This is a genomic window from Variovorax sp. JS1663, from assembly GCF_002157355.1.
Classification (GTDB): Bacteria; Pseudomonadota; Gammaproteobacteria; order Burkholderiales; family Burkholderiaceae_C; genus Variovorax.
In genome coordinates, this window is record NZ_LYMK01000001.1 from 329,310 (window position 1) to 381,092 (window position 51,783).

Sequence of the window (51,783 nt, forward strand, 5' to 3'; positions counted from 1 at the left end):
GAGCGCTGCTGCCAGCAGCATGATCAGTCGACGCATGAGTCCTTCCAGGCAATCGGGCGGCGACATGCGCCCGCAGCGTTGTACGCAGCCGGTGGCCTTTCGGATCTGCGACAGGATCAAGCCATGTCAGCGCTTTGCTCCCCTGCGTTCTGCACGCGGCCGATGGATGGTCGTCATGGGATGGGCGGGACGCCGCGGGCGCTTGCGAACTGCGCTGCGGACGTGGAGAAAAGGAGCATGGGCCCCTTCGCTCCCTCGTACTCCCGCTGCCCTGAATGAACGCGCGACGCCACCTTGATCGACGCGATGTTGGCCGGATCGACGATGGAGCCGAGCGAGCCGGCCCGCAGGTGCTCGAAGCCGTAGGCCATGCAGGCCCGGCCCGCTTCCGTGGCAAGACCGCGGCCGCGAAACAGCGGGTGGATGTGCCAGCCGATCTCGAGAATGCGCTCGCCTTCCACGGTCTGCCAGGTGATCCCCGCATCGCCGACGAAGGTCCCGTCCTCCCGCCATTCGAGCGCCCAGAGGCCGAAGCCGTGGTCCCGGTAATTCCGGAGGTTCCAGTCGATCCAGCGCTCCAGCAGCTCTTGCCGATCCATTCCGGGGTAGAACGTCGCGCTGTAGGGGTCTGCGAAGACAGGGCGGAGCTGCTCGACGTCGTCGGCTGTGTAGCGGCGCAAGCCCAGGCGCGCGGTCTGGAGGATGTACGGGCCCATGGCAGGGGCATGCATCGCCACCGTCAGGCGCGGGTCGACCGCTCCCAGTCGATCGCATCTTCCATGCTCGGCGTCATGGGGAGTGTCTCCTTCACAGGCTCGATCTACCAGGCCGCAGCGAAGGGCAGGGGAGCAGGGGCTTTGCTGCGCGCAAATTGTCTCGCCGGCGCAGGTGACCGGCAAGTGATGGCTTCTGAAGCACGCATGCCGGCGCTGACGGCCGGTAACAGCTGAGCTGCGCGACGTGTTGGTCCGCAGGCCACGTCGCCCCACAATCGAAAGACAAAGACAACGGAGCGCCGACATGAATGAACCCTCCGACGGTGCGGCCCCCGCGCTGCCGAACGAGCGCCGCGTCCTGCTGCGTCGCATGTGTGCACTGGCCACGGTCGGCGTGGCATCCGGCGGCGCAACGCTCACGTCCTGCGGCGGAGGCGGCGGTGGAGGGGGAGGCGGGTCCGCCGCCCTGGCCGCCGCCGCGCTGGCACCCGGCGCGGCAGCAGCGCCTGCGCCGGCCCCTGCGCCCGCGCCCCCTTCATCTTCGACGGCACCGGCCCTCGGCGCCCACACGCTCGCCTTCACCATCCTCGACCGCGTGTCGTCCCCGACGCTCTCCACCTCCGCCTTCGCCACGCGGGCCACCGGCAGCACCTTGCTGGTCTGCGTCGGCAGGGGTGTGCTCGTGGCCTCCTTGCCGAGGGACAACGCGGGCAACACCTTCGTCCAGCTCGGCACGCCGCACACCTACACCCTCTGGCCCAACTCCGGCACGGCCCTGTATGCCTGCGCGCAGGCCCGGGGCCGCGACGGCCACGTCGTCACCGCCGAGACGCCCAAGGTCACCGACGAGACGACCCTGACCGCCGTCGAGATCGTCAACGGCGGTGTCGTGCGCGACGTGCAATGGCGCGAGGTGCCCTCGGGCCAGCCCTTGACCAGCGCCAGCGTCACCACCACCGGCCCGGCGCTGCTCGTCGCATGGTGGTGGGGCGATGCAGGCGTGGACCAGAATAAGACCGCCGTGCCCAACAACGGCTTCACCGTGATCGATTCGGTGCTGGCTTCGGGTGCCCTGGTGCAGTGCGCCGTGGCCGCCAGGCAGGTGGCTGCGGCCGGGACCTACAACGTCACCTGGGCCTCGACGCCGCAGCAAGGGGCGCAGCTCTGGCTTGTGGCGGTGCAGGCGGCCTGAGCCGGCTCGTCGAAGCGGCCGATGCCGCAAGGCTTCAAGACGGCGATCGCTCAGGGGAACAGCTGCGCGAAACGAAACAGGTCGACCAGCTGGGCGCGACCGGCACGCTCGAGCGGTATCGGTGAAGTCCATCCAGGCACGGACATGAAGTTGTCCGCGGACAGCATGACCAGCTGAACCAACACTTCGGCAATGATTGCGCTGGCGATCGGCCCGAGGTGAGATTGGCCGCTCGTCGCCCGCACGTGAGCGGCTTCGGCCAACATGTAGTACCACAGCGGTGTCCGGACGTCGAAGCCACCGGCAACGAGCGCGCTGAGTTGGGCATCGCCTGCGTCCTTCGCCACCGCGCGCAACTGCTCGGCCGTGAGTGGCTGGATCTGGGGTAGCGCATCGCGCACGGCCTGGGCCACCGCCTGCCCGGTCGGCACGCTGAGCAGATAGCCGCGAACCAGGTTCCTCAGCGCCAGGATGTTCACATCGGTGCCGCCGATCACGCCCTGATGTTGAGGCAGGTTCATCAGACCTGGCGCGAGCAGCGTGTCGATGGGACGAGCGTCGTTGTCCAGCGAGTCGTCGGCGCGCTTCAGCCACCGTGTCCAATCGATGATCCAGTTCTGGGGAACAGTCGGCAGGTCGAAGTTCTGGCCGCTGAATGCGGTGAAGGTGAACAGGTCGGCCAGCGTCGCCAACGGCTTGCCGCCCTGGCCAGAGAACTCGGAGTTGTAGTTGTAGCGCTCACGCACCATGGAGTGCCCGAAGCGATAGGCCGCCACGGAAAACTCCATCGGCATGTAGGGGCAGTCCGGTGTCGGGCGATAGAAGCGCCCGGGCGACTGGAGCACGGCATCGACGACGGCCGGATCGCACACCACCCGCAGGAAGTCCTGCACCACAACGGCCTGGTAGAACTGCTGCAGCGCCTTGTCCGCCTGCGCCGCGCTCATCTGCTCGCCATGCACGAGGCGCCGGTGTGCCCGCAGGAATGCCACGTGCAGTTGTGCGACCACCAGGTTCTCGTCGTTGCGCGGATCGCCGATCTGTGCGCGCCGGTCGAGTTCTTCGTTGGTGGAAGTGGCCGGCAGTCGTGGCAGGTCATGCGACTCGAACAAGTCGGCCGGCTCGGTAAACGGCAGCTGTGGCCGCGGCGGCACATTGGCCGTGGTCACCCGGCCAACGATCATCGCGCCCTTTTCATCGCGAGGTGCCGCATTGGACAAGACACTGTCCAGGTTCAGCGCCGGCATGCGCTTGTTGATCAGGCTGGCGAGGCGGTCCGGGTCGAGCGGCGAAAACGAAGCGCCCGCTTTTGCCGCCTGGAAGGCCGCTTCCGTGGTTGAACCGACGGCCGGGTCCAGCGTCTCGGTCTTGGTGATGTCGTGATCGATGAACTGGCCGAGATAGGTGTAGGCAGCGCCGATGTTCGTCTTGCGATCGAGCCGGGGATTGTCCTCGCTCATCGTTGCCGCCAAGGCTGCGAGATTCGCCGGCGTGCTGCCGCCATCGGGCAATCGGTGCTCTGGCCGAATGGAGCCATCGGCCGCCTTCAGCGCGTCGAACATGTAGCCAAAGGGGAACACGTTGGGCTGGGCACGGCCCTTCTGCTCCTCCGCTTCCTTCTTGCTCAGGATCTTCGAGTACTTGAGCTGGCCACCCTCCATGACCGTTGACGCGACATCGGGCCCAACGGTGCGCACCAGACCGTGAAAACTGCTTCGCATGGCTGTTCCTACCTGTGATGAGTCAGGCGCAGAAGTGGCGTGCGCCGCTTGTACTTGCGGCACGCGCGGTCCCGAGATGCACTGCGCCTGCGAAAGCATCACCGGAGTTCGTTGCGCTGAACTCTAGACCGGCGCCACTGCACGGGCATCCTCAGATTTGTGTACGCACGCCTCTCACAAGCCGTGGCGCCGGGTTGCCAGCCCGCGCTGGACACTACCCGTCGGACAGCTGCTGCAGCAACGCAGTCCGGCTCAAGGCACGAATCGCGGCAATCTTCTGAAGCTGCTCGGCATTCGGGCGGGACTTGCCCTGTTCCCACAAGTAGACGGTGGCGCCGCTCATTCCGACAAGCTTGCCGTACGCGGCCGCAGACAGGCCGAGCTTGGCCCGGTGTGCCGCAAGGCGGCTGGCGCTGAAGCGGCGCGGCGTATTCTCCGAAGACGCAACTTGAGTGCGCGTCGCCGAAGCGCTCTGGCGCCTGGCTTGCTTGAGCGCCTTTTCCAGAGCGGCGATCTGGCGGCGCAGCTGCGCGATGGCGCTGCGCTGTGATGAACTGGCCTTCTTCAATTGCTCGATCTCGGCGCGGACTTCCCTGCGCGCGACACGTGCAATCTCTGCCTTCAGTACGGATGCGATATTGACCATAGGGGCGCATTGTGCGCTCCCTCGGGCTAAGGCCCCCAGATCGCCCCGAATCTGAAAGCTCCCCCATTCTGGGGACGTTCCGAGCTGGTCTTGCTTGTGAAGCGTTTCTCTCTGCCGTAGTCTGACCATCAGCAACGAACTGGCGACCGGAGCAAGGCACGCCGTGCGTGAGTGGTGCGCGTGTTGCAACAGCCGGGCGCTGAGCCTGCTGCGGTTTCGAATAGCCTGCGAGGCGGCCGTCCGTGGCCCGCGCCTCGGGGTATCTCGCCGGCCACGTTCTTGCGAAGGGGATCGCGATGCTGACCCGTGATGAAGCCTCCGGCATCTGGAATGACTACGTCAACGCACTGTGGAAGGGCTTGGAGCCAGGACCGGATCGAAGCTGGGAGCAATACCTCACGTTCAAGAGCCAGGTCTTCGCCATGATCCGGGACGACCCGGCATACCGCGAACAGATCGTGGGCGTCCTCACCCCACCGGCCGAAACAACCGCGGATCGCAAGGCCATCGCAGAAAAGCTCGTCAATGCGCTTGCTGAGGAAATCAAGGCAAACACGCGAGAACTGCAGAGTCTGGCGGAGCGCCAAGCGAGGTATCCACGGAAAAAGAACACCCAAGCCCGCATGGATGCGGCGCTTGGGCGCGCGGGCACCGTGACCGGAAGCATCAAGGACTTTGCCGATATGTTCTTGGAGCAGAACAAGTACGCCAAGGCTGGACTCACCCTCTTGATGGAGCTGATTGACATCCGCAAAGCTGGCGTCAAGTAGGTCAGCCGCTCGAGGCACTTCCTCGGAAGCTCACCGCCGCCAAGTGACATGGAGAAGTCGGAATGGCCCCTTTGCCCGCTCGCCATGGGCCTGCAAGAACTCGAATGGTCAAGCGGATCTGGCTTGATTTTGTCGCGAGCCTCGATGCAGCTCTGGATCACCCCGACCAAGGCCTGGAGCAGTATCTGACGTTCAAGCAGGCTGTTTTGGCGCTGATCACGGACAAGCGATTCGTGGATCGGCTTGCCTTTTTCATCGACCCCGCAAACGAGGATGTTGACGGCCCTGGCGAACCCATCGCGCGCGCGCTGACCGAGGCGCTCAAAGGAGCCGCCAGTGACTTGGATGCTCTGCGGTCGAGAACGCCCGAGAGCCCGTCCAAGGGTCAATGGGCTGCACAAAAGCGCACGGCGCTTGCCCGCGCGGGCATGGCCATTGGGTGCCTGAAGGGCATCTTGAACATCATTCGCGACAGCAATGGGTTCGCGAGAAGTGGGCTGACTCTCTTGGAGACCCTGATCGAAATCCATCAAACAGGAGCAGCCAAGAAGTAACCTCAGTGTGCTCGGCAAGCGCCGCGTTGGCTGCCGAAGGCGCCCATCAAACAGGGGATGACGCACCATCTCGGCCCGAGTATCTTGTGCCGGGGCGCTGCAACACGGAGCATGCAGCGGGCCGATCTCCATTGAAAGCTCCGGCCAATCCATGTGGAGGTCGACGATGGCGAAAGCGAAGAAGACGGCAGCGATCGAGACGTTCGTTGCGCACGCCAGTGTGAAGGCGAGCGCCAGCGCCGCCGCGATCAAGTCAGCCTACAAGATCGAGGTGCGCTTTGTCGGCGGGCTGACGGCGACGCAGAAGAATGCGTTCAAGACGGCGGCGAAGCGGTGGTCCAAGGTCATCGTGGGCGACCTGCCCAGCGTGATGGTCAGCGGCGAGATGATCGATGACCTGCTGATCATGGCGCAGGGCGTGCCCATCGATGGCCCCGGCCAGATCCTTGGCCAGGCCGGACCGACGCACCTGCGCCCGGCCTCGGCGGGCGTCAATGCGTTCCTGCCGGCCAAGGGCCTGATGTCCTTCGACACCGCCGATCTCGCCCAGATGCAGGCCGACGGCACCCTGGTTGACGTCATCACGCACGAGATGGGCCACGTGATCGGCATCGGCACGATCTGGAGCCGCAAGGGCCTGCTGACCGGCTCCGGCGGTGTCAATCCGCGCTTCACCGGGGCGGGGGCGAAGAAGGAGTTCGGCGCGCTCAAGGGCATCGGCCCCACGGCGGTCCCGGTCGAAAACACCGGGGGGTCGGGCACGGCGAACAGCCATTGGCGGGAAACCGTATTCAAGAACGAGTTGATGTCGGGCTTCATTGCGGCGCCGAACAACCCGCTGAGCCGGCTGACGGTCGCCAGCCTGCAGGACCTGGGCTATGTCGTCGACCTGAGCGCTGCCGAGCCCTATGCGCTGCCGAACCTTCAGGCCATGGCCGAGGCTGGGTTGATGGCCTTCCGCGCCGACGAACATCCACACGCCTTGCCCATCTTCGCGCCGGCCGTCTTGCCCGACGACAGCCTGGTCGATTGACATCACAAGTGCCGGCGATGCCCAGGATGCTGCGGCCGAAGTCGGTCGTGCTGCCGGAGTCCGCGGTGGTCCCGGAGGCCAATGTGAAGCCGCCGCCGAGGCGGTTCACCCACGAGGTAATTGCCGATCAAGCCTTCCACTTCGCAGCGGGACCAGCCGACGCGCCGCCGGACGGCCACTTCGCCGCAGGGACTCGGGTGCTGCTTCTCGAGCGTGGCGAGGGGCCGATGTGCTTCGTGCAGGACAGGCAGGGCCTCTGCGCGTTCACGGCATTTGCAGGCTTGCGTGCTCTTGGCCGGGGGTGAGCGCGAATGGCGCAGCGACGGGCGCGAAGCGCTCGCGCTGGGTGTCGGGCTGTGGCACAGTGCCCGAATGGAGGGGAGCGAACTGGCCAAAGGCGCGACGTGCCGCGGGGAGCACGCGGCGGTTGGCCACACTTTCTGGGGGAGCTGACCGTGACAATGGAGACCAAGGGCGCCTTTATTACCGCGGTCGCGACCCTTGGAGGAGCGGCCCTCGGCGCTCTCGGTGCAGTTGGTGCGGCGTGGATTGGGCTATCCAAGCCGTCTGAAAAGCAGCTCGTGAATTCCGATCAGTTCAGAGCGATGGTGCAAGAAGAGGCATTGCTGAAGTCTGAACTGAAGACCACCAGGGAAAAACTACAAACCTCCGAAGCAGCCATCGCGCAGCTCCGCGAAGACCTGCGGTTGGCCCGCACCAAGCCTTCTGCATCCGCTCCGCCGCCTGGTCCAACTGGTGATGCTGTCGCGACAGCGCCAAAGCCTCCTCAACAAAGAGATCCTGCGGAGCCGGCCGCTGTTCCTGTGCCCAGGCAACCAGCGGAAAAAGGACCGCGTCGAACTGAAATCATGCTCCGGGCGTCAATACCGGTCCTGACATCCGACGGCCTGACGGCAACCCTCCTGGAAATCAATCGCCTCGGCGGAACTGTCGTTGTCAACGGCCACAAGGTGTCCCACATGAAGCCGGGACGCCGCCTTGCCGTTGCGGCAGGCGAAGCCGAGCGCTGTTTCGTCGAGGTGATGGATCTTTCGGCAGCAGATGCGAATCCCTTGACGATGCGTCTTGACCATGTCTGCGAGCCGAGGCGGCGATAGTGACAGGGGCGTCCAGCCATCACCGGGATCAGCGCACGCGCCTGCCCGGTGAAACGTAGTCCCCCAACTCCTCGGAACCGTTGAGTTCGCGGTTCATCTGGTTGAACACACGGTCGCAGCCACGGAGCTTGCCGAAGGCGTTCATCATGTTCAGTCCCTTCATATACCCGTAGTTGTCCTGGGATCAGATGGCTGAGCTGGACGCGAGTCTCACCACTGTCGGTGGTGACGGCATGCACATGATTGATGTTGAGGATCCTGCCGTTGAGATCAGCTGCGCAGATGAAGGCCCGAGTGACACCGCTATCACTCACAGGGCCGCTGGAAATCAGCACTGATTCGTTCCCCATGCGGTTGTCGACAAAGGCGAAGCGTGTGCCATCGGGCGACGCATCACCCATCTTCGCAATGATCCTGGCCGCAGCATGGATGCGGCCCTCAGTGGAGCGTGTTGATGCCGGGGCCGGAAGCGTCCGGTAGAACGCATCCATGACCGCGCCGAACACCAGTCGCTGGTCCGGAACAGTGGGAGTGGCTTGCGACACAAGCATGAACCCACCATGCATGTCGTTTCCATGGGACTTCCGGTACTGCGGTTGATCCGTTCCAGCGCCGTCCACGCAGCTCGTGCGGGTCATTCGTCGGCGGCAATGGAACTTCACCCTTGAGCCATTTGCGCCGTTCCTCGTCTTCGTACCAGCCCATGGTTGGCTCCTGGGCGCCGGTTCAAAAGCCGGCGAGACATGTGAATGAAGGAGGCCCTACAGGTGATCGTACGCGCGGTTCCGGCTGAGCATGTCGCCTTTGAAGGCCACCCGGAAGCGCTCGCAGACGACCGGCATATGCTGGCTCGGCGTTCTACCGATGCGTGCGCATTCGCGCCCGAAATAGCGCCAATGGGCCTCTCGCCACCAGGCGAGGGAGCTGTCTCCTTCGCCTTCTGTCGCGGCGAACTCGGCCGTCACCTGCTCGAAAGGAACGACCTCGAAGTGGAAGGCCTCGAAGAAGCGGGTGGCCGCGTCATACTGCCACTCCAAGAACAGCTGGAGGTAGCCATGGGACGAGTGCTTGCACTGATAGGGGTCTTCGCGTCGGCGACGTACCTGACGATCCTCAATGAGCTCATCGGCGGCAGATGGCACAACCTGCGCACGCTGGATCTCAATGAGCTGGGTGACTTCCTCGCTGGCGCCTTCGGGCCGCTGGCCATCTTGTGGCTTGTCCTGGGCTACTTCCAGCAAGGCATAGAACTTCGGCAGAACAGCAAAGCGCTGCATCTCCAGGCGGAGGAACTTGCCAACTCCGTTGAGCAGCAGCGCAAGCTCGTCGAAATTGCAGCTCTTCAACATCAGGTCGACAGCCAAGCGCTCCAGCACCAGATTGACCAAGTCGCGCTCGCTCAAGAACAACAGCGTCAGTCGGCCCAGCCCTCCCTCTCCTTTGCAGTCCACACAACCGCAAGTTCGTCGCGAGGGAATACCTTCCAAGTGGAGATCAAGAATCTTGGAGGAGACATGTGCACGAGCTTGAAGATCGTTCCGGAGGGCAACTTGTTCGAACCTCAGGATTTCAAACATCTTGCAAGGGATGGACTCGTCTCGTTCACCTTTCGCTTGCCACCAGGCCATGAACTCATGGATACCCCGTTCACCGCCTCATACACCGACGCCTTCGGCAGATTCACCAGCAAACCGGGCATGCTCTACTTCGATCGCAGCAAGCGCGAGCCGAGCGTACGAATGGAAATATTGCATCCCGAGCAGAAACCGAGCGGCACCGCATAGGGGCAAGCGGGAACAAGAAAACCGCGCCATCCAGGACGCGCCGGGATTTGCACCCGGTCGCACGCATCTATGGAAGCTTGGCGAGGATCGCGTCCATGTCGCTACTCGTATATGCGCGTAGTGAATGGAAACGAACGTTGCCTTGCGTCGCGATGGCAAGGCTGAACGCCGCCAACGCCTGCTCGTCCTCTGCCTCGATGATCGAAACAAGATCGAACTCTCCCATGGTCCAGAGGATTTCCCGCATGTTGACGCCGAACTTTTTCGCAGCCTCCTTGGCGGCGGCGGCGCGTTTGGTCGAGTCCTTGACCGTTTGAATGCCTTTCTCGGTGAAGGTCATCAAGCCAACGTAGGTAACCATGTCATCTCCTTCAAGGTTCGACGCAGGCGGCCGATGCCAACTTTCTCAAACCGACGCAGCCGCCAAACGCCGTTCGAGCGCACAGGGAGTGAAATGATCTGCGAGTCGTTGGCAAGGCGGGCCCGGTGAAGCAGGCGGACCTCGCGCGCGGCGGCAAAGGACTTCGCTGAGAGATGCCGCTGGCATGCTACGCGCTTCTGCGGCAATGGCAACCTCGGGCGCGAGTTGTTTTGCTGGGGCCGGGTGGTGCGGCCCGATCGCGTGGTCTTCCACCGCCAGCCGCTGCGCCGCCTGCGGCCGCCGATCGCCGGCGCTCCGCCACTTCTAAATGTTTCACAATGTCACATCATCATTTAGGAGAAGACTTTGAAGATCGCCCTTCCCGCCCTGGCCTTGGTGGCCGCAACACTTGTGGGTTGCTCGCAGGAGCCCCCAACATGCGGCGCCCCAGAGACAGTGACTCTCGTGAAGAGCATCTTTCGTGAGCAACTGCTGCCCGAAAAATTCAAGGCCATCTCTGCGAGCACTTTCGACAGGGGCACGCGTCTCGAACTGCCGACTCCGAGCAAGTTCGACAAGGACGTGCACAAGTACACCTGTGAAGCGCGCTTCTCTGTCGACGCATCGGCGGGACTTGAGCCTGAAACTGCCTTGGCATTCGCGGTTCTGGCTCGGCTAGGCAGTCATCCCTCTGCGATCGACCAGATCATCACGAAGGGCAACGATGGGCCACGGTACGACTTCAACATCAACTATTCGAGCCAGAACGTGGACGGGCAGCACATTGTGCGCGTGAGCGACCTGCAGGAAATTCAAGCCGCGTTGGCTGGCGCTTTTCTGGCAAGCCTCGACAAGCCGGCGTCTCCTCCGAAGGCAGAAAGCGTTGCCGCACCACCAGCCGCAATCAGCGCGCCTACCCCTGCCGACGTGAAGACGGCGCCTGAGCCCGCACCGCTCGCGGCTGTCGAACCGGCGCCCTCCGTACCCGCCCGGTTGCCGAAGGATGACCCGGAGAAGGTCGTCGAAGAAGCGCCTCTTCCGCAGGACATCGCTGCGGGCGAATTCGAGGCCGCGGATAAGGCATTGAACGTGGCCTACAAGGACACCATGGGCAGACTGAGCACGGAAGCGAAGAACGCACTGCGCGCGGAGCAGCGCAATTGGATCAAGAAGCGCGATGCCGAATGCGAGGACGACGGCACCCACGGCCAAGGCCCGGCCAGCGCCGGGCACCTCGAGTCGATGGGTTGCATGACCCGGATGACACAGGCCCGCACGAAGGAAATCCGCGCGTTCAACTGACACCGCCTACGCGGCGCCGAGCCACCCGTCTGCGCGTGTGCGACGCCGCGATCGAGCGAAACGCGCGTCAAGCAGTTGCAGCCGAGCTTCAGCAACGCAGCGCGAACTGCCGATCCCTCACCTGCTTGCGCAGGTTCCGCAGCCGATCCTGTTCATGGCCTGACAGCGGCTGCCGGGTCGCCGCATCGATCGCGGCAATCTGCGCTGCAAGATGCGGACATTCAAGAGGCGCCTGATCCACATTCATCGCGACGCGGCGCTCGTGCTCGACAACGCTGCGGGCGACCGCGCTGTTGCTGCGCAGGGACTGTGCCCTGGCTTCCGGCGACATGCCGTCGGCCAGGTTGATGTCGGGTTGGACCGTCGTCGTGCCCGCCTTCGTTCCAGGTGGGCACGCGCCATCGGAATACGTCGTCGCGCCCGTGGGCGAGACGCACTTGGTGACCTGCTGTGTGCGGGGCATCGGCCGACGCTCGGGCGGGCGCACGGGCTGCCCGGCCGTGGGCGTCGCGTCCCGCTGCGGGAGAGGCGCCGGTGCGCCCTGCGCGTTGCGTGGACTGCCGAAGCGAAGCCGGTCGGCCCCATCGATGAAATAGACGATCGCCGCGACGGATGCAGCGATGGCAGCCAGAACGAAGAGCCAACGGTTCGACGACTTCGACGGCCGCAATGCTCGCTCCCAGGCGGTCATGGGGTCACGGGATTCATTCAGCCACGAGTCGCGGGAATCAGCCTTGCGCATAGGCCCCCGAATGTCACCGATCGAAGCGCTGGCGGGGCGTGGGCCGTGCGCCATGCGCTGAGGCCGCCGTGAAGTTTTTCATGCCAGCGGGCTCGGCATGAACCCGTGGAGGAGGGGAGAAAGGAGGGACCGTTATGCGGACACGGTTGCCCGGCTCAGAGCGTCTTCATCATGTACGCCAGATAGAAGCCCTGGGTGTGGTTGTCGATGAGGCCGAACTCCGTTCGGCCTTCTTCGTCCTTGGCGTTGAGCCAGATGGGCTGGGATTCGGGGTACTCGCCGACGAAGGTGCAGTTGAAGTGGCGAAGGCGGCGGCCGAGGTCGCCGGATCTCACTTCTTCTGGGGTTGCTTCGGTGATGGTCCAGGTGGCCATGTGAGGTTTCTAGTCGTGCCTGGGGCTCGAAGCCCATCGAGGACATGTGCCGGGACTACGTGCTGGCGAACTCGCACTGGCGGCGCGCAGCGCCGCCGCGGGAACATCGGCGAGGAGGGTCGGATAGTCGACAGTCTGTGCGGCCGGCGTGACCGCGTCGCCGAATCCGATGTCGACCTGCAGCGCCAGGCGTGCGCCGTCGAGCGTTGCGCGCACATTGACGCGTACGCCGCCGTAGCCGGCCGCTTCACGGATCTCGGCGCCTGTCACCGAGTCGGCATCGAACACGATGCCGTCGTCGTTCGAAATACTGCAGATCGAACGGAAGATGCCGATCAGGGTTGGTACATCGGCCGGACCGAAACCCAGGAGATCGGCATCGCGGGTCGGCCGGTGCGAGTGGCCGTACCAAAGCTGAAAGAGCAGGGCGCCCTTGAGCAGGAAGTTCGCCGCGTGGTCCGAGATCGATAGCCGGTACAGCAGGCGTTCCAGGCCGTACCGGGTCAGTGTCAGATTGAAGTCCTCCTTCGCGGCATCGGCGTGCTGCTTCAACCGTGCACGGATGGAAGCCGCGCGGTTCGCCGTCATGCCGTGATCGCCTCGACATAGGGCCGCATCACGTTGGCCACGCGACCGCGCGTGGCGTGACGCCAGAGCTCGTCCAGCGTGAACTTGCGCTGGCGCAAGCCTTCGCGCAGCGCTTCGAGCGCGACGTCGAGGCCGATCTTGTTGCGGAAGCGGAAGCAGTCGACGACGGTCCGCGCTGCATTGAAGACGGGCACCTTGATGCCGTCGATGGTTCGGCGCTCGATACCGTCGGCCAGGGCTGCGTCGGACATGCGGACGACGCGGATCGCCGGTTGGTCCAGCCGTGGTGTCACCATGTGCTGCGGGATCGCGAGCCAGACCTCGTAGGGGGCCTGCGTGCCGATCTCGTGCACGCGAAGAGCCGACAGCAGGCACACGACACCTTTCGGAACACGTGCCGACACCTCGGCGAGGGAGCGGTGCTCGCTGGTCTTCGCGCCGGGAATGCCGTAGAGCCCGCGCGCGACGCGCTCGAGCTTGCCGGTCTGGACGAGGCGCGTCAGCGCGATCGTCGGCAGGCCCTGCTGCGTCACGTCACGCGCGCGCAGCAGTTTGCGTGATCGAGCAAGGCGCAACACCTGCTGTTCCTGGGTGGCGGTTGCTGCCGTCGGAGCTCTCATTGGCGGATTCTGTTGTGAGAGCACTGTGAAAGTCAATTTTTGCAGTAGAAATGCAACACAGTCGCATGCCCGCCGAATGCGCCCGCTGCCGCTGGCTGCAGCCGGCTCAGAGCGTCTTCATCATGCACGCCAGATAGAAGCCCTGGGTGTGGTTGTCGATGCGGCCGAACTCCTTGTAGCCGCGCTTCACATAGAAGCCGCGCGCCTGCCACTCGAAGGTCTCGAGCTTGGCGCTGTGCGCGCCCAGGTGCTTGGCCCTCGCTTCGGCTTGCGCCAGCAGTTCGCTCCCGAGGCCGGAAGCACGGGCTGCCTCGTCGACCCACAGCACGTCGATGTGAAGCCAATACAGGAACACGTAGCCGCGAAGGCCGCCGATCGTTCGGCCTTCTTCGTCCTTGGCGTTGAGCCAGATGGGCTGGGATTCGGGGTACTCGCCCACGAAGGTGTAGTTGAAGTGGCGAAGGCGGCGGCCGAGTTCGCCGGATCTCACTTCTTCTTGGGTTGCTTCGGTGAGGGTCCAGTTGGTCATTGTGGGCTCAGCTCGGGTCGGGGAGTCGCCGCGATGATGGGTTAAGCCACGGTACGCGACTGCATATTTTCTCGAGACAACCGAGACTTTTTACCTCACGCTGATCGTCGAGAGTTGCCAACAATCGCCGCTCCCGCCACAACAACGACAGGCATTGACCGTGTTCACGAACAAGAATAATGACCGACCCGCAAAGACCATCGCTCTCGTTACCGCAGCATCCGTCGCATTGAGCGGCTGTAGCACGATGGTTGCGTACTCGGCCAAACCCATAGAGCCGATCCAGACGTTGAAGTACACGCAGGGCATCGGCACCGTCACCGAGAAGAGCGAGAGCAACGAGATCTTCATGTACCCCACGTTCAGAACGCAGGGTACGACGATGCCGACCTTCACGATCGGCTACGCCAACAACGGCAGCGAAGCCGTTAACTTCACACCGGACAACGTCAAGGCCTTCTTCCGCGGCCAGCCGGTTCCGATCTACACCTACACCGAGCGAATCGCTGAGATTCAGAGCGAAAAGCGGAGCCAGCAAATCGCGCTGGCCATCGTCGGTGGCTTGGCCGCTGGTGCTGCTGCGTATGGTGCTTCGCGCCAGACTTATCGGTCCAACTACTCCGGCTTTGCTTCAGGGCGGGGCGGCGTCACGAGCTTCGCCGGGACCAGCACCGTTCGCGTCTACGACCCGTTGGCCGGCATCGTGGCGGGCGCGGCAGTGGGAGGCGCAACGGGGCTGGGAATACGGCAGCTTGAGTACAACGCCCAGAATCAGGAGCAGGCCGCCAATTCGATACTGCAGGCGAACACGGTGGATCCGTTTCACATGGTCACCGGTGATCTCGTGTTGAAGGGCTGCTGCGATCCGTATCCGAGACCTGATGACGCGATTCGCTTTGAAGTTACAGCGAATGGGAGAACTGCGGTCTTCGAGTTTGCGCGGGTGAAGGTCTCGCAGTAGAGGGTGGGCGGCACGGTGCTGGACTTAGCGACTGAGCGTTCGCGAGTGCGCGAACCGGTCATTCGCCGAGCAAAGCCACAGGCGACCGCTTGGCTACCCAGACTAGTCGCTCGACCGAGGCAAACCAGACCAGACCATGGCAACGACTGCTCGCGCCGACGATGAACTGGTGCTCTCGACCCTAAACGGGCACTCGGCTCCTAGTCCAAGAGGAGATCGTGCCGGATGCTATAGACTTCAGCAGGTTGCGCCAACATTTTTGGCCGGGGTGGGGCATGCTGCAAAAAGTTATAGAAGACCCTTTGCTTGAGATCCTAATGGCCATCCAGGAGAAGCATGACAAAGACTTCTGGTCCTTCAAAAACGCGTCCAAGCGCCGTGGAGCTCATGCGCTGATCCACTATCCCGCCATGATGGTGCCAAATCTGCAGGGCAACATCCTCGACGCTATCAAACAGGCATCGCCCAAATCCCAAAAGGTACTGGACCCCTTCGTTGGCTCGGGGACTGTACTCGTAGAGAGCATGAACTTGGGGCTTGACTTTTCCGGCGTAGACATCAACCCGTTGGCGGTGCTGTCATGTCTCGTCAAGTCCGGCCCTTACTTCATTGATGCGTTCAAGGATGAAGCTTCTAAGTTGATTGCGAGAATCCGCGCCGATGGGATCACACGTCACGAAGCCACCTTCATCGGCCGAGAAAAGTGGTTCGAGGAAGACGTGGCGCTCGGCATCTCCAAGGTCGCACGGAACATCAAGGATGTAGACGCGCTCTGGGCTCGACGGCTGTTTTGGCTGGCATTGGCCCGTGTTATCCGCGCCTGCTGCAACTCCCGCAACTCGACGTACAAGCTTCACATCAAGAAGGCGGCGGATATCAACCCCGAGGCCGATCCGGTGAAAGCCTTCGTTGAAACGATCGAGGCCTACAAGAAGCACTTGAAGGACCAGACCGTCGACTGGTCTGAAAAGGGCCTCCTGAAGCGCGGGCGGTATCAGAACAGCGTGAGCATCACAGTGGGAGACAGCACCAGCACTCTGGAAGAGGCCGGGCAATTGTTCGATGTCATCATGACATCGCCGCCCTATGGGGATAACAAGACCACGATCCCCTACGGCCAATATGCCTTCCTGCCTCTGCAGTGGATTTCGGCGGAAGACATCAGCCCTTCGATCGAAGCTAGCGTACTCGCGAACGCTCATGCGCTGGATACGGCCAGCCTCGGTGGCAGCGCTAAGAATGCCACAGAGCGGGCCGAAGTGCTTCGGAACGAGTTCGAGTCGGTGAGGAAGTATCTGGTCAAGCTTTCTTCCAAGGGCAGCGGCGTCAAGCGTTTCGGTGCGTTCTTCGGCGACCTCAACCCCTGCATCGAGCAGATCTGTAACTCGACCAACCTCGGTGGATATCACGCCTGGACGATTGGCAGCCGGCATATCGAAGGCATCCGAGTGCCGATGGAAGAGATTCTTGAGGAAATGCTCGACAAGCGCGGTATGGACACCGTTGGCCGGATACACCGGTCTATCCATGCCAAGAAAATGGCGGCGCGCAACAACTTGTCCAGCACGATGAACACAGAAATCATCGTCCTGGCGAAGAAGAGCGCAAAGAAGAGCTAATGGGCCGCTTAAGGGAGAGCATGGGATTGGACGAACAAAATCATCGCCCAGACGAGATTAAAGTCTCTGCCCGGGTGCTCGTCCAACTGGGTGAGGAGCTTGTGACGGATGCGGAGCAAGCCATCCTCGAATGCGTCAAGAACGCCTATGACGCTGATTCTCTCGGCTGCAAGGTGGTGATTCGCACCAAGGCGTATGGTTCCTTTGACCAGGATGAACTAGTGTGCTGTCCCGCTAATAAGTGGCATAAATAATGCATGCCTTTGCGGTATCTTGGAACTGGAGATACCGCGATGAACAGAGGCCGGCCGAAGGCGCAATTGGTGATGACGGACGATGAGCGGGCGCAACTCGTGTCGTTTGCGCGCAGCCGCTCGCTGCCGGCGTCGTTGAGTGCGCGAGCGCACATCGTTCTGAGCAGCGCCAACGGCGAGGCTAACAGCTCGATCGCCGAGCGTCTGCAACTGACCAAGGCCACCGTGGGCAAGTGGCGCGCTCGGTTCATCGAGCGCCGCATTGCGGGGCTTTACGACGACATGCGCCCCGGCCCGCCGCGCAGCATCGACGACGAGCGTGTGGCCAACCTGATCAAGACGACGCTGCACACCAAGCCGGCCGACGGCGCGACGCACTGGAGCGTGCGCTCGGTGGCCGCGGAGACCGGCATTTCCAAGAGCAGCGTGCAGCGCTACTTCCAGCTCTTTGGCCTGCAGCCGCATCGCACCGAGAGCTTCAAGCTGTCCAACGATCCGTTCTTCGTGGAGAAGCTGCGCGACGTGGTGGGCCTGTATCTGAGCCCGCCCGAGAACGCGCTGGTGCTGTGCGTGGATGAGAAGAGTCAATGCCAGGCGCTGGAGCGTACGCAGCCGATGTTGCCCATGGGCCTGGGCTATGTCGAAGGCGTCACGCACGATTACAAGCGCCACGGCACGACCACGCTGTTCGCGGCCCTGAATGTGCTCAACGGTGCAGTGCTGGCGGCTTGCAAGCCGCGCCATCGCCATCAGGAATTCCTGTCGTTCCTGCGCGAGATCGACAAGGCCGTGCCGGCCGAGTTGGACGTTCACTGCATCGTCGACAACTACGCCACCCACAGCCATCCGAAGGTCAAGGCCTGGTTGGCGGGCCGCCCGCGCTGGCACATGCACTTCGTGCCAACCTACAGTTCCTGGCTGAACCAGGTCGAACGTTTCTTCGCGCTGATCACCGACAAGGCCATCCGGCGCGGCTCGTTCACCAGCGTCAAGCAACTCGTCAACCGCATCGACCAGTTCGTCACCCATCACAACACCAACTGCCGACCCTTCCGCTGGACTGCCACTGCCGAGTCGATCCTTGAGAAACTGCATCGACTTTGCTCACGTATCAGCGGGACAGCACACTAGCCAGCACGCGACCGGCAAAGTTCTTCCCGTCAAAGGACCATCGGGCGCCGTCGCTCTCGATGAAGTCGTGGATCGGGCGGCCAGAGAGGGTGCCGATGCGCGGGCCGGCGCGGCGCGTGCGCAGCTGGGCGAACACGGTCGCTGCGGAGTGCAGCCGCTCATTCATATCAGCCACGATGCTGCCCTTCGAGGCGCTGTTCGGATTCATCCGCGGCCGTCTCGCCTTCCTGCTCGAGTTCGGGTGCGTGGATCGTGATGCCGGCAGCGCGCGCCGCGGCAATGATGCGCTCGATGCCGGCCAGGGCGATCTCATGCATCGCCTTGTGTTTTTCGAAGACGGTCTCGCCCTCTGGCACAAGCGAATGCTCCACCGGGTCGAACTCTCCCTCGAACGCGAGGTCCAGCTCGGTCACGCCGATCGCCGCTGCTTCCTGCAGGTCCGTCAGCATCGAGTGTTGGCGCAAGAGCACGCGGGCGTCATCGGACTCGCCGTCGGCGTTGCGAAGTGAGCCGTCCTCGCGTGTTGCGAAGCTTTCGTCGATCGAGGCCATGCGCGTTGCGATCAGCTGGCGGAGGGAATCGATGGAGGTAGTGGTCATTTGCATGAAGCGGATTCTTTCTTGCGTACGAGTCTACTGACGCGGATCGTGTTTGCGCTAGGGCAGATGCGAGAAACAGTTCACTTTGGGCGCGCGACAAGAGGGTGTTGAGCAGGAAGTGCTGGTCCGCGTGCATGGCCGGGTGTTGCGTGAGTCATCAATGGCCATCGGCCACAATGGAGGGCCCGGCCGGACAGACTGCATGCCAGCAGCGCTTCCGCGCATCGATGCGCCGCCCGTCGGCCCCAACTTTCCACGCCTCAAAAAAGGAGCCTCAATGAACAAAGCCGAACTCGTCGCCGCCATCGCTGCCGACACCAACCTCTCGAAGGCCGACGCCGGCCGCGCTCTCGATTCCACGCTCGAGCACCTGGCCAGTGCGCTGACCAAAGGCGACACCGTGCAGCTGCTCGGCTTCGGCAACTTCTCGATCTCCGACCGCGCCGAGCGCGCGGGCCGCAATCCGTCGACCGGGGAGGCCATCACGATCAAAGCCACCAAGGCAGTGAAGTTCACCGCGGGCAAGGCGCTCAAGGATGCAGTGAACGCTGCAGGATGATGCAACTGCGTGAGAACGTGTGAGCAAGATGGAACCTACGCGAGTTTCTTACGGTCGCAGTCAGGTAGGTTTTTGGGCCCTCGCGATGCCACAGTTCAACGAAGACGCGATCTGAATCGAAGCTCTCGATTTTTCAGGGATCGACGCCAAGGTCATTCGCATGGATGCCGAAGAATGCAGCTCGACCACCGCTCGTCAAATGCCTTGTCGATCCACAACTCCTGATTGCGAAGGCCGACTACTGCGGTTCCTTCATCGTCGCCATTCCGCCGCTTGCATTTAGATGGTTCACAGGACGATGGGACCCGTCAGCCTCAATGGTGTGAGCATCGAGGTAGATCTGCTGAATCTGCTGGAAGGGGTAGGTTCCGGAGCGGATTCACGGCGGCAAGGATCAGAGCAGCCGGGCTGCTTGATTGTGCTCCAGTCATCAGGGCGCAGGGGAAAGCTCCTTCGTGTGATGCAGGCGCCGAGCCAGAAAGTCTTCAACCCGTTCTCGGAAGCCGAGGTAAACCGTAGTTGACCAAGGCCATTCGCGGGGAGATCAAGTCAGCGTAGGAGATCAAGGGCGGTCGTCGCATCCATGAGACTGATTCTCGCTTGCGTCTACTGATCGCCGTCTAAGCTATCACCCCAGCTCGATGGCGGCCGCCGCATCGGGATCGTCACCGACGATGCTGAGGCTTCATTCCGGTGATCTGCGGCATCGCTTGCTCGCGCCGCGCCATGAGCCCGAAAGCTCGTGAGATCCTCTAAGACCAATTGATCGTAGCCAAGTCTTCCGAGCGATACTGAGAATGTTCCTGTACCTTCCCGCACGACAACTAGAGGTAGGTGACTGAACTGTTTTGCCGCATGCAGTACATGAGTACTGCCCCGTGCGGTCAATCGGACACAGGTAAAAGGTCTTTTGTCTCGCGGGGATTTAGGGGGGAACGGCACAGGTGCAGACACCGAGCAGAAGTTCTGAAGGGGAGGAATAGAGAAGGGGATCGTTACGTCTGGAAAATCATTCACGATGACACGAATGGCCCTCAGGCTACTGACGAGCGTCGCTTGGTCGGCAGCCGGCTGCTGAATGTACGCCTGTAAAGCGGCTCTGAGTAAGTCATCGAATAGAAAAGCTATCAAATCAGCTCTATCGTCGACTCTGGTTTGAGCTTCAATGCTTCGTTTTAGGATTTTGCTTTGCGCGGCAACCAGTTGAGCTTCTGTGGCCTGTACCTCAAAATTAAACATGCGAAGGCTTCGGCGAGCGTCGTCCAACTCCGAATGCAGCCTTTGAAGCCCGGAGCTACTGCTGCCGGCAAATAGTCCTTCAAACTGCTGCCATTCGTTGTAGGCCCTGCCAACTTCCTTTCCAGCTTGAATATAGCTGTCTTGCAACAATGCAACTCCTACGGAGGACAACGCTCCCGTTATCCGGGAGACGGAATCCACCATGTCTTGCAACGTTGGATCCTTGTTAAGCTCAGTCTTGAGTTTTTCGATAGCAGCTTGTAGAGCGTTAACGCGGCCAAGCAGTCGGTCGCGTTGCTGAGTGATCTGTTGCCGCAATAGTAGTGTGTCGATATTTTGTAATTCGACAATAGCGTCGGTTAAGTTTTCATTTATCGAGGCTAAATCAGTTGCCAAACTCTGGTATGTCAACTGCTGATTTAGGTCGCCTGGAATGTGACTGTATATTCCCCCAACGGTTATGAGGTAATTAGATAATGTCGTAGGGCGCAAGGCCTTGAATCCGCAAATTTTTCTGACATATTCAAGCTCAGAGTCGGTAAAGGACACGAGATCGCGCTCGGTGCAATCCAAGTTGTCGAACAAATCGTTCGCTGCCGGAGGAGTATCAGGCGGTGGCTGAACTTGCAAAGAAGCAGGTACCGCCGTTAGAAGGCTTGATTGCAAAGAACGGAGGTGGGCAAGAAGATACTGATCGAACTGCCTTCTGGGGGAAACGTTGATTCTTTTGCCCGCGGCGTTCGCGTCAGAAGCTAGCTGTTTTGCATCGAAAGCGTTTAGCGAATGCGAGGTAATTGCTGCGACGGCAGCGGAAAGTGCGGCATTGAAGCTCAAGCCGCGAGCAAGGCTGAATGCACCGTCTGCTCCCAATGCTGAGGCAACCGCCGGACCTTCCGCGTTGAAAGCAGGTGCCCCGCGGGCTCGGGACGCATCTACCGTTCTAAGCGTTCCAGTCCTGAGGCGGAAATCCTGAGGAGGCTTTCCTCCGCGTACATTCGTGACGGCTTGTATCAACTGCCGTTGGCTCTCGATGTTAGATTCGCCGACCATGAAAATGGACACGTTGCCAGCATCGCCGCCGGCCGAAGGGAGACCGGAGAGGCCGCCGCGCTCAGTGTCTGCGCAAGAACCCCGAGGCAGGCAAGGCACAAAATTGGCGCCTGCTCCCCCGCGGCCCCCTTTTAAACCGGCAGCATTTAGCATAGCGCGATAAATTACATCTGACGGATCGCCATCCGGAATTGGAACGGGATCAAAACTCGCAAGACAGAGGTCGCAAAACTCTAGAGTTCTTGCAATAATGACGATATCTCCGGATCGCGAAATATCTCGGGGCACTACTGGCGCATCCTCGCTTTGTGTGGGGTAACTCGGAAAAGGAAGGGCTTGAATCATTCCCGAAGGCAGCTGAGGCGCCCGCCGCTGTTTTTTCAAGGTGGCGTTATTGTATCGCTCGAGCAAGGTTTTCCCCGCCGGGGCGCTGAAAGTGTATGTCTTTGTAGCAGTGTCGTAATTCTCCGTCCAAAAATAAAGGCGGTCGAAAGCAGCTAGGATGTTCGGCCATTCAAGGACATATCCTTGCTGGCGCTCGTTGCCACTAACTGCCCCGCGCCAGTACGTCTCTGAGAACTCGAAGTAAACTCTAGAGTCTATCGGGGCATTGATGCGGACCGTGTTCGCCATCAGGATTATGTTGCCCCCGTTGCTCATTAGCGGCGAGTCGATTGTGATCGTTTCTGAAAGCCAAACGACATCTTTTTTTGTCACCGTGGGGGTGTAGTAGCCGTCATAGTTGCTAAGGGCGATTTGCGTAAAAGGGTATTCGCGAAACGCCTCATACTGTGCTGAGAAGCAAACGAATGGCGCCAAGCATAGAATGGCACCGATCAAACATCCTGTAAGTGATTTTGGGTGCACGACGTTCTTACTATTTGGGCTCGCCGCAAACTGGGGAAGTGACGTCCGTGCATGAAGTGCAAGCCCCGTCGTCTGCATAAACACACTCTTCCCGGTATCCCCCGTTGCAGGGTCCGATGTAGCATATCGTCCCCGGGGTTCCAAATGGCCTCAAATTGGCGAGTTTCGCCCGGGCCAGTGTTTCCTTGAGGCGAGAAGCAGGAATGGGTTTACTCTTCTTCTCCAAGTTAAGGTTTGGTGGGGGTGCGGCACGTTGAGCGTGCACTTGACCGCACAGGCAGAACGCAAGCCCCAGTAATGTCGCATGAGCGACTTGTAATGAGGCGGTGAAATGGCTGGTGGCGGGTTCCTGCGCCAGCTGCCAGCCCTTTAATTCGTCCGGATCAATGCCTCGACGGACCCGGGAGGCAGAAGCGGTTGCGTGTTCGACAATGGGAACGCCCATGGAACCCCCGTGGTGTAGGGTGCGATGCTAGACCTGAGTCGCTTCCTCGACAACTGCATCACCAGTGAAACGGTCTGAGCCGGTGCAGGTCAAGGGTGGGAAGAGAGCTTTGTCGCCCGATGACTAGCTATGACGTGAAGGACGCGCTTCATCTTCTCGAGTGAAGCGCGAGGCCGGGCAGCGTTGCGATGTTCCCGATGCGGGCGGCCGCCATCGAGCCGGGGTCGTATTCGGGCAAGCGGTCCCTGGTGTGCTCCAGGCCTCTGGCCAGGAAGTGCTCAACGGGCTCTCGGAAGCCGACGTACGCCACCCGGCGGCCGTCCTCCGGCACGATGAAGCTCGCCTCCGGGCATGCCGGTATACCCAGTGAGCGGGCCACGGCCAGGGACGCAGCGTTCGTCGTGCGCGCCTGGATGTTCACGAACGTCGGGAGCGGCGCGCCCTCGAGCACCTGGTGGTCCATGCATTCCGCCACCGCGCAGTAGGCGAGCAGGCGGCTCAGCCCGGCGCCGCGATGGCTCGCCGCGACCCCGTAGCTGACGTTGATGCCGCGAGCGCCGTCGCGCGATTTGATCGTGCCGGCCCAGCCGGATGCCACGACCCGGCGGGCTGCCGTTGCCGAGAGGGCGTTCATGCGCAGCATCGACCCGTCGTAGCGCCAACCCACGCGCGCCATGACCGCCGCGATGTTGGGCCCGATCAGGTCGTCGTAGGCGACGCGGCTCGCACCGCTCTCCTGCTGCGCGAATGTGATGTCGAAGGTAGGGTGCCGAGCGAGTGTGATGCCCGCTCCGGTCATGCGATCGACCAAGGGTGCTGCATCGGGCTCCGAGCGCCCGCACACGAGCGTCGCCCGGTCCATGTCGAAGCTCAGCTGAAGCCGCACCCCGTCCTGGTTGACGACGTCGACGAACCGGTCACGGGCGATGAGCGCGGCGAGCCGCGCCTCGGGGATGCTCGCGCCGAGGACCTCGAAGCCGTTCGGGTCGGTCGGATCGCAGGCCGTCCGGACTTCTATCTGGGTATGAGCAGCCATGATCTTGCTTAGCCCTTGGGCCGAACCTCATCCGCGCTCGCGTCGTCGATGTTGCTGAGCGTTTCGGCCAGCTTTTCGTTCACGCGCTCCACGAGCGTGGTGTTCCGGGCGGGCAGCTTCGTTGCCGCGATCCGGCGCAGTTCGGCGTCGTCGCCGTAGATCCAGAGGCCTTCGCGCGCGCGGCTGGCGCCTGTCAGGAACATGTTCGCGTTCATGAATGAGGCCTGGCCGGGCGTCATGACCAGCATCACGTCCTTGTACTCGCTGCCCTGGGCCATGTGCACCGTCGCGGCGTAGCTGTGCTGCAGATCCTTGAGCGAGTCGCCCGGGAACTGGATGAAGCGTCCGTCGTCGAGCTTGATGACCACGTACTGCGGGCCGCGGTGCTTCGGATCGCTGTGGGGCTGGAAGCGGGTGATCGTCCCGGTATCGCCGTTGACCACGCGGACGTCCATGCCTTCCTCGTCCTCGCCGAGCGTCATGTTGTCGCGGATCACGATCCGGTCGTTCACGTGCAGGGAGGCGGTGCCCGGGATCTTGATCGCGTGCGGGTTCAGCAGGTCGCGCAGGCGGGCATTCGCGTAGTCGGTGCACCAGGTGGGCTCGTCGGCAGCGCCGCTGCGACGCGACATGAGCAGCACCACGTTCTCGATGCCGTTGGCCTGTGCGCGTTCGACGTACTTGGCGGCCACCGACTCGAAGTAGCGATCCGCCGGCGGCAGGCCGTGGGAGAAGGTGACCCCAGGGCCATCCTCGCACGCGAGCGAGTACTGGCGGATCTGGTTCACGGTCTCCAGGATGGCCCCGGAGTTGCGCTTCGTGGCGGTCAGGTGATGGTGGTCCACGCCCGGCAGGCGAATGATGTCGCTGAGCACGCGGCCGGCGCCGATGGAAGGCAGCTGGCCGGCCAGGCCGTCGACACCGGGGTCGCCCAGAATGATCAGGTGCGCATCCGGCCCCAGGGCAGCGGTGGCCGCCTCGAAGAGAGACAGCGTCGGCATCGTGCCTTCGTCCACCACGAGGATCTGGCAGCCGAGGGGGCTGTTCCGGTTGACCATGAAGCCGCCCTCGGGGCTGCCCTTCAGCAGAGAGTGCAGGGTGGAAGCCGAGTAGCCGTTGCGCTCGACGCGCGCGGACAGGACCTTGGCGGCCTTGCCGGTCGGGGCGGAGAACGCCCAGTCCTTGTGGGACATCATGGCGCTGAACACTTCCATGATCGCGGTCTTGCCGCAGCCCGGACCTGCCGTCACGACGTGCAGGCGCGATTCGCTGGTGGCGATGCCGTAGAGGGCCTTCATCTGGTCCTCGTCGAGCTCGTAGCCCAGCAGGCGCTGGCTCACCTCGATGGCCTTGGTGCGGAACTGCTCGTAGGTTCGCCGGCGCAGCAGGGGCTTGGCCGACACGAGCATGCCGTGCAGATCTTCGGCCAGGCGGACCTCGGCCTCGAAGAGCTTGGCCGGGTAGATCCGGCGGTTGCCCTGCTCGTCTTCCTCGATGCGCAGGTCGCCGCTCTCGGTTGCGTACTCGATCAGCGTCTCCAGCGAGATCATCGGCTCGGTCTTGGCCAGGCGGTTGCGCAGCTGCGGCTCGCCCACAAAGACGTGGCCGGCCGAGTCGCATTCCTCCATCACGAGGAAGGAGGCGAGGGCGGTCAGGCGCACCGGAGCGTCGCGAGGGATGTTCAACGCCTTGCCGATCGCGTCGGCGCTGCGGAACCCGTAGCCCGGGATCGTGCGCATGGGGCGGTACGGATCCTTCGCGAGCAGGGCGGCCGCCGCCTCGGTGATCGGACGGGAGTCGTCCTTGAGCTTCTTCGCCTCCGAGAAGAGATTCATCGCCAGCAGCTTCATCGCCGAGGCCTTCAGCTCGCGCAGCGCGCCGAACTTGGTAGCTAGCATGCGTTCGATGTAGGGGACCTCGGGCGAGTCAGCGAGCGCAGTCGGGTTGTCCGAATCGGCAGGAGGGGTGTTCTTGTCCCCGAAGCTGGTCTTCCGGTTGGAAACCGATTCGAAGGTGACAGTCCACGGCTCGTTGACGAGCTTCAGCCGCAGGGCCTCCAGGCCCTCTTCACCGCCTTCGTCCTTGACCTTGCTGAGATACTTCTCGGCGAGCTTCTTGCCGATGCCCGAGAAGTTGGCGGCGATGAATCGCGCCATGGATTGGACGTCGGGCTGGATGTGCGGCTCGAAGCTCACGACATCGAGCTGCTGTCCGTGGCTCGGGTGCACCTTCATGCGTCCGGTCAGGGCGTACTCGAGCCCTTCCTTCAAATGCGCCACGGCCGAGCCGGTGATCTTCAGGGACTCGCGCTCCTGCGTGTCCATGTAGCCGACTGCCCAGTCGCCGTAGATCGCGACGCTCTTGACGATCCCCACATGGATCTCGTCGGGAGCCGGTTTGGCCATGCCGCCGAAGCCCAGCGGAAGCGTCGACTCGCTGGCGGACGCCTTGAACCCGAAGCCGAAACCCTTCGGTACCGGGGCGGCCGGCGCAGGCGCGGTCAGGTCGTCCAGCTCTTCCTGAGCAGAGGCAAACGCCGGCGCCGCGGGTGCCGGGGTAGGTGCCGGTGCGGTCGGGGCGGAGGCGGGGGCGGCGGACGGATCGATGGCTTCCGGGGCGGCAGCGGGAGCAACAGGGGCGGCGGCCGGCCCGCGGCCGAACGAAAGAGGGCGGAATCGGAATGCCGCCGGTGCAGCGGCAGCCGGGACGGCGGCCGCTGGAGCGGGGGTAGGCGCCGGCGCGGAGGCCGCGGAGAGTGCTGCTGGTGCCTCAGCCGCACCAGGGAACCGCAAGCCCAGCGGCCGGGCCGCGGGCGCAGGAGCCGTTGCCGGCGCCGGCAATTGGGCGCGGGCCGAAGTGGACGCCGGAGCCGCAACCGGAACCGGAGTGGGGGCGGGGGCGGGCGCGGGCGCGGGAGCGCGCGTGGGCCGACGGAACGGTGCGAAGCGCAGAACGGCGGGAGCCGGGGCAGGCGCTCGGGCCGGTGCGGTTTCCGCGTCGGGTGACACGCTTGCTGACGTCATCGCCATGGTGAAAGCTCCAGAAAACAAAAGAAACGACTGGCCCGTAGCATAGTAATAATGCAGACAACTAACTGAATTATTTTGCGTTGCTGGAATATGCGCACATTCATGACCACCACCACGAACACGACGACACCCAATGACCCGCGCATTCAGCGCGTCCTCAACGCTGCGCAGCAGCACGGCGAGAACGACGATCCCGACCACGAGGTGGGCGACCTGCAGGACGTTCTGCGCGCGGCCTGGTCTCTCTTGACGCTGGAGCAGCGAAACCAGGTCATGGCAGCCGCAGAAACCGTGGAAGTCCTGCGTGCCGGGGACGACTTCGTCGAGGTCGCGCAGTTGCGGGCCTACTTGATGAACCAGAGCGGCGTCCACCGGGTCCAGATCGAAGTGATCCGCGATGGCGCTGGCGATGAGCCGACGGTGTCGTCGCTGAAGCTATTCGACGCGTCGGGCGACGAGCTCGACGCGGCCGAGAGCGACATCGATACGCATGAGCTGAGGATGGTGGCGAGGCGGCTCGACGCCGAGTTGCTGGGGGCCATGCCGCCCCAGTCCGTCGAACCGGCATGGGTCTCGACGCTCGACTGGGATCTCTTGAACGATGCCCTGACCCACTCGGTACGGATTGAAGGCATCGATCGAAACATTCAGCCCTTGCGATGGCGCGATGCATCCGCCGCCCTCGATCGTCATCTGCTTCCTGAGACTGGCGACGGCTGGCGCGAGGAGCGCGTGGTTGTCATGGAGCTGCAGCCGGCGCTCGGCCATGCGATGCCGCGCTGGGCGGAGCTCACTCTGAATAGCACCGCGTTAGAGCAGCTTCGGCAGGGTCAAGAGCTGACGCTGGGCACCTCCGCGTTGCCTGTCCGTGCCGGCGGGGCCGCCAAGGGGAAAGCGGCTTCGGCCCATTTCAGAGAACCACAACTCCTCATTCGCGATGCCGGCGAGAGTGTGCAACTGGCCGGCTTCAACGAAGAGGCCTGGCCAATGAACAGCGGCAAGGTTCCCTTGCGGCTCTTCCTGCAATGGGTCGACACCCGGCCGGCGGGCGAGACCCTGTTCGTCTCGGAGGAGGGCGAGCTTCTCAATTACGACCAGGACTTCAGACGGCACAGCCTCTGGGTTGATGAGTACCACAAGTCGATCGCGCCTGGCCTGGAAGAGCCAGAGACTGAATTCGACGGGGAGCGTCCCCGTGGCTAAGTCCTGGCAGGAAATCCAGGGCTCGCTGAAGGGCCAGCGCGCCGGCATGCGGCTCTTGCTCAAGCACGACGGCGTGGCGATGGTGATGTTTCGCTACAAGGGCGAGTACATCAGCGCCGAGCTTCTCAACGCGGCCGGCAATCCTGTTCGGGAGATCACCCAGAAGGAAGCGGACAACCTGCGTCACATCGCCGCGTCCCAGCTATCTGCGAATCCGGGTGGTGCCGAGCTGTGGCAGCGCTGCGCTGGGGTCCTGGAATGGCTCGTCGACGGCGACGTGACGATCGCGCACCGCAACTATCCCGGCAGCGAGCATGACCTGGTGATGGGCGAGGACCTCCGCGAACTCGCGGCCCGTGCATCCATGCCCGCAGAAGACCAACCCGAGCCCGAGGCTGAGCGCCCGCGCATGTACGCCTGAGAGCGAGATCCCATCATGAGCAACAACGATTCCGCGCGCGACAGCGTGCTCAAAGCAACGCTGGCCGCCCTCGGCGAGTCGGCGCCCAAGCCCGGCACGCCTCGCTATGGCCACCTTCAGGTCCAGATTGCGGTGCTGCTGGAGGATGGCAAGGACGACAACCCCCGGTTCCTCTCCGGCCAGGTGCGCGACGCGCTCATCGGCGCTATCGCCGCACACCGGCGCGAGGCGGACGACGTCGTGGACATCATCATGAACGGGCACCACGGCCTTGCCTATGCCAGCGACGAGCACGTCATCGAGGCCGCGTTGGACCTGACCTACGAGGACATCCTCGCCGCTGGCCTCGAATCGCCCGTCCAGGCCGTCGGCTCCTTGAGCGTGAATATCCTGGAGTCGCTTTCGAGCCCGCAGTCCGTGGACATGGTGCTGCGAGGCTCCTTTGATCCCACGAATCCGGACCTCGGCCTGCTGGGAAGCCTCAACGCAGAGCTGACCCGGCGCGGCATGGCCAACCCGTTCGAGGCCGCGGTCGCCGAGGCGATCGCCGAGGAGCTTGGCAGGACGGAGGCGGCTCGTGGCTGATCCCGCAACCCAGATCGCCCATCTCAACAAGGCTGTCGAGTTCGCGCACTACCTTGCGAAGGGTGCGGAGCGCTTCATCGATGCGGTGAACGCCAGAGACGCCATCCTGGTTCGCATCGACGACGGTGAGGAGGTCGACGAGGACCTCGAGGCAGCCCTGGCGCGCGCACAGGAGGCGGTCGGCGAGTTCGCCCAGGGGCTTCGCAGCGATATCTACGAGTTCAAGAAGCGGGCGGATCGCATCGGCACTGTGGATGCCCAGGCCGCTGCCCCAGCTGCGCCCGCGCCATCCCCCACACCGGTTGGGCCTGCCGTTCCGAGCGAGCAGGCCGCCGCGCCGAGTTCCGCCCAACCAGGCAGTCTCGCCGAAGTGCCCGACTATCTGCCGGCGGCGCAGCGCGGTGCTGGCCTGGTCACCTACTGGCTCTGGTACGGCAAGGAATGTGTGAGCACTGTGCGCATGCCTCCGGGCACCGGCGCTGTCGACGTGCGCAACGAGGCCGCGAAGGGCGCCGTGATCTTCTGCGACCGGGCGCGAGGCGAGACGCCAATCGAGCACACAACGAAGATCATGCATTCGACGGTGAAGGTCTATGACGACCGGCCGGCGCAGGAAACCATGCGCCGAGACCTACCGTTCGAGTTCCGCGGCTTGTTTCCGAACGAACTGCCGTTCCTGGAGCTCACGTTCCGCAGCGCCGAGCCCGAGAGCTTGGCCGACGTGCACGTGCGTGACATCGCCCTGGGCCTGCAGAACGTCGCCCTGGCTGAAGGCCTCGAAGTGAGCTTCAGGTCGAGGGAAGGCGCCCAGCGCCTGGTGCACATCGAGAGTGAGGAGCGCGAGGCCATCGGGCGCGTCGAGCTTGCTCTGAAGGCATACCTCGCCGAGCGCGGGGCTGAATTGGTATCGGAGTTCGGGGTTGGATACGTCCGCCTCGACCCCAACCAGGCCGAAGCCGAAGCCGAATCCGAAGCGGAGCGCCCGAAGGGCTGACCGAGATGACTCAACCAATACCCAACTTTCTGGCTGGCACTGCGCTGGCTGAGGCACGCGCGGGACTGCGCGAAAAGCTGATCACCGCCGGTGTCGTCACTGTGCGCTTCATCAGTGAAGCGGCGAACGATGGTGGGTTCTGGGCATCGCAGGCCGTGCTGGCCAAGAGGGACGGAGCGGTCGAAGCGGACCCTTCCCTCAATGCGCTCGTCACGCGCGTGTTGTCGGCCCTGGTCGACGAGCGTGTACCCGGCTGGAGCGCAGGAGATGGTGGCCGCAGCCAGATCGATTGGGCTGTCGAAGTGGATGCCATCGATCATCGGCACTACGACAACGTCAAGTTCGAGCGGCAGCGCGTCCTCGGCGCGGAAACCTCGGCCCACTCGTCGACGATCCTTGCGGACAACGCGGTCGCGGCGGTGCAGCTTGCCCTGGGCGGCGTGGCGCCCACAGATCGGGCGACTATCCAACGCTTGCGCGACGGCCTCGTGGTTCTGGTCGACCGCACGCGCACGGACCAGGCCCGGTTCCTGACTGACGCGCAGCGAGAACTTCTTGTCGAGGGGATCGCTGGCACGCGGACCGTTCATGGCCATGAGCAAGAGTGGATCTCGGATGTCGTGCGACACGGCTATCACGGCTACGAGCATGCGCCCGACGCTGAGCTGGTGCAGAAGCTCGCCACGGAATCGCTGGACGACGTCATCGAGGGCATCTGCGGCCCGCTGCACATCGTCGGAGGGAGCGACCAGGAGCAGAGCAAGCGCCATTCGCTGATCGAGTTGTTCTCGATGCCTCAGAGCCGTGAGGCCCTTGAGGCTGTCGCCGAGACCTGGGGCGACGCAATGCTCCAGTCTCTTCCTGAGCCGGAAGAGGACGAGGAGGCTGTTGGCCTGGAGGCGCCCGCCGCATGACCGTCCCAGCCATGACCGCACGCAACCGAAGCGCTTCGAAGCAGGCGCCCTCAACTGGAGAACCATGCCCATCTTCGTCAAGGCCGTGCCCGGGAAGCCCTACGGCAATACGCCGCGTGTCTGCCTCCAGATCGAGAGCGGCTACCGAGCTGGCGAGCGCCTCGACCACCACTGGCTCAGCCGCTCGGAAGCAGAGAAGTGGGCACGCGAAACCGGCTACATGGTGCTTGATGCCGATGCCCGCGCGTCGACCGCACTGCTGGTGAACCTGTTCGAGACTTTCAGCGACTTCCAGTTCGAGGACCGCGAGATCAGCGGCGCCGACCTGGTGGACGATCTCGGGGGCTGGCTGCGCAAGCACAAGGCTACCGTGGGGGGCATGGCCGCACCTGAAGCTGATCCCGGGTCCGAAGTGCTGAAGGAGCTTTTCCGGCTGTTCCGGCCTGTGCACAGCGGCGACGGCGACGTGAACGGCGGCGACCTGGTGAGCAACTTTGGCGAGTGGCTGCAGGACGTGCAGGAAAAGATGCCCGCCATCACCGGGATGCCTTTCGTCCCGAAGGTTGCGAGACACCCGGATCGCTCGGAATACTGGAGCGAGGCAGGTGGCTGGGGCGACCTTGCGAGAGCGACGGCCTACTTCGTGAACGCTCCAGCCGGCCTCAAGCGAAACGTTTTTCGCGAATGGATAGCTCTGGAGCTCGCGGTCGAGCTGGAAGCTGATGCAGAGATCGAAGTCGACGCAGGCCCGCGGGGCTGATCGGAGGAGGCCATGCAAGCAAGCTTCGACCTCTTCGCCGAACCGGCGCCCATGCCGTCGGCGCGCGCCCACAAGGCCCGGCATCCTACGGTCGCGACAGCCTTTTCGCACCCGTACGGCGCGCCGAAGACCCGCGTGCAGTTGCGCGTAGAGCTCCTGGCCGCCAACGTGGCCACGGTGAAGTTCGATGCGGAAGCCGGCGAACTCACCCGCATCTCCCAGTTCCAGCCCGCTGGGAACCAATGCATCGGTGTCTATCCGGGGCCGCTCGTGGCCATCGGGCAGGCCATGCTGCAGGATCTGCCATTCGGCTCCGGCCTGGTCGAATGGGACGTTGCCAGCGATCAGCCCAGGTACGTCTCAGCGCCAGCAGCTGAAGCCGAGTCGGACGGCGACGCCGAAAGGCCCCGGGCATGATCAACGTTCGGACACCGCAAGAGGTAGAGGCGCTTCGCCTGCGCCTGGAGCAATCCGGCATCGGCCGGACGAACCCCCGCGCGCACAGCGCAATCCGGGACTTCGAGGATGGCCTCGATCTGGAGGAATCGGCAGCCCGGGCGGTTCGCCATGAAGCGGCTGCGCGCGAAATGTGGATCTCCAACGCACTCGATCCTTGGGCGAAGCGGCACGGCCTGACGCGTGCCCAGGCGCTGTCCGTTGCCTTCGACGACTCGGCCTTCAACCCGGCCAACCCGCAGCGCGACCAGGTCACGCTGAAGGACCTGCACGGGTGGAGCGGGCAGGAGCACGGCTTCGCCGCCTACCTCATGGGAGAAGGGCGGGTCGAGGTCGCGGACGAGGTCGACAACGAGGCCGCCCCGCGCCCGGCAGGTTAGCCAGCAGCCCGCAAAAATCGCACGCTCTTTGCCTTGGATGTCTGAGAATTGCCCGTAGCAATATCCCTTCGCGAGGCGATAAGCACCGTCGATACGACGTCCATACTGACACATGAACAGCGACCAGTACAAGATCTTCGAAGTAGCGGCCAAGCCGGCCATCGAGAGCGCGATGGAATCTCTCAACGCCCAGCTGAAGGTGCGAGGGCTTCGTTGCGGCCGCCTCGTCGAGATCGACCATGATGTGGAGCGCGGCGTCGGCTTCTCGGTCCACTACGGTGACCTGGATGGGGCAGTGAACGTGGAGATGCTCCTGACCGACGGCGACGAACGTGCCTTCACCAAGGAGCCACGCGAGCCGGCCTGCGGCCTGCTGCTGAGCGTGATTGGTCCCGACGGCACCTTCCTCGGCGAATGGGCTCCCTACAACTACACCCCCGATGTCGGGACCGCCGACCCGCAGGAGATCGTGCGCCGCGTAGGCCTGATGAGCCCGCCGGATCTTGCAGAGAGCATTCACGGCCGCATCGCCGACTGGACGAACAGTCGGGTCGAAGCCGAAGCGCCTCACTGCTGATGGCCGCGCGTCCCACCTGAAGAAGGAGCCACCGTGCCCGCACCCATCATTCCCGAGGTCCCCGTTACGCCTTGGACCCTGTACCCAACCATCGCCGACATCCCTGCGAAGGGATTCAAGCGCATCGAGGTCGAGGCGGTAGCGATCGAGAAGGATCACGGCGGCAAGGTGTTCTGCACCCGCCTCGTGTTTTCGCCCGAGGACGGCCCCCTCAAAATGTGCTCCATTTTTCTGCGCGAGGAAGGCGGCGGCGCGGTGTGCATCGCCGACATGCCGACCAAGGAAGAGGCGATCGCCTACGCCAGGGAGGTGGCGCAGGCCCGGCGGTGGCCAGTGAACGGTTCGATCTGGGACCTGCGAATTTGCGAGGTCCCGGGCAAAGGCTTTGTCGCCGATCCCCGGGAGCCGGAGCCCTTCACGCTGAATCCTGCCAGGGCGGCGCTCTATCACCAAACCATCGCCAAGCCGGACCTCTTCGCCGGCGGCCCCGCCGAGTACGGCCGGTGGATCGCCTTCGCAGACGCCAAGAACCATGCCGTGGACCGCGCGGCGGAGAAGGCTGCACTGCTTGAGCGCGTGTTCAACGCGGCGCTTGCAGCCATGGGGGCCAGCGCACCTCCGGCGGGCACCCTCGAAGCGACCCGTATGCGAGAGATGCTCAAGGACGTGGTGGAGGCGAATCGGACGGACCGCCTGGTGATCTTCGACGAAGTGCAGCGAGAGGTCCTCCACGAGACTTTCGCCGAAGGCCGGTTCGAGCTGGCTGGTCATGAGTCGGACGAGGAGCTTTGCGGCCTCATCCTGTCAGCATCGCCCGACGATTTGTTCGACAACATGGATACAGATTTCGAGCACGGCCTGCTCGAGGCGTTCGCGAGCGAGGCAGGCGTAGCGGCGATCGAGGCCGCCACCGCGGCATGCCCCCAGGTTCTGAGCGCCGCAATGCTCCCGGCGATTCAGCGTCGCCTCCAGCAGCACGGGATCGACAGCCCCTTTTCCCACCTTTTCGCAGAGGCGGGGCGCGACGATGCGCAGGTCCCGCGCGGGTAGGTATTCAAGAGGACAGCACGTCAGCAACATGATGCAGGTATTCCATTGCAAGGTGAGCCGGGCGGGCCAGTTGAACCCTGGCGTGGTCGACATGCACGCGCGCATCGCGTTCCGTGTCGAACGTCAGGCGCTCGCGGAGATCTTCAGCGAGGAAGCCAAGTGGCGCGACCTCGGGCTGTCGTTCGAGCTGGTTGCCGAGGTGGAGGGCGACGATCTTGAGCGGGCCTTCTCCGCGACGAACCACATTGACCGAGACTGGTCCGACAACCCCGATGTCGAGGTCAAGACGACCAACCCGCGCCGCAGCACGTCCGTCGGCGACCTGGTTGTGCGCGATGGGACCACGTTCATCGTGGACAAGTTCGGCTTCAGCGAGATCCAGCGGGAGATGCCTGCCGAGGCGTTTGTGCCCGAGCCCCAACCCGAGCTTGAATCCGTTGCCGCCGAGCAGGCGCCCCGCGGCTGAAGAGCCCTCGCGTTCCGCGGCACCCATGTACCCGTGCCGTTTGGCGCTTTGAAAGACCTAGTGCGCGTCATGCACATGCGTGACAAGGAGACCCGCCACCAGTTCCCGGCTCCGGTGGTGACCCACGGTTGGCTCTTGATGGGCGAACGCGGCAACATCCTCCATGAGCGTGTGCTCGACAATTCGGAGCTCGGCCTCAAGATGATGGCGCGCGCCCGGACGGACCTGACGTTCCAGCGCTTCGAGTGCCGGGACCTGCTGAAGATCTCGGGCGGCAAGGTGCTCTTCGTCGACGACGAGGTTCGCAGGATCGCCGACTCCATGCGCCAGAATGACCAGGTGCCCGAGGACGAAGCGGAGGCCACAGCCGAGGCGGCGCCGCGCGGCTAAGTACCTGATTCATAATGGTTTTCACCATGAATCGACGAAGCGCACATTTGCAGTGAAAACCCAACGTCTCCTCGAGTTGATGCGGCAAGGATCTCATGCACGTGGACTTGGTGGAGGCCCTCGTCCACTCCATGCGCCTCATCATGTGTCCGGCGGCCCCGCCCAGCCGCCGATCAATCCATCAAGCTGAAATGGCCATTGCGCGCGACCTCTCTCCCGTCGTCTTTCGCGGCGAGCCCGACAACCGCCTTCGTGAGCGCGGGGACTGGCAGCGGCCATGGTTCTTCACCGAGGCTTACTCGCAAGCGAAGCTCTACACCGGGATCCAAAAATGGCGCGATCCGAGGGACGAGCCGATCGCATGCGTCCTTGCCGGCCGCACGGTGCTGGACCTGACCGCGCCAGACCCGGCCGACGTGCGGCACCGCGTGATTGTCGATGCGCTCACGGCGGAGTTCGATGACTGGACATGCCGGGCCAGCGGGGAGCGGCGGGACGCGTGGAGCTTCCTCGAGACTGGCGATCTCTACGACTACGAGGGCACGGGAAGTGGAGAGCGCTGGAATGCCCTGTTCCGCATCGCCTTCGAGCACGCCGATGCCGTGCGCGTGCTCGACATGACAGATGGCACCAAGGGCCAACCGGTTCCAGTGTGGGTGGCCCACCAGCGCGACACCATCCGATTGGCCACGTTGGGCGAGGAGCTTGGCGCCCGGCTCAAGCAGCAGCCCTGGGAAGCGATCGAGGCCTGGCTGGAAGCCCATCATCCACAGGCAGGCGTGCTGGAGCGCATCGACCGCATGCGGCGCCCCGACCACGATCAGCGTGCAGATCGCGTGCACCGGGTCGTGCCTCGTTGCAACTTCGAAGCCATGGGGATCACCGGCGCGCCGCAGCCGGTGTATCGCGGCGTGCCGGCGGCCTACGAGATCCTGCCGGGCGACTGGATTGCGCTCAATGCGCGGTACGCCGGCGAGCATGGTGGCCGCGGCCAGGCTGCGTTCGTGAAGACGCTGCCGCTTGTGCATCCCGAGGACATTTTCTGGGCAGGATCGGATGAGAGCGAGTTCCTGTACCTGCCGACGGCCTGGCGCCGTGAGGGCACGAGCCGCGAGGAATACCTGCGCTCGCTCACGCCCGAGCAGCTGCGCATGTTCTGCGACGGAGAAATGTCGAGCCTCACGCGCCATGCGCGCGAGATCCGCAAGATCGAAGACCACGTGCACCGCAACTTCGACGTGGAGGCCTGTGGCCTGTACCACGGGCCCGACCACTGGGCCCGAGTCTCCCAGCATGCCCTGGCGGTGTCGCGCTCCCTCGGAATCGATCCGCTGGTGCCGTACATCTTCGGCTTGGTGCACGACAGCCAGCGGCTGGACGATGGAACCGACCCGGAGCATGGCCCGCGCGCGGCCGCGTTCGTGTGCGAGCGCCGTCACGACCTGTTCGGCTTCCTGCCGGACGAGGCGGTGGAGGCGTTGGCGCTGGCCTGCGATCTGCACAGCGACGGCCAGACCGAGGGCGAGGCTTGGGTGCGGGCGTGCTGGGACAGCGATAGGCTTGACCTTGGACGGGTAAACATCGTCCCCGACCCTTACTGCCTCTGCACCGACTACGCCCGCCGGCCGGAGGTGATCGCCGCGGCGCTGCAGATGAGCGGGCGAGGCGGCGAGGACTTCATAGAGGACGACGATTCCGAGGGGCGTCTGCAGCGGTACGGAGCTTGAGGTCGGCCCCGCATCGAGTCAAGGCTCCCCGGCGTCGTCTTGCTGCAGGCGCCAGATCGTCCGTGCGCAGTTCAGGTGCCGGGCGAGCTCGCCCATTCGAGACCAGACCGCCGCCCGCGCGAGCCCATTCGAGGCGTTCATCTCGTCGACGACCCTCGCGAGCAGCGACATCGGCGCCTCGTCGAGGAGGGCCGCCACGTACGGCCAGATCTCTTGCTGTGGGGTTTCCCGACTGAGCAGTGTGTGGTGGAGCTGTTCCCCTGAGAGGTGGCCTGCGTAGCTCACGCTCGCTGTGGCTGCGGCAGCCTCCAGTGCCGACCTGGCCGGTGGGGCGGAACGCTGGGCGGCCATCGTCCTCGAACCGTTCGCCACCGACCTGCAGGGACAGCCCGATCGATTCGAGCAATGCCTCCGCCTCCGAAACGGGAAGGCCTGGCCCTGTCATCGCCTCCGCGGAACAGATCGCGGACAGCGGAAGTCCGCTCACGGTGGCGAGGCCGGCCTGGCTGAGGCCCAGCGCGCGCGTGCGTGTGCCACGGCACTGGCGATCTCATGGATGAGGGACATGTGCTGAGTTCGCCAAAGCACAGGCGGAATTGCCGAGAAAGGAACGGCGAGGAAAACAAATCGCGGAAATACTCGGATGCGGAAGACAATTTCCTCATCAACGAAGGAGATTCCTCGATGTCCCGCTACGAACTTCCCGTCGTCGGCACCTGCTACGACGAGTGGCGCCTATGCAAGTCAACGACTTTTGAACCGACGCCTCGCCAGCGCCTGGTGATGGAGGCTGCCGAGCGGGCGATCGATGCTGGCCTGTTCTACAACGTCGACGTGAACGCTGCTGTCGCGAAGGACCTCGGGGTGACGAAGGAGCAGCTGGCGCGCAACACCGAGCGCGTGGACGGCGGCGACTTTGCCTACGACGTCTACTTTGCGCGCAGCGCGGTCGAGGCGATCCGTCACCACCGCAAGCTCGTCGCCGCGGCGCAGGCCCTGGCGTTCCAGCCCGGTGACAAGGTTGGCGCGCTGATCTTCAATGACGGCAAGCGCAACACGGGAATGGTCGTCACCAAGGTCGGGCCCGACGGCATCGAACTCGAGATGGAAGGCAAGCGTGCCGGCAAGCCGATCGGGCTGCGCTCCAACGTGGGGGCCGTCGCGTACGCCATCGCCACCGCGTTCGACCGCGGCGCGCGCAAGGACACCTACGAGGAATTCAAGCTTGCCCGCCTGCGCCACACTGCGGGCGCGCTCACCACGAAGGTTGCGGAGCGCCTGGCGCTGTTCGGCGCGCACGAGCTTGGCGAGGCGGAATTCCTCGCGGCACTCATTCGGCCGGAGTCGATGTCGCAGCCGGTGTACCAGGCGCTGCAGTCGATGGAAGAGCCCCTGGATCAGGCGGTAGCGCGCGGCGAGGACTGCTCGGCGAGCTTTGACGCCATCCATGGCGAGGTGGAACGGCTCCTCGATGCTTCGCCGTGGACGATGCATCCCGACTACGGATGCGTGCTGGCCTCCGAGGTCGAGGACCTGGACCGCCAGGCCATGGCCGCGCCGGCCGGCTGACCGGCTGCTGTCCGCCCTACCCCTTGAACGACGCCCGGCGCGGCCGGGCGCCATTGCAACCTTTGCCCGCACCTGAAAGATGACCACTACCCACTCAGAACCCCGTCCGCTGACGACACAAAGCCCGAGCCACGGCGAACTCAACGAAAAGGCGTTCGACGCCGTGATGGCGGCGCTAGGGCAACTTGCGCCCGGCGGCAGCGACGCGGAATACCTGCGCATGTCGATCGGGGTGCTGGTCCAGCGTGTGCGCAACGACCGCGAGCGATTCCTGACCGGCGAGCAGCGGCAGGCCCTCGTGGCTGCAATCTCCAAGACGATCTGGATCGACCGCGACGAGAAGCAATGGATCGCCACCGCGGCGCAGTGTGGGCACTGGGGGTGTGCAAACGCGACCGACGCGTCGTTGATCGAGGCGGTAGCCTCACTCAGCCTGGACGACCTCGTGAGCGTTCGCACGTGCTACGAATATCCACCACACGGCGGCGTCGTGGCTCACATCGACGAAGACCACAAGGCCAACGTGATCGCGGCGCTGACCCATCCGCGCAGCCAGCAGATCCTCGAAGGGTTCGAGGATCCTCAGGAACGGCTGTTGCTGGCGTCCCTGAACGACGCGATCGCCCAGGAAGCGGATCGCCCTCGGGGCTGAGAGCCGCAAGCGGGCAATGAAAAAGGGGCGTCCCTGTCTGGAACGCCCCTTTGTCGTTTGCTGGTGCATCAGCACAGCCGCGAGCCCTTCGGCAGCCGGCTCGCGAGCCACTCGTGCACGTCGGCGCGCACGTTCCGGCCAGCCAGGAGGAAGTCCTCGAAGCGGCTGGGCACGTAGGGGAGGTACACCAGCTTCATGCCGGCTTCCTCCGGGGTCCGCGCTCCCTTGAGCGTATTGCAAGGCTTGCATGCGCTCACGCAATTCCTGAAATCCCAGGCACCTCCGCGGCTCTCCGGGACGATGTGCTCGACGGTCAGGTCCTGCTCGCGGAAGCGCTCGGCGCAGTAGGCGCACGTGTGGCGGTCGCGCACGAACAGCTTGCGGCGGCTGAAGGCCGGCGCCTGGTCGAACAGGTTCACCCTGGCACAGCCCCTCAGGGCGATGATCGGCGAGATGTCGATGCGGGACTGAACGCGGCGCGCCACATTGAAGCCCCCGCGCATCGTGGCCAGCGGCCCCGCGCCGTCTTCCCAGACGACGGCGCCGGTGGCGTAGTGCGATGCAGCTTGCTCTTGCGAGATCCAGGCCTGCGGCGTTCCCTGGATGTCGAGCTGTAGGACTTGGGGCTTCATGGGGCGGCCTCCTTTCATGGCCGAGGTTGTGGAAGATCTCCTGCGTGATGGGTCCAGCCGGCTGGATCGGCCCCAGCGACCTCGCGCTTCGGAGGCGCGCGTGCTATCTGATTGCGCTACGGCTGAAATGTGTTGGTGCACGACCCCGGCCTCGAACCGGGATGCCCTTTCGGGCACGACGCCCTCAACGTCGCGCGTCTGCCTATTCCGCCAGCCGTGCAGGTGTGTCTGGTGGTGCTGGATGGGAACGATCCATCGACCCCGTCCGTATGAAGGACGTGCTCTGCCGACTGAGCTACAGCACCGGAAAAAGGAATGAAGCGAATGAAAGGGGCAAGCGCCTGGTGGTCCCCGGGATCCGATTCGAACGGATACGCCCTTGTGGGCAGCTGCTTTTGAGGCAACCGCGTCTGCCGGTTCCGCCACGCGGGGATGTGAGGATTGAGGTATGGGGCGACTGCCGGGACTCGAACCCGAATCAGCGGGATCACAACCCGCGGTTCCAACCCTTGAACTACGGCCGCCATCGAACTGGTAGCTCTTGACGATTTCGAAACGTCGACCTATCGGTTATCGACCGATTGCTCTGCCTCTGAGCTAAAGAGCTGGGGGGAAACTGGCTCCTCGACCTGGGGTCGAACCAGGGACCTGCGCATTAACAGTGCGCCGCTGCTGCCAGCTGAGCTATCGAGGAAAAATCCGTATGCGCGACGGCGCGCGGCCGCCACGGGTTACCACTCGCCGATCTCGCGCACGCGCTGATCGAGATCGAGCCTCTCGATGCGCTGTCGAGCGCGTTCGGCGTCTCGGTGGCGCTTTCCCGTCATCGTGCCGAACCCATGTACGACGGCTTGCACAACGGGGTTGCGGGGCTTGGAGGCTGGCAACGCATTGCGGTTCGCCGGCCGGCGATGGCTGGTGGTGAGTCGCATGTGGTCCTCCAATGGAGCTGATGGGGTGGTGAAGTGATGATCTCCGGATATCGGAGATCGCGGTGAAATGTTTCAGTGACGCAAGTCCCGCTGCAGGCGAAAAGCTGGCGCCCTGCGGACCAGTCGAAGGTCCACCTGCCGCTTAGAAGGCGGCTGCTCTATCCAGTTGAGCTAGCAGGGCAGGGGTGGCGAATGGAAACGAGGATGGGATTCGGACCCATGTGGAGCAACGCTCACCGGACTTGCAAACCGGCGCCTTCGACCGCTTGGCTACCTCGTTGAAAACTTGAGGGGTGCTGGGGAGGGGCGCCGGCCCGGCCATCAAGGCCGAGCCGGGACCGCCTCGGAGGCGATGCGCGCCAGGCCGTTCGGAACGATCCGTTGGCCGTGCATCCAGTGCGCAGTGGTCTGCACATGGTTAGCGCGAACGACTTTGGCGACATGCGTGCGGAACTGCCCGTAGCCGATGGCATCGGCGACGGTGACCACGTAGCCCTCGCTGCGCGCCCAGTCCCGCTTGCTGTCATACAGCGCACGGATCAGGTGCTCGTCGTAGATGGCGTCATAGAGCACCGGGACGCTCACGATGCCGAGCAGCTCGAACCATTCCTGGGTCTGGTCCCAACCCAGGCGGGTGTTCGTGTCGTCCCAGATCGAGAGTCCCATGAAGTAGCTCGGGAGGTTCTCATACTCGATCGAGTGGCGCGCATAGAGGTTCTCACCGCACACACGCCAGCCTGGCGGCAGGTCGCCGGCGATGCGTGCCCAGACCATACCCTTCACCCAGTTGCGGCTCTCGTGATGCCGTCCGTCGACGGAGCCGGCATGCATGCCGTCTGCGTAGAGCGTCGTGTTCTCGCCGTCCTTCTTCTCGGTGACGATGACCCGCTTTCCGACGAAGGCGTCCATGCTGGCGATCCTCCGATCGTCGCCGTGCATGCCCTCCGACCACGGAGCATGGTGGGTGCGCGGATACTTGATCCGGTCGCTGAACTCAGCGAGCACGCCGCCGGCGGCCAGGATCTTCTGGACGCTTTCGTCGAAGAAGAGCTCGCCCTTCAACCTGGTGCCGTTGGCCATGACCGGGTTGCCCCACTTGTCGTAGACGACGTCGTCGTAGAGGTGCGAAGGAATGACGGGCTTGCGGATGCCGCAGGCCTCGCGCACCTGCTCGACCGGGATGGTGGTCATCTCGCAGGCCAGGTGGTGCTCCTCGCATACGGACGCACCGTTGGCGAGGTAGTAGCCGCCATCAGCCCAGAGCCGGCGCTCGAGGATGTGGTGGGCATCCACGGCGGGGCGCTCGCAGAACACGCAGCGGCGGCCATCCCTCAAGAACACGACGTCGCGGAATGCGTCGCGCGTGAGAAGTCGCGGTTCCATGGTGTCCTCCTTGGGGATGTGGATGGAGCGAGCCGCGGGAGTTGGACCCGCCTCTACGCCTTGGAAGGGCGCCGCCTAACCGCTCGGCCAGGCTCGCGTCAGGTTGGTGAAGTGCCAGGGCTTCGAACCCCGTATGTCAGAGACGCCGGATTTACAGTCCAGTGCAGTCGCCCATGCTGCTCGCACTCCAGGTGAAGTTGGTCCCGCGTGTTCGAGTCGAACGAACAACCCCTGGCTTCGTAGGCCAGTGCTCTGATCCATTGAGCTAACGCGGGGGCTTGAGGTGGTGAGCCGGGGGTTCCGGCATCGGGTGTCACGTGTTCGCAGCGACGGCGGCCGGCTTCGGGGAAAATTCCGGCATATCGTGTCGCCGTTGCACAGATTCCGGCAAATCGTGTCGTCGTTCGACGGCGCCGGGCGAAGTTGAAATTTGCGCATGCGGAGCGAGTCGAACGCTCGTGACGGCGGTGCCGTCCATCTGATTTCGAATCAGCGCCCTTAGACCATTCGGGCACGCATCCTGAAGGTGGAGGAGAAGAGGGGATTCGGACCCCTGTGCCGCATCTCTGCGACCACCGCATTTCCAATGCGGGCCATTCAACCGCTCTGGCACTTCTCCGCAAACAAACACCGGGGTGGAGGAAGACGCGGGGATCGAACCCGCGACCGAGGGGTTTCCTCGATACCTGGGTTCAAGCCAGGCGCAATAGACCGCTCTGCCAGTCTTCCGGTGATGATGGTGCAGTCCCGAGGTGTCGAGCCTCGCCCTCCTGTGCTTCAAACAGGCGCTTCCACCGGGTTAGCTTGGACTGCGAAAGGAGTGGCGCTCCGAGGGGAAGTCGAATCCCCGGCTTCCTCCTAGACAGGGAGGCACTCTGGCCACTGAGTTATCGGAGCAGGAAAGAATGGTGGAGATGGGCGGGTACGATCCGCCGGCCTTCTGCTTGCAAGGCAGGTGCTCTCCCAGCTGAGCTACATCCCCGGGAGTCTGGCGGAGCATGTCGGTATCGATCCGACCAACCGCTTTCGCAGTCCCGACTTAGCAGGTCGGTGCCTTACCTCTCGGCCAATGCTCCTGATGCGTGACAATGGTGTCCGGGTACTGGTTCCGGCGACTCCCAATCTTTGAGTCCGGTTTCCGCGAGAGGACGATGTTCATCGCCCGGTCTCGCTCCTTGTTGGTCCGTGTTGCAGGGTTCGAACCTGCGACCCTCTGGTCCCAAACCAGATGCGCTACCAGACTGCGCCAAACACGGAAGAATCTACAATTTGCTGGCACGCCCTGATCGATTCGAACGGTCGAATGCCGGAATCAAAATCCGGTGCCTTAGTCCAACTTGGCGAAGGGCGCGTATGGTGTTCCAAGCAGCGATTTCGAGCTGCCTCGGTCAAATGGTTGCGCAGGCCAGATTTGAACTGACGATCTCGAGCGCATGAAGCTCGCGGGGACGACCAGGCTCCCCTACTGCGCGGAACAATTGACGAACAATTCGTCTGCAACTGGAGTCGGATACGGGATTCGAACCCGTGTCTACAAGGATGAAAACCTTGTGTCCTAAGCCACTAGACGAATCCGACAAGAAGCTGTTTTGGAGCCCGCAGTCTGAATCGAACAGACGACAACCAATTTACAAAAATGGTGCTCTGCCAACTGAGCTATGCGGGCGAGGAAAGTGGATCTGCAAAAAGTAATTGACGCGTATTTGGCGGGCGTCACAGGAGTCGAACCTGTAACCTTCGGTTTTGGAGACCGGCGCTCTGCCAGTTGAGCTAGACACCCTGGTATCTTTGGTCCCCTGAGAAGGCCTCGAACCTTCATGACCTGCGTCGCCGCGCTCTGAACGCGGTGTGTCTGCCAATTCCACCATCAGGGGAGGGATCTTCCATTTCGGTTGTGTCTTCACGCGATTCGAGCGCTTTCGCACTCACGTCGACATCGCTGCACGATGGTTGGGTCCAGACCATGCACATCCCCCCAGGCCGCCGACGCGGTTGGCCTCTGGAGGTGCTGCAAAGGCACACCCGAAATGGAGCAGCTCGGAGGGCTTCGATCCCTCGGCCTCAACGTTGGCGACGTTGCGCTCTGCCTGACTGAGCTACGGCTGCATGTTGTGCGAGCCGTTGGCCCCACCAGTGAGGGGCGCGACTCGCGGCGAATTTTTAAGGATCACCCACCGGCGCCACTCGGCGGGTGAGTTCACGGCAGCGCGATCACTGCTGTGCCGGCCGGCACGGATGCCGTTCGCGGCTGTGTGCCGATCGAGATCTGCACGAAGGAAACAAAAAGGCCCGGATCCATTTCGGAATCCGGGCCTCTGGTGAGAGAGCTTGGAAGGTTGGCGCCTACGCGCTACCTCCACCCGGGGGCGGCTGATCCTCATACTGTCCAAGCCACAGAGCGGCCGGGATCGACGGAATGGAGTTCAGCTGCGAATGCATCTTGGATGTCGTCAGACTGCGACCACCACAAAACGAGACGCGCACGAACGCCCGGCCCGATGCGGGTCGAATGTTCAGTGAGGTCAGGTTTGCTTTCACGATGGTTCCAGTTGGTGGCGTTGTTCTCGATGAATCGATGCTGGGTTGAAGAAACGGGACGAAACAAGTTCGTCGATGGGCTGGACTGTAAAGGTTCTTTACTGGGGATGCAAGGGGCACGACAATAAATTTTTCGCCCCCATGGTCGCGGCTGTTGACTTGAGTGCACAGTTGACGGACCCCTCGCTCGATCTGTGACCTCATCCATCCCCTCCGATGCATTGTTCCCCGTTCGCAAGGGGAACGCCCTGATTCTGTACCGCGAGTTCATTGACAAGGAGGTGGCTGCTGGTGCGACCTACGGGCTCGAGAAGCGGTTCTCCGAGTTGCTAGGTATACATGCGTCGCTATGGAGCCAGCTGAAGAAGGGCCGCCCGATCAAGGACGCTCTGGCGCGCCAGATCGAGCATCGAACAGGGAGGCCGCAGGGCTGGCTTGACGAAGAAAGGGCTGAAGCGTTGCTGCAGGACGCGACAGTCGACCCTTCGTGGGAGCGCGTGGTTGCGATGTTGAAGGAGGAGTGGGATGCATCGAACTCGCGAGGCAAGCGGGAGATCCGCACGTTCCTCGTAGAGCGACGCAAGCAACGGGTGCGACCCACAAAATAGAGGTCGAAAGCAAAGGTCAGTTGGCGGGCAACATCGGCGTGATGCAGTCCTCGAAGCCCTCGTGCACGCGGTTCATCCGACGCATCAGCACGGTATCGCCGGACAGGATGGCCAGCATCATCGCGCCGATCGTCACCAAACCGTTCGAGCACTCCACGAGCTGGCGCACCAGCTGAACCGGGTAGCCGTCCTCATGGCGGCGCAGGGCATGGATGCCGCCGTGGACGAAGGAATTGAGGGCCTTGCGCTGCGTGCGGTCGAACTGCCCCAGCATGACTGCTGGCGCGTTGGCGGCCGGCACGGTGGCTGCGGCCTTGGCCAGCTCCTTGATCATCCCGGCCGCCATTGGCATGCGACGCGCAGCTTCCTCGGTTTCGGCCGTGAGCGGCGCTCCGGCGAGGGCGACCTCGGCGTCGCTTGCCGCGAAGAGCAGCCAGGCCGAGCGCGTCGTCGCTTCGAACTGCATCCGCATGGTCGGCACGGCGGAGGAGATGAAGCCCCCAGCGACCAGCAGGCGCAGCGCACGGGCATGCTCGAGCGAGAGCGATGCGGCAGTGACGCTCAAGCCCATGCGCAGCCTGTCGGGGCCGTACACGGGGTAGCTGTCGGGGTCGAGCATCGTGACGATCGTGTCGTCGAGCTCTTCCGAACGGCGCAGGATCTGCTCGATGGGCATGGTGCGGCGGGCTTTTTCGTCGTGATCGTGGATTATTCTCGAGTTGCCCTTACGGATCGCTTTCCCGTTCCGTATTCTGGTCCTCATGAGAACGAAATCGATGAACCGCTTTCTCCTCGCCGCAATGGTCCTGGCATGTGTGTTTGCAGCCGGCTGTGAGTCCGATGAGGCCAGGAGCTGGCGCGACCTGAAAGAGGCTCAGGAGGCGCAGGACAAGGCCAAGGCTGCAGAGTTGCCCGCTTGGCAGGATCCCGAGTGCATCAGGCAGAAAGACGCTCGCTTGAGGGGCGAGATCGGGCAGGAGGGGATGACCGAACGCTGCAGCCGCGCCTTCGGCTGGTCCATCCCCGCGCCGGGCGGGTCCGGTGGATGAGCGCAGCCACGACGGGGGCGTCGCCCCCAAGCAAGGTTGCCCCCACCCCAGCGATGCGGACGGCGTTCGCATCGCTGCTTGACCGTGTGGGCGCCAGCCCCTTTCGTCGCCAGGATCTGCACGCGCTGATCTATCCCCTGACAAAGCCCCGCAACAGGGAACGCACGAGCGTCATCGCCGACGGGTTGATCCGGGAAGCTGCGAAAGCGGGCAAGGTCGTGCGCCATGGCCATCTCCACTGGGTCAAGGTGCAGTCTGGTCGCACGCTTCGCTCGGGGCGAGAGGTTCCCGAGCAGCCCGAGGTGTGCGAGCTGAAATTGTCCACCCGGGTGCCCAGCAAATGGGTGGCCGTTGACATGGAGACCGGTGAGGCTTGGGTCGGCACGCCCGGGGGCTGGGCGCGCGCAACGCGGGAGCGGGCAGCGGAAGCAGTCAAGTGCCTGGGCTGAGCAGCGCTGCGATGGAGCGCCGCGCTGCCTGGCCGAGCGACCCCCGCGCTTTCAGGGCTAAGGCCTGTGCGCCCCGGCGCCTTTAAAATCGGCGGCATCTTGCCCATCGTCGTCGAGTGCCGTGAGGATGTCGGCATTCGGATCGAGGTCGCGCCGGACCAGGTCGGCCAGACCACCTGGACCCATTGCCTCCAACGCCTCGTCGTATCGATCGTTGGCGCGTCCCCAGACTTCCCGGCGGGCCCTGTCCGGATGATTGCAGAGGTCCTGCACGCGGGCCATCTCTCTCGCCCGCTCCATCAAGTTCTGCGTGGCTTCGGCCGAGCCGTCTCCTGCTGATTCCTCCGCGCGCGCGAGGGCTCGCTCGGCGAGGGCCGCGATGTTGCGCGGTCCCAGTTCGAAGAGGTCCCAGTCGTACCGGAAGCGAGCGTCCGAGAGCGCTCTACCAGGAGCCTCGCCCCGGGCTTCCCGTTCGAGAATCTCCGCATATGCGGAGGCGTCCTGGATCAGCCGAAGCTTCAGCTTGCGCCAGTAGGTGGGGGTTTGGCTCATGGAGATCAGCCGCGGGGAGCAGAGCGCTGCTCGGATTCCTCGTCGGCCCAGTTTGGGGCAGGAGCACCTGGCCGAGCCGAGAGACGAAGCTCCTCCCCTGCGATCTCGCGAGCCAGCGCAACCGCCAGCCGGGCGATTCGGTCGCGGCGGGCCGCGACGAAGTCGAGGCCGGTGAGATCCAAGGCTACCCGAGCCACCTCTGCAGGCTCGACCTCGCCCGGAGCCATCGTCGAGAACGTCATCGTGTCCTGCACCGCCAGTTCCGCGACTGAGGCGCCTGGTGTGTCTGGTGGCAGATCGACATCCTTGAGCTGCTCCTCGATCGCGCATCGAGCTCGTTGGAAGCGGAACTCGCCGATCTGGTCTGCGGGCCCGGCGAGCACCACGAACTCGCGGGAGTCCTCGTTGCTGGTGTCCTCGTCGACGAGCGTGGCGGCGAACGGCTCGGCAGCGAGTTCCCCAACGGCCAGCACCAGCGGCTGGAAGGTCTCGACGGCGAAGCCGTGCGGGCATTCGCTCGTGATCTGCAGCGTGAAGCACTGGGTGGCCACATCGTAGGCGACGCCCGTTTCGTGCAGATGGAAGTCGTCGTGGAGCAAGTCGTAGCCGCGCCAGTCGAGGAAGTCACGGCACGCGGCTTCCACCTGCGCGCGAGTGACCTCGGGGCGCAGGCTTGCCTCGACCCGCGCATATGCGTTAAATCCCATCTCTCTTTCTCCTTCAGCCCCTCGGGGCGCTAGCTTGTTCGGTGTCGGATTCGATCGCCACGACCGCATTCGAGCGCGCCACCGCCTCCTCACGCACGCGACCGAGCCCGGACTTCACGAGGTCGAGAAGCACCTGGTAGTCGGCGGCCTCCGGCGGCCTGCCCGTGCCGGCGTTCAGGCCGGCGTCGTAGTCGTTCACCGCGCGCAGGGCGTCGCCAGCGGCGTCCAGCACGCGTTCCGCCGCGCCATAGCCCGGGCGGGGGTGCAGGATCAGCTCCTCGCCGGCGATCTCGCGCGCGAGCAGCACTGCCAGGCGCCCGATGCGATCGCGACGTGCATCGTCCAGGTCCAGGCCGACCAAGTCGACGGACACGCGGGAGACAGCGTCCGTGTGGTGGCCATCCTTCGGGAAGGCTGCGATCGTCATGCACTCGCGCGTGGCGATGTTCTCCAGCGGCCAGCCGCGGGAGCTCAGGGGCAGGGCGATGTCCTCGACCCGAAGGCCCCAGCGCGCCGTCCGTGTCTTGTATTCAGGAATGAGGTGAGCAGGACCGGCAATGACGGTCGTGTAGCGCTCCTCTGCATCGCCTGTGTCCTGATTCTCCAGCGTGGCTTCGAACGCGTCATCTGCAAGTTCGCCGACGGCTTCGACGACAGGAAGGAAGACGTGATCGTGGAAGTTGTAGCCCGCGCTGATGTCTGCGCGGACGATCAGGATGCCGTCGACCAGTGCTGCCAACCTCTCCTCCAACGGGTCGTCGTGGTCGAGAAGGTCGAACTTCGAGTCGTCCAGCAGAGGCTTGAGCGCAGCCTCGACCGCTTCCCTGGTTACACCCTCGCGGATCGTGACTTCGAAGCTGATGCGTGCGTCGTATCCCATGTTCCTCCTCCTCAGCCGCGCGGGGCATCAGCCGTTTCGGCCGGCGCGTATGGCAGATCGATCGACAGCGGTTTCGAGGGGCCACCGCTCGCCTTGAAGACGACGCCGTTATTCCAGCTGGAGATGTAGTCGTGGACCGCGATCTCGAATGGCTCGGCAGCGATCTCGTTCAGGCGCACCGCCAGCGGTTCGACGAACGTCGCGATGAAGGTCTCATCGGCTTCGCGATCGATGCGAACGACGAGCTCTCGGTCATTGCCCCACGCTGCGTAGCTCGGCGCCTTCTGTTCCTTAAAGGGCGACAGCGGCACGCCTGCCAGCTCGGTGATCGCTTGCACCGCCTCGGCTACCTGGCCCCAGGTGACGCCTGGGCGGACTGGGATCGTGATTTCGGATCGGGCATTCCAGTTCATCTGCTTGATCTCTATGGTCGTGGACGCTCTGCGTCGTTGTGGTTGAGGGTGTTCTGTTCGAGAAGAGCGATCTCGCGGGCACGTTCGATCACTTGATCGGCCCAGGCGGTGTCGGCGTCGAGCTGCTCCTGTGAGCAACCGTTGGCAAGGGCTTCCTTGGTGAGTTGGTCGCGAGTGACCAGGCGGCCGCCGGCGAAGTCGGCCTCGCCTTGCCAGTCGAAGGTGCGGCCTCCGGCGCGCACGTAGGCATGAACGAAGTCGTCTCGCACTACGATCTCGCTGCCCGGGCCCAGCGCCGTGCGCAGCGCCAGGGTCATGCCCCAGCAGCCGCCTTCCTCGAAGTACCAGCCGGCCTCGGCCTGGTCATTTGCGGCCTGCAGATGCTCGACAAAGCAGGTCGGAGAAACGGCATGCTCAATGATGCAGATCTGCTCGGGTTCGAAGGCGACCCAGACCCGCTCTTTGGGCATGTAGATCCCGTCGAAGCCCCGGGCCTTGAGTGCCGCGGCAGACTGGTCGAGGTGCTGGCTGTACGGAACGTCGAGACCGTAGCGGACCATGGTCCAGGGGTTGCTGATGTCCAGGCTTGCGGCAATGACGCGCGGCTCGGATTCCCTGCGGATGCGCTGGTACGACGCTGCTGCGTTGTACTGCTCTGCGAAGAAGATCCCGCGCTCATTGGGGGCGAACGAGTCGAAGGTCGCGCCAGTGCCATGGAAGACGAGTGCGGGCGGGGTGGGGCGGTTGCTCATCGCGGAACCTCCGCGGGCGGCTCTTCCAGGACGGTGGTGCCGATTGCAGCGGCGTCCGCCTGCAGCCGCTCCAGGACTACACCGAGCGAGACGCCCTGGCTGAGGACGTCGGAGCGCAGCGCCCTGGCGTGTTTCGCACGCACCCATGAAGTTGCCTCGGCGTCGCGCACCAGCAGTGCGTCGCTGAACATCAGAAAGGGGTCAAAATGCCCGTAGTGGCGGCGCGCGAGCGCCAGCAGTCCGCGAGCTTCGGCTGGAATCTCTCCGGTGAACCTGCGCTCCCGAAGGTCGACCGCCAGGTCAAGGTCCTTGGGCTCCTGTTCCTGACGGGCCACGGAACCGAAGACGAGGTAGCGCCTCGCATAAGTCGCGCCTTCAAGCGCTGCGAGGATGGTGGAGATGGAGGGATTGATCCGGCTGGTCATAGCTGCAACCTCACCTGGCACATTGCCGCTCGCCATCGCGCGCGGAGTCGTCTGGCCCGGCCCGGTGCATCTGGGTGTATTCGCGCACCTGCTCATCGCTGTAGCGGAAGGATCCGTCCAGGCCGAACGCTTCGCGGACCGCTTCCCACTCTTCCTCGTCGGGCATGCTCGGGTCCTCGGCGATCAGGCCCTCGGCCACACAGCGGCTGAAGAGCGCAGCCTCGAAGTCGGTCGTCTCGGTGAGTTCGTCCATCCTGAACAGGATCGACCGGGCCGCTGCCTGGGTCACAGTGGGAGCGGGGTCGAGGTTCTGGGCGTGCTCCATCACGTCGGCCACCGCCCAGCCTTGGGTGGTGCGGAGGTCGGCGAATTCGGAGACGGCCTTCAGAAGGCGGGCGCGAATCGGACCGCCGGGAAGCTGTCTGGCGGCTTGGAGCGCCGCGTCGATCAGCTCGTGGACAGGCTGCAGCTGCGGCAGCACCGCAGTGGCGCCCAGCGTCTTGCTGAGCCGTGGCACAGCGGGCGTGAGCGTGCTGTAGACGCGATGGTCCAGATCGAAGACGGCGATCGCCACTGGGCTTGCGGCGAGGGGCTCGAGCCCGCTGAGAGTCGGTTCGAGGACGCGCCTAGAGAAGTCCTCGGAGACATTTCCATCGAAGCGAATCGAAAGCTCACGCTCGGAAGGCATCATCACCCATGTGCTCTTCCAGGAAGCGTCTCCGGGTGCGACGGTGATCTTGAAGTAGTCGGTCAGCGGCCGGATCGCTGCCTCGATGTCCGCACGAGTGACGCCTTCGCGAAGCGGGACGCTGAAGTTGCAATGAGCGAGCCAGGTCATGCGCGCGGCGCCGGGGCGGCGTCCTGTTCGGTTTCGTCGGGTAGCGACTTGCGCGCCGCCGGGTGCGCGGCATTCAACAGGCCCACCGCGAGGGCAAGCGGGTCGCGGCTTTCGACGAGCTCCATCGAAGCCGAACGGGCGACGATGGCCGCCACCTCGCGCCCCAGCTCGGCGGGGGTGAGGTTGAACTGCTTGGCCGTGCCCTGGATGGCGATCTCGGCGTTGCCGGGCTTCATCCGCGCCGCACCGGCGATCGCGAGCTTGGCCTTGTCTTCGAGGACGGCCTGCATGACTTCCTCTACCGAGTGGTTCACGCGCCCGAGGAACATGTTGTCCTGACCGTTGAACTTCGTGCAGAAGGTCTTGGCGGCCGTTCGCAGCGACTTGCCCTTGAAGAGGTCGCGCGTGACGTACTCGATGGCCATGAGGGAGACAGCCGTGGAGGGCTGAGGAGCCGACGAGGCGGCCGCAATGAGGCAGGTCATGTGCTCTTTCCTGGGAGGGTCAGCCGGCGTATGCGGGGGCGTTGGCGGCTTCGTTGAACGGATGGTTGGAAAGGACGCCCTCCTCGATCAGCTCTTCGATGACGCGCTCGCGCATGTCGTCGTCGGCGATGTGGTGGAGCGCACTGAGCCACTGCCG

Annotated in this window: 62 protein-coding genes and 26 tRNA genes (2 of these 88 running past the window's edge); 31 read left to right on the forward strand and 57 right to left on the reverse strand. The window is 63.8% G+C overall.

Annotation, left to right across the window (positions count from 1 at the left end; translation table 11 throughout):
* A protein-coding gene (locus tag A8M77_RS01710) for an alpha/beta hydrolase (RefSeq protein ID WP_086919823.1) crosses the window boundary here: on the reverse strand, positions 1-36 show its beginning. 867 nt of this gene lie to the left of the window's left edge; 36 of the gene's 903 nt are visible here — the first part of the coding sequence; it begins with the start codon at positions 34-36; the stop codon falls past the left edge of the window.
* Between the two features lie 137 nt (positions 37-173).
* Positions 174-716 carry a GNAT family N-acetyltransferase gene (locus A8M77_RS35985; protein ID WP_158100864.1) on the reverse strand — a complete coding sequence of 181 codons (543 nt, stop codon included), beginning with the start codon at positions 714-716 and terminating at the stop codon, positions 174-176.
* A gap of 304 nt (positions 717-1,020) precedes the next feature.
* Here A8M77_RS35985 and A8M77_RS01720 point away from each other — a divergent pair, with 304 nt between their 5' ends.
* Entirely contained in the window at positions 1,021-1,908 is an 888-nt protein-coding gene (locus tag A8M77_RS01720) for a hypothetical protein (protein WP_086919825.1), read from the forward strand.
* Between the two features lie 50 nt (positions 1,909-1,958).
* Here A8M77_RS01720 and A8M77_RS01725 read toward each other — a convergent pair whose 3' ends face one another.
* Positions 1,959-3,629 carry a peroxidase family protein gene (locus A8M77_RS01725; protein ID WP_158100865.1) on the reverse strand — a complete coding sequence of 557 codons (1,671 nt, stop codon included), beginning with the start codon at positions 3,627-3,629 and terminating at the stop codon, positions 1,959-1,961.
* Positions 3,630-3,843: 214 nt separating this feature from the next.
* Complete coding sequence (locus A8M77_RS01730; RefSeq protein ID WP_086919827.1) at positions 3,844-4,275, reverse strand: helix-turn-helix domain-containing protein; 432 nt, start codon at positions 4,273-4,275, stop codon at positions 3,844-3,846.
* A 242-nt stretch (positions 4,276-4,517) separates the two neighbouring features.
* On the opposite strand from A8M77_RS01730, the gene A8M77_RS01735 reads away from it, so the two are divergent.
* The 5 genes from A8M77_RS01735 to A8M77_RS35025 all read left to right on the forward strand — a co-directional run bounded on the left by A8M77_RS01735 (position 4,518) and on the right by A8M77_RS35025 (position 7,750).
* Positions 4,518-5,045: a hypothetical protein gene (locus A8M77_RS01735; protein ID WP_086919828.1), complete on the forward strand. Its 528-nt coding sequence runs from the start codon at positions 4,518-4,520 to the stop codon at positions 5,043-5,045.
* A 104-nt stretch (positions 5,046-5,149) separates the two neighbouring features.
* Positions 5,150-5,599 (forward strand): hypothetical protein, encoded by a 450-nt coding sequence (locus A8M77_RS01740; protein ID WP_086919829.1) that lies wholly within the window; start codon positions 5,150-5,152, stop codon positions 5,597-5,599.
* Positions 5,600-5,765: 166 nt separating this feature from the next.
* Positions 5,766-6,632 carry a leishmanolysin-related zinc metalloendopeptidase gene (locus tag A8M77_RS01745; RefSeq protein WP_086919830.1) on the forward strand — a complete coding sequence of 289 codons (867 nt, stop codon included), beginning with the start codon at positions 5,766-5,768 and terminating at the stop codon, positions 6,630-6,632.
* Positions 6,633-6,649: 17 nt separating this feature from the next.
* Entirely contained in the window at positions 6,650-6,937 is a 288-nt protein-coding gene (locus tag A8M77_RS01750; protein ID WP_143694509.1) for a hypothetical protein, read from the forward strand.
* A gap of 150 nt (positions 6,938-7,087) precedes the next feature.
* On the forward strand, positions 7,088-7,750 hold the full coding sequence (locus A8M77_RS35025; protein WP_143694510.1) for a hypothetical protein: 663 nt from the start codon (positions 7,088-7,090) through the stop codon (positions 7,748-7,750).
* A gap of 28 nt (positions 7,751-7,778) precedes the next feature.
* On the opposite strand, the gene A8M77_RS37150 is transcribed toward A8M77_RS35025, so the two are convergent.
* Both A8M77_RS37150 and A8M77_RS01755 read right to left on the reverse strand, forming a co-directional pair.
* Complete coding sequence (locus tag A8M77_RS37150) at positions 7,779-7,913, reverse strand: hypothetical protein (RefSeq protein ID WP_272947414.1); 135 nt, start codon at positions 7,911-7,913, stop codon at positions 7,779-7,781.
* 598 nt (positions 7,914-8,511) lie between these two features.
* Positions 8,512-9,153: an ASCH domain-containing protein gene (locus A8M77_RS01755; protein ID WP_238136670.1), complete on the reverse strand. Its 642-nt coding sequence runs from the start codon at positions 9,151-9,153 to the stop codon at positions 8,512-8,514.
* 123 nt (positions 9,154-9,276) lie between these two features.
* Here A8M77_RS01755 and A8M77_RS35990 point away from each other — a divergent pair, with 123 nt between their 5' ends.
* Positions 9,277-9,534 carry a hypothetical protein gene (locus A8M77_RS35990; protein WP_158100866.1) on the forward strand — a complete coding sequence of 86 codons (258 nt, stop codon included), beginning with the start codon at positions 9,277-9,279 and terminating at the stop codon, positions 9,532-9,534.
* A 67-nt stretch (positions 9,535-9,601) separates the two neighbouring features.
* Here the strand turns inward: A8M77_RS35990 and A8M77_RS01760 are convergent, their stop codons facing one another.
* Positions 9,602-9,895, reverse strand: a complete 294-nt coding sequence (locus A8M77_RS01760; RefSeq protein ID WP_086919832.1) for a GYD domain-containing protein — start codon at positions 9,893-9,895, stop codon at positions 9,602-9,604.
* A gap of 366 nt (positions 9,896-10,261) precedes the next feature.
* On the opposite strand from A8M77_RS01760, the gene A8M77_RS01765 reads away from it, so the two are divergent.
* Positions 10,262-11,197, forward strand: coding sequence for a lysozyme inhibitor LprI family protein (locus A8M77_RS01765; RefSeq protein ID WP_086919833.1), 936 nt, complete (start codon positions 10,262-10,264; stop codon positions 11,195-11,197).
* A gap of 88 nt (positions 11,198-11,285) precedes the next feature.
* Here A8M77_RS01765 and A8M77_RS01770 read toward each other — a convergent pair whose 3' ends face one another.
* The 5 genes from A8M77_RS01770 to A8M77_RS01790 form a co-directional block, all read right to left on the reverse strand.
* Entirely contained in the window at positions 11,286-11,888 is a 603-nt protein-coding gene (locus A8M77_RS01770) for a hypothetical protein (protein ID WP_086919834.1), read from the reverse strand.
* 206 nt (positions 11,889-12,094) lie between these two features.
* On the reverse strand, positions 12,095-12,313 hold the full coding sequence (locus A8M77_RS01775) for a hypothetical protein (RefSeq protein WP_052171170.1): 219 nt from the start codon (positions 12,311-12,313) through the stop codon (positions 12,095-12,097).
* Between the two features lie 9 nt (positions 12,314-12,322).
* Positions 12,323-12,901, reverse strand: coding sequence for a nucleotidyl transferase AbiEii/AbiGii toxin family protein (locus A8M77_RS01780; protein ID WP_086919835.1), 579 nt, complete (start codon positions 12,899-12,901; stop codon positions 12,323-12,325).
* Entirely contained in the window at positions 12,898-13,521 is a 624-nt protein-coding gene (locus tag A8M77_RS01785; RefSeq protein ID WP_086919836.1) for a type IV toxin-antitoxin system AbiEi family antitoxin domain-containing protein, read from the reverse strand. Before A8M77_RS01785 ends, A8M77_RS01780 begins: the two co-directional genes overlap by 4 nt.
* 106 nt (positions 13,522-13,627) lie before the next feature.
* Entirely contained in the window at positions 13,628-14,050 is a 423-nt protein-coding gene (locus tag A8M77_RS01790; RefSeq protein ID WP_086919837.1) for a GNAT family N-acetyltransferase, read from the reverse strand.
* 160 nt (positions 14,051-14,210) lie between these two features.
* On the opposite strand from A8M77_RS01790, the gene A8M77_RS01795 reads away from it, so the two are divergent.
* From A8M77_RS01795 to A8M77_RS01810, 4 genes are all read left to right on the forward strand, one after another.
* Complete coding sequence (locus A8M77_RS01795; RefSeq protein ID WP_143694511.1) at positions 14,211-15,011, forward strand: hypothetical protein; 801 nt, start codon at positions 14,211-14,213, stop codon at positions 15,009-15,011.
* Between the two features lie 317 nt (positions 15,012-15,328).
* Positions 15,329-16,630: a DNA methyltransferase gene (locus A8M77_RS01800; protein WP_158100867.1), complete on the forward strand. Its 1,302-nt coding sequence runs from the start codon at positions 15,329-15,331 to the stop codon at positions 16,628-16,630.
* Between the two features lie 20 nt (positions 16,631-16,650).
* Positions 16,651-16,884, forward strand: coding sequence for a hypothetical protein (locus tag A8M77_RS01805; RefSeq protein WP_143694513.1), 234 nt, complete (start codon positions 16,651-16,653; stop codon positions 16,882-16,884).
* A 39-nt stretch (positions 16,885-16,923) separates the two neighbouring features.
* Positions 16,924-18,015: an IS630 family transposase gene (locus A8M77_RS01810; protein WP_086919841.1), complete on the forward strand. Its 1,092-nt coding sequence runs from the start codon at positions 16,924-16,926 to the stop codon at positions 18,013-18,015.
* Here the strand turns inward: A8M77_RS01810 and A8M77_RS01815 are convergent.
* Both A8M77_RS01815 and A8M77_RS01820 read right to left on the reverse strand, forming a co-directional pair.
* The gene (locus A8M77_RS01815) at positions 17,996-18,190 is read right to left on the reverse strand and encodes a hypothetical protein (protein ID WP_143694514.1); all 195 of its coding nucleotides are present in this window, start codon (positions 18,188-18,190) and stop codon (positions 17,996-17,998) included. The two genes, A8M77_RS01810 and A8M77_RS01815, sit on opposite strands and share 20 nt — an antisense overlap.
* Positions 18,183-18,566 carry a hypothetical protein gene (locus A8M77_RS01820; RefSeq protein WP_143694515.1) on the reverse strand — a complete coding sequence of 128 codons (384 nt, stop codon included), beginning with the start codon at positions 18,564-18,566 and terminating at the stop codon, positions 18,183-18,185. Before A8M77_RS01820 ends, A8M77_RS01815 begins: the two co-directional genes overlap by 8 nt.
* 250 nt (positions 18,567-18,816) lie before the next feature.
* Here A8M77_RS01820 and A8M77_RS01825 point away from each other — a divergent pair, with 250 nt between their 5' ends.
* On the forward strand, positions 18,817-19,173 hold the full coding sequence (locus A8M77_RS01825) for an HU family DNA-binding protein (RefSeq protein WP_158100869.1): 357 nt from the start codon (positions 18,817-18,819) through the stop codon (positions 19,171-19,173).
* Between the two features lie 606 nt (positions 19,174-19,779).
* On the opposite strand, the gene A8M77_RS35030 is transcribed toward A8M77_RS01825, so the two are convergent.
* The 3 genes from A8M77_RS35030 to A8M77_RS01835 all read right to left on the reverse strand — a co-directional run bounded on the left by A8M77_RS35030 (position 19,780) and on the right by A8M77_RS01835 (position 26,215).
* A complete protein-coding gene (locus A8M77_RS35030) occupies positions 19,780-22,302 on the reverse strand; it encodes a hypothetical protein (protein WP_143694516.1) in 2,523 nt (840 codons plus the stop codon).
* 620 nt (positions 22,303-22,922) lie between these two features.
* Positions 22,923-23,810 carry a hypothetical protein gene (locus tag A8M77_RS01830; protein ID WP_086919845.1) on the reverse strand — a complete coding sequence of 296 codons (888 nt, stop codon included), beginning with the start codon at positions 23,808-23,810 and terminating at the stop codon, positions 22,923-22,925.
* An 8-nt stretch (positions 23,811-23,818) separates the two neighbouring features.
* Positions 23,819-26,215, reverse strand: coding sequence for an ATP-dependent DNA helicase (locus A8M77_RS01835; protein WP_086919846.1), 2,397 nt, complete (start codon positions 26,213-26,215; stop codon positions 23,819-23,821).
* A gap of 726 nt (positions 26,216-26,941) precedes the next feature.
* On the opposite strand from A8M77_RS01835, the gene A8M77_RS01840 reads away from it, so the two are divergent.
* From A8M77_RS01840 to A8M77_RS01900, 13 genes are all read left to right on the forward strand, one after another.
* On the forward strand, positions 26,942-28,042 hold the full coding sequence (locus A8M77_RS01840; protein WP_143694518.1) for a hypothetical protein: 1,101 nt from the start codon (positions 26,942-26,944) through the stop codon (positions 28,040-28,042).
* Entirely contained in the window at positions 28,035-28,463 is a 429-nt protein-coding gene (locus tag A8M77_RS01845) for a hypothetical protein (protein ID WP_086919848.1), read from the forward strand. Before A8M77_RS01840 ends, A8M77_RS01845 begins: the two co-directional genes overlap by 8 nt.
* 15 nt (positions 28,464-28,478) lie before the next feature.
* Positions 28,479-29,048, forward strand: coding sequence for a hypothetical protein (locus tag A8M77_RS01850; RefSeq protein WP_086919849.1), 570 nt, complete (start codon positions 28,479-28,481; stop codon positions 29,046-29,048).
* 85 nt (positions 29,049-29,133) lie between these two features.
* On the forward strand, positions 29,134-30,042 hold the full coding sequence (locus A8M77_RS01855; RefSeq protein ID WP_158100868.1) for a hypothetical protein: 909 nt from the start codon (positions 29,134-29,136) through the stop codon (positions 30,040-30,042).
* 5 nt (positions 30,043-30,047) lie between these two features.
* Entirely contained in the window at positions 30,048-30,956 is a 909-nt protein-coding gene (locus A8M77_RS01860) for a hypothetical protein (RefSeq protein ID WP_086919851.1), read from the forward strand.
* A gap of 64 nt (positions 30,957-31,020) precedes the next feature.
* Entirely contained in the window at positions 31,021-31,716 is a 696-nt protein-coding gene (locus A8M77_RS01865; protein ID WP_086919852.1) for a hypothetical protein, read from the forward strand.
* Between the two features lie 12 nt (positions 31,717-31,728).
* Complete coding sequence (locus A8M77_RS01870) at positions 31,729-32,133, forward strand: hypothetical protein (RefSeq protein WP_086919853.1); 405 nt, start codon at positions 31,729-31,731, stop codon at positions 32,131-32,133.
* Positions 32,130-32,552, forward strand: coding sequence for a hypothetical protein (locus A8M77_RS01875; protein WP_086919854.1), 423 nt, complete (start codon positions 32,130-32,132; stop codon positions 32,550-32,552). Before A8M77_RS01870 ends, A8M77_RS01875 begins: the two co-directional genes overlap by 4 nt.
* 112 nt (positions 32,553-32,664) lie before the next feature.
* Positions 32,665-33,129 (forward strand): hypothetical protein, encoded by a 465-nt coding sequence (locus A8M77_RS01880; RefSeq protein ID WP_086919855.1) that lies wholly within the window; start codon positions 32,665-32,667, stop codon positions 33,127-33,129.
* A gap of 33 nt (positions 33,130-33,162) precedes the next feature.
* Positions 33,163-34,179 (forward strand): hypothetical protein, encoded by a 1,017-nt coding sequence (locus tag A8M77_RS01885; protein ID WP_086919856.1) that lies wholly within the window; start codon positions 33,163-33,165, stop codon positions 34,177-34,179.
* A gap of 28 nt (positions 34,180-34,207) precedes the next feature.
* Complete coding sequence (locus A8M77_RS01890) at positions 34,208-34,645, forward strand: hypothetical protein (protein WP_086919857.1); 438 nt, start codon at positions 34,208-34,210, stop codon at positions 34,643-34,645.
* 69 nt (positions 34,646-34,714) lie between these two features.
* Positions 34,715-35,035: a hypothetical protein gene (locus A8M77_RS01895; RefSeq protein ID WP_143694520.1), complete on the forward strand. Its 321-nt coding sequence runs from the start codon at positions 34,715-34,717 to the stop codon at positions 35,033-35,035.
* 101 nt (positions 35,036-35,136) lie between these two features.
* Complete coding sequence (locus A8M77_RS01900) at positions 35,137-36,762, forward strand: hypothetical protein (RefSeq protein ID WP_143694521.1); 1,626 nt, start codon at positions 35,137-35,139, stop codon at positions 36,760-36,762.
* An 18-nt stretch (positions 36,763-36,780) separates the two neighbouring features.
* Here the strand turns inward: A8M77_RS01900 and A8M77_RS35035 are convergent, their stop codons facing one another.
* Positions 36,781-36,960 carry a hypothetical protein gene (locus A8M77_RS35035; RefSeq protein ID WP_143694522.1) on the reverse strand — a complete coding sequence of 60 codons (180 nt, stop codon included), beginning with the start codon at positions 36,958-36,960 and terminating at the stop codon, positions 36,781-36,783.
* Between the two features lie 354 nt (positions 36,961-37,314).
* Here A8M77_RS35035 and A8M77_RS01910 point away from each other — a divergent pair, with 354 nt between their 5' ends.
* Both A8M77_RS01910 and A8M77_RS01915 read left to right on the forward strand, forming a co-directional pair.
* Positions 37,315-38,331: a hypothetical protein gene (locus A8M77_RS01910; protein WP_143694523.1), complete on the forward strand. Its 1,017-nt coding sequence runs from the start codon at positions 37,315-37,317 to the stop codon at positions 38,329-38,331.
* Between the two features lie 79 nt (positions 38,332-38,410).
* On the forward strand, positions 38,411-38,983 hold the full coding sequence (locus A8M77_RS01915; protein WP_143694524.1) for a hypothetical protein: 573 nt from the start codon (positions 38,411-38,413) through the stop codon (positions 38,981-38,983).
* A 68-nt stretch (positions 38,984-39,051) separates the two neighbouring features.
* Here the strand turns inward: A8M77_RS01915 and A8M77_RS01920 are convergent, their stop codons facing one another.
* The 29 genes from A8M77_RS01920 to A8M77_RS02050 form a co-directional block, all read right to left on the reverse strand.
* A complete protein-coding gene (locus tag A8M77_RS01920) occupies positions 39,052-39,615 on the reverse strand; it encodes an HNH endonuclease (protein ID WP_086919863.1) in 564 nt (187 codons plus the stop codon).
* A gap of 52 nt (positions 39,616-39,667) precedes the next feature.
* Positions 39,668-39,741 (reverse strand) — tRNA-Arg (locus A8M77_RS01925).
* 103 nt (positions 39,742-39,844) lie between these two features.
* A tRNA-Met gene (locus A8M77_RS01935) sits at positions 39,845-39,920 on the reverse strand.
* A gap of 40 nt (positions 39,921-39,960) precedes the next feature.
* Positions 39,961-40,047, reverse strand: a tRNA-Leu gene (locus tag A8M77_RS01940).
* Positions 40,048-40,064: 17 nt separating this feature from the next.
* Positions 40,065-40,139 (reverse strand) — tRNA-His (locus A8M77_RS01945).
* Positions 40,140-40,147: 8 nt separating this feature from the next.
* Positions 40,148-40,222, reverse strand: a tRNA-Ile gene (locus tag A8M77_RS01950).
* A 10-nt stretch (positions 40,223-40,232) separates the two neighbouring features.
* Positions 40,233-40,309 (reverse strand) — tRNA-Asn (locus A8M77_RS01955).
* A 37-nt stretch (positions 40,310-40,346) separates the two neighbouring features.
* Entirely contained in the window at positions 40,347-40,547 is a 201-nt protein-coding gene (locus A8M77_RS01960; protein WP_143694525.1) for a hypothetical protein, read from the reverse strand.
* 105 nt (positions 40,548-40,652) lie between these two features.
* A tRNA-Arg gene (locus tag A8M77_RS01965) sits at positions 40,653-40,728 on the reverse strand.
* A gap of 12 nt (positions 40,729-40,740) precedes the next feature.
* A tRNA-Cys gene (locus A8M77_RS01970) sits at positions 40,741-40,827 on the reverse strand.
* Between the two features lie 41 nt (positions 40,828-40,868).
* Positions 40,869-41,930, reverse strand: coding sequence for an RNA ligase family protein (locus tag A8M77_RS01975; RefSeq protein ID WP_238136671.1), 1,062 nt, complete (start codon positions 41,928-41,930; stop codon positions 40,869-40,871).
* 23 nt (positions 41,931-41,953) lie between these two features.
* Positions 41,954-42,027, reverse strand: a tRNA-Gly gene (locus A8M77_RS01980).
* Between the two features lie 7 nt (positions 42,028-42,034).
* Positions 42,035-42,119: transfer RNA gene (locus A8M77_RS35995), tRNA-Tyr, on the reverse strand.
* A gap of 9 nt (positions 42,120-42,128) precedes the next feature.
* Positions 42,129-42,205, reverse strand: a tRNA-Arg gene (locus tag A8M77_RS01985).
* 158 nt (positions 42,206-42,363) lie between these two features.
* Positions 42,364-42,451, reverse strand: a tRNA-Ser gene (locus A8M77_RS36000).
* Between the two features lie 6 nt (positions 42,452-42,457).
* Positions 42,458-42,549: transfer RNA gene (locus tag A8M77_RS01990), tRNA-Ser, on the reverse strand.
* A gap of 17 nt (positions 42,550-42,566) precedes the next feature.
* Positions 42,567-42,659, reverse strand: a tRNA-Ser gene (locus tag A8M77_RS01995).
* Positions 42,660-42,667: 8 nt separating this feature from the next.
* A tRNA-Phe gene (locus tag A8M77_RS36005) sits at positions 42,668-42,743 on the reverse strand.
* Positions 42,744-42,751: 8 nt separating this feature from the next.
* A tRNA-Asp gene (locus A8M77_RS02000) sits at positions 42,752-42,827 on the reverse strand.
* A gap of 9 nt (positions 42,828-42,836) precedes the next feature.
* Positions 42,837-42,912, reverse strand: a tRNA-Ala gene (locus A8M77_RS02005).
* 7 nt (positions 42,913-42,919) lie between these two features.
* Positions 42,920-43,006, reverse strand: a tRNA-Ser gene (locus tag A8M77_RS02010).
* A gap of 103 nt (positions 43,007-43,109) precedes the next feature.
* Positions 43,110-43,186, reverse strand: a tRNA-Pro gene (locus A8M77_RS02015).
* A gap of 17 nt (positions 43,187-43,203) precedes the next feature.
* Positions 43,204-43,281 (reverse strand) — tRNA-Gln (locus A8M77_RS02020).
* Positions 43,282-43,323: 42 nt separating this feature from the next.
* Positions 43,324-43,402, reverse strand: a tRNA-Met gene (locus tag A8M77_RS02025).
* Between the two features lie 29 nt (positions 43,403-43,431).
* Positions 43,432-43,508: transfer RNA gene (locus A8M77_RS02030), tRNA-Glu, on the reverse strand.
* A gap of 12 nt (positions 43,509-43,520) precedes the next feature.
* Positions 43,521-43,596, reverse strand: a tRNA-Thr gene (locus A8M77_RS02035).
* Positions 43,597-43,634: 38 nt separating this feature from the next.
* A tRNA-Trp gene (locus tag A8M77_RS02040) sits at positions 43,635-43,710 on the reverse strand.
* Positions 43,711-43,719: 9 nt separating this feature from the next.
* Positions 43,720-43,804, reverse strand: a tRNA-Leu gene (locus tag A8M77_RS02045).
* A gap of 154 nt (positions 43,805-43,958) precedes the next feature.
* A tRNA-Gly gene (locus A8M77_RS02050) sits at positions 43,959-44,036 on the reverse strand.
* A gap of 626 nt (positions 44,037-44,662) precedes the next feature.
* Here A8M77_RS02050 and A8M77_RS02055 point away from each other — a divergent pair.
* The gene (locus A8M77_RS02055) at positions 44,663-45,076 is read left to right on the forward strand and encodes a hypothetical protein (protein ID WP_086919865.1); all 414 of its coding nucleotides are present in this window, start codon (positions 44,663-44,665) and stop codon (positions 45,074-45,076) included.
* A gap of 16 nt (positions 45,077-45,092) precedes the next feature.
* Here A8M77_RS02055 and A8M77_RS02060 read toward each other — a convergent pair whose 3' ends face one another.
* Complete coding sequence (locus tag A8M77_RS02060) at positions 45,093-45,839, reverse strand: DUF6988 family protein (protein ID WP_143694526.1); 747 nt, start codon at positions 45,837-45,839, stop codon at positions 45,093-45,095.
* A gap of 13 nt (positions 45,840-45,852) precedes the next feature.
* On the opposite strand from A8M77_RS02060, the gene A8M77_RS02065 reads away from it, so the two are divergent.
* Positions 45,853-46,125 carry a hypothetical protein gene (locus tag A8M77_RS02065; protein WP_086919867.1) on the forward strand — a complete coding sequence of 91 codons (273 nt, stop codon included), beginning with the start codon at positions 45,853-45,855 and terminating at the stop codon, positions 46,123-46,125.
* Between the two features lie 53 nt (positions 46,126-46,178).
* Positions 46,179-46,574, forward strand: a complete 396-nt coding sequence (locus tag A8M77_RS02070) for a hypothetical protein (protein ID WP_086919868.1) — start codon at positions 46,179-46,181, stop codon at positions 46,572-46,574.
* A gap of 57 nt (positions 46,575-46,631) precedes the next feature.
* Here A8M77_RS02070 and A8M77_RS02075 read toward each other — a convergent pair whose 3' ends face one another.
* The 9 genes from A8M77_RS02075 to A8M77_RS02115 form a co-directional block, all read right to left on the reverse strand.
* On the reverse strand, positions 46,632-47,126 hold the full coding sequence (locus A8M77_RS02075) for a hypothetical protein (protein WP_086919869.1): 495 nt from the start codon (positions 47,124-47,126) through the stop codon (positions 46,632-46,634).
* A gap of 5 nt (positions 47,127-47,131) precedes the next feature.
* The gene (locus tag A8M77_RS02080; RefSeq protein ID WP_086919870.1) at positions 47,132-47,833 is read right to left on the reverse strand and encodes a hypothetical protein; all 702 of its coding nucleotides are present in this window, start codon (positions 47,831-47,833) and stop codon (positions 47,132-47,134) included.
* Between the two features lie 13 nt (positions 47,834-47,846).
* The gene (locus A8M77_RS02085; protein WP_086919871.1) at positions 47,847-48,713 is read right to left on the reverse strand and encodes a hypothetical protein; all 867 of its coding nucleotides are present in this window, start codon (positions 48,711-48,713) and stop codon (positions 47,847-47,849) included.
* A gap of 11 nt (positions 48,714-48,724) precedes the next feature.
* Positions 48,725-49,126 carry a hypothetical protein gene (locus tag A8M77_RS02090; RefSeq protein ID WP_086919872.1) on the reverse strand — a complete coding sequence of 134 codons (402 nt, stop codon included), beginning with the start codon at positions 49,124-49,126 and terminating at the stop codon, positions 48,725-48,727.
* An 11-nt stretch (positions 49,127-49,137) separates the two neighbouring features.
* Positions 49,138-49,878 carry an ADP-ribosyltransferase-containing protein gene (locus tag A8M77_RS02095; RefSeq protein WP_086919873.1) on the reverse strand — a complete coding sequence of 247 codons (741 nt, stop codon included), beginning with the start codon at positions 49,876-49,878 and terminating at the stop codon, positions 49,138-49,140.
* Positions 49,875-50,303: a hypothetical protein gene (locus A8M77_RS02100; protein WP_086919874.1), complete on the reverse strand. Its 429-nt coding sequence runs from the start codon at positions 50,301-50,303 to the stop codon at positions 49,875-49,877. Before A8M77_RS02100 ends, A8M77_RS02095 begins: the two co-directional genes overlap by 4 nt.
* 10 nt (positions 50,304-50,313) lie before the next feature.
* Complete coding sequence (locus A8M77_RS02105) at positions 50,314-51,141, reverse strand: hypothetical protein (protein ID WP_086919875.1); 828 nt, start codon at positions 51,139-51,141, stop codon at positions 50,314-50,316.
* A complete protein-coding gene (locus A8M77_RS02110; RefSeq protein WP_143694527.1) occupies positions 51,138-51,566 on the reverse strand; it encodes a hypothetical protein in 429 nt (142 codons plus the stop codon). The genes A8M77_RS02105 and A8M77_RS02110 overlap by 4 nt, the downstream gene beginning before the upstream one ends.
* A gap of 79 nt (positions 51,567-51,645) precedes the next feature.
* A protein-coding gene (locus A8M77_RS02115) for a DUF4116 domain-containing protein (RefSeq protein ID WP_086919877.1) crosses the window boundary here: on the reverse strand, positions 51,646-51,783 show its 3' portion. Its footprint extends 261 nt past the window's final position; the window shows 138 of its 399 coding nt (coding positions 262-399); its start codon lies off the right edge, out of view — the gene reads right to left on this strand; its stop codon occupies positions 51,646-51,648.

What these genes read in the sequence shown, in the direction of transcription:
- A8M77_RS35985 (WP_158100864.1), bottom strand. Translation starts at nt 716, where the DNA reads ATGGGCCCGTACATCCTCCAGACCGCGCGCCTGGGCTTGCGCCGCTAC.
- A8M77_RS01720 (WP_086919825.1), top strand. Translation starts at nt 1,021, where the DNA reads ATGAATGAACCCTCCGACGGTGCGGCCCCCGCGCTGCCGAACGAGCGC.
- A8M77_RS01725 (WP_158100865.1), bottom strand. Translation starts at nt 3,629, where the DNA reads ATGCGAAGCAGTTTTCACGGTCTGGTGCGCACCGTTGGGCCCGATGTC.
- A8M77_RS01730 (WP_086919827.1), bottom strand. Translation starts at nt 4,275, where the DNA reads ATGGTCAATATCGCATCCGTACTGAAGGCAGAGATTGCACGTGTCGCG.
- A8M77_RS01740 (WP_086919829.1), top strand. Translation starts at nt 5,150, where the DNA reads ATGGTCAAGCGGATCTGGCTTGATTTTGTCGCGAGCCTCGATGCAGCT.
- A8M77_RS01745 (WP_086919830.1), top strand. Translation starts at nt 5,766, where the DNA reads ATGGCGAAAGCGAAGAAGACGGCAGCGATCGAGACGTTCGTTGCGCAC.
- A8M77_RS01750 (WP_143694509.1), top strand. Translation starts at nt 6,650, where the DNA reads ATGCCCAGGATGCTGCGGCCGAAGTCGGTCGTGCTGCCGGAGTCCGCG.
- A8M77_RS37150 (WP_272947414.1), bottom strand. Translation starts at nt 7,913, where the DNA reads ATGAAGGGACTGAACATGATGAACGCCTTCGGCAAGCTCCGTGGCTGC.
- A8M77_RS01760 (WP_086919832.1), bottom strand. Translation starts at nt 9,895, where the DNA reads ATGGTTACCTACGTTGGCTTGATGACCTTCACCGAGAAAGGCATTCAA.
- A8M77_RS01770 (WP_086919834.1), bottom strand. Translation starts at nt 11,888, where the DNA reads ATGACCGCCTGGGAGCGAGCATTGCGGCCGTCGAAGTCGTCGAACCGT.
- A8M77_RS01775 (WP_052171170.1), bottom strand. Translation starts at nt 12,313, where the DNA reads ATGGCCACCTGGACCATCACCGAAGCAACCCCAGAAGAAGTGAGATCC.
- A8M77_RS01780 (WP_086919835.1), bottom strand. Translation starts at nt 12,901, where the DNA reads ATGACGGCGAACCGCGCGGCTTCCATCCGTGCACGGTTGAAGCAGCAC.
- A8M77_RS01785 (WP_086919836.1), bottom strand. Translation starts at nt 13,521, where the DNA reads ATGAGAGCTCCGACGGCAGCAACCGCCACCCAGGAACAGCAGGTGTTG.
- A8M77_RS01790 (WP_086919837.1), bottom strand. Translation starts at nt 14,050, where the DNA reads ATGACCAACTGGACCCTCACCGAAGCAACCCAAGAAGAAGTGAGATCC.
- A8M77_RS01800 (WP_158100867.1), top strand. Translation starts at nt 15,329, where the DNA reads ATGGCCATCCAGGAGAAGCATGACAAAGACTTCTGGTCCTTCAAAAAC.
- A8M77_RS01805 (WP_143694513.1), top strand. Translation starts at nt 16,651, where the DNA reads ATGGGATTGGACGAACAAAATCATCGCCCAGACGAGATTAAAGTCTCT.
- A8M77_RS01810 (WP_086919841.1), top strand. Translation starts at nt 16,924, where the DNA reads ATGAACAGAGGCCGGCCGAAGGCGCAATTGGTGATGACGGACGATGAG.
- A8M77_RS01820 (WP_143694515.1), bottom strand. Translation starts at nt 18,566, where the DNA reads ATGGCCTCGATCGACGAAAGCTTCGCAACACGCGAGGACGGCTCACTT.
- A8M77_RS01825 (WP_158100869.1), top strand. Translation starts at nt 18,817, where the DNA reads ATGCCAGCAGCGCTTCCGCGCATCGATGCGCCGCCCGTCGGCCCCAAC.
- A8M77_RS01830 (WP_086919845.1), bottom strand. Translation starts at nt 23,810, where the DNA reads ATGGCTGCTCATACCCAGATAGAAGTCCGGACGGCCTGCGATCCGACC.
- A8M77_RS01835 (WP_086919846.1), bottom strand. Translation starts at nt 26,215, where the DNA reads ATGGCCAAACCGGCTCCCGACGAGATCCATGTGGGGATCGTCAAGAGC.
- A8M77_RS01840 (WP_143694518.1), top strand. Translation starts at nt 26,942, where the DNA reads ATGACCACCACCACGAACACGACGACACCCAATGACCCGCGCATTCAG.
- A8M77_RS01850 (WP_086919849.1), top strand. Translation starts at nt 28,479, where the DNA reads ATGAGCAACAACGATTCCGCGCGCGACAGCGTGCTCAAAGCAACGCTG.
- A8M77_RS01860 (WP_086919851.1), top strand. Translation starts at nt 30,048, where the DNA reads ATGACTCAACCAATACCCAACTTTCTGGCTGGCACTGCGCTGGCTGAG.
- A8M77_RS01865 (WP_086919852.1), top strand. Translation starts at nt 31,021, where the DNA reads ATGCCCATCTTCGTCAAGGCCGTGCCCGGGAAGCCCTACGGCAATACG.
- A8M77_RS01870 (WP_086919853.1), top strand. Translation starts at nt 31,729, where the DNA reads ATGCAAGCAAGCTTCGACCTCTTCGCCGAACCGGCGCCCATGCCGTCG.
- A8M77_RS01875 (WP_086919854.1), top strand. Translation starts at nt 32,130, where the DNA reads ATGATCAACGTTCGGACACCGCAAGAGGTAGAGGCGCTTCGCCTGCGC.
- A8M77_RS01880 (WP_086919855.1), top strand. Translation starts at nt 32,665, where the DNA reads ATGAACAGCGACCAGTACAAGATCTTCGAAGTAGCGGCCAAGCCGGCC.
- A8M77_RS01890 (WP_086919857.1), top strand. Translation starts at nt 34,208, where the DNA reads ATGATGCAGGTATTCCATTGCAAGGTGAGCCGGGCGGGCCAGTTGAAC.
- A8M77_RS01895 (WP_143694520.1), top strand. Translation starts at nt 34,715, where the DNA reads ATGCACATGCGTGACAAGGAGACCCGCCACCAGTTCCCGGCTCCGGTG.
- A8M77_RS01910 (WP_143694523.1), top strand. Translation starts at nt 37,315, where the DNA reads ATGGATGAGGGACATGTGCTGAGTTCGCCAAAGCACAGGCGGAATTGC.
- A8M77_RS01915 (WP_143694524.1), top strand. Translation starts at nt 38,411, where the DNA reads ATGACCACTACCCACTCAGAACCCCGTCCGCTGACGACACAAAGCCCG.
- A8M77_RS01920 (WP_086919863.1), bottom strand. Translation starts at nt 39,615, where the DNA reads ATGAAGCCCCAAGTCCTACAGCTCGACATCCAGGGAACGCCGCAGGCC.
- A8M77_RS01960 (WP_143694525.1), bottom strand. Translation starts at nt 40,547, where the DNA reads ATGCGACTCACCACCAGCCATCGCCGGCCGGCGAACCGCAATGCGTTG.
- A8M77_RS01975 (WP_238136671.1), bottom strand. Translation starts at nt 41,930, where the DNA reads ATGGAACCGCGACTTCTCACGCGCGACGCATTCCGCGACGTCGTGTTC.
- A8M77_RS02060 (WP_143694526.1), bottom strand. Translation starts at nt 45,839, where the DNA reads ATGAGGACCAGAATACGGAACGGGAAAGCGATCCGTAAGGGCAACTCG.
- A8M77_RS02065 (WP_086919867.1), top strand. Translation starts at nt 45,853, where the DNA reads ATGAACCGCTTTCTCCTCGCCGCAATGGTCCTGGCATGTGTGTTTGCA.
- A8M77_RS02070 (WP_086919868.1), top strand. Translation starts at nt 46,179, where the DNA reads ATGCGGACGGCGTTCGCATCGCTGCTTGACCGTGTGGGCGCCAGCCCC.
- A8M77_RS02075 (WP_086919869.1), bottom strand. Translation starts at nt 47,126, where the DNA reads ATGAGCCAAACCCCCACCTACTGGCGCAAGCTGAAGCTTCGGCTGATC.
- A8M77_RS02080 (WP_086919870.1), bottom strand. Translation starts at nt 47,833, where the DNA reads ATGGGATTTAACGCATATGCGCGGGTCGAGGCAAGCCTGCGCCCCGAG.
- A8M77_RS02085 (WP_086919871.1), bottom strand. Translation starts at nt 48,713, where the DNA reads ATGGGATACGACGCACGCATCAGCTTCGAAGTCACGATCCGCGAGGGT.
- A8M77_RS02090 (WP_086919872.1), bottom strand. Translation starts at nt 49,126, where the DNA reads ATGAACTGGAATGCCCGATCCGAAATCACGATCCCAGTCCGCCCAGGC.
- A8M77_RS02095 (WP_086919873.1), bottom strand. Translation starts at nt 49,878, where the DNA reads ATGAGCAACCGCCCCACCCCGCCCGCACTCGTCTTCCATGGCACTGGC.
- A8M77_RS02100 (WP_086919874.1), bottom strand. Translation starts at nt 50,303, where the DNA reads ATGACCAGCCGGATCAATCCCTCCATCTCCACCATCCTCGCAGCGCTT.
- A8M77_RS02105 (WP_086919875.1), bottom strand. Translation starts at nt 51,141, where the DNA reads ATGACCTGGCTCGCTCATTGCAACTTCAGCGTCCCGCTTCGCGAAGGC.
- A8M77_RS02110 (WP_143694527.1), bottom strand. Translation starts at nt 51,566, where the DNA reads ATGGCCATCGAGTACGTCACGCGCGACCTCTTCAAGGGCAAGTCGCTG.